We start from the raw sequence: 52,286 nt of genomic DNA, 5'->3' as shown, positions 1-52,286 counted from the left end.
CGGCGCGTCGGGCTGACACAGCAACCGCGACGGTGTTAAAGAGGCCTTCGCGTCGTGCTGACCGATGAAGCACAGCGCTGGCGGAACACGACGATGGTGTGGTCTACGCAGCGAAATAAAGGAGGAGGTCTTGCCCGCCTTTCCGGCCCCAGGCCGGCAAGGCGGGCAAGGCCGGGGGACATTCGCGGAGTGGAGTACACCGTCGGCGTGGGCCCACCCCCAGGTTTTTTGAAGTCTCGAAACCAAAGCCGGCATCCAATCAAGCCAGTTACACGGATGGGCACTAGCAGCTGTCATTTCAGCCTGGTCTTCCGCGCCATCGGCGTCACCACCAAATGGTCCGCCACCGCATTGAGCTTCACCCGCTTGGGCGTCGCCGACTTGGATAGCGAGGCCAGCGCCACGAACCAGGCCTTGGGCATGTCGGTCGGCAGGCCGATGGGGATGCCAGCCAGCTTGGGCGTCTGGTGGAAGGGGTGGCCGGGCTCTTGAAACCCTGGCTCGGTGCAGGCAATGCAGGCGTAGCCGCCGCGTGTGCACGAGCCTTCTCCGTTCCACAGCCGCGTGTTGCAGTCCGCATGCACCTGCGTGCCCTTGCAGCCCATGTGCTCCATCATGCAGCCCAGGTCGGACGGCTTCTCGGCGCTGGCCTTGAACTCGTAGTACTCGTTGCGCGTGCAGCCGTGGTGGACCAACTGGTCGGCATAGAAGCGCGGGCGGTTCAGGCTGTCCAGCGCGCTGGCATCGAAGGTGCCAGCGGCCAGCGCCATCAGGCTGTCGAGCACCCAGCTCGGGTGCGTGGGGCAGCCGGCGATGTTGACCACGGGCAGGCCCGAGCGGCTGCGAAAGGCCGCGCCCAGCAGGCCACCGGGCCGGTCGTCCTCGTACTGCAGGCCGCAGGCATCGGTGGGGTTGTCTCCGCCTGCGGTGACGCCGCCCCAGGCCGCGCAACTGCCCACGGCGACGACGTGCTGTGCGACGGCCGCCAGCCGGCGCACCCAATCGACCATCGGCAGCCCGGTGCCGGCCATCATGTGGAAGCGGCCCGTGCCGTTGGGGCCGCGCAGCAGGGAGCCCTCGATGCACAGGGCGTCGAGCTCCAGCTCGCCCGCGAGGATGGCGCGCAGCAGATCGGTCAACTCATGCCCGCTGGCCAGCGACAGCGTGGGGTGCCACAGCAGGTCGATGCCGGCGTCACGCAACTGGCCGTGGAAGTCGCTGGTGTCGGCGCACAGCAGCGACATGCTGCAACCGCCACAGCCGCCGGATTGCAGCCACAGCACCTTGAATTGCGGGGTCGGCATCACGTCAGCCCTCCAGTCCGTAGCGCTGCATCTTGGCACGCAGGCCCACGCGCGACAGGCCCAGTTCCTTGGCGGCGCGGGTCTTGTTCCAGCGCTGGCGCAGCAGCACTTCGCGCAGCACCATGGCCTCGATGGCGGCCAGGCGTTCGGCCAGCGTGCCGGCTTGCGGCAGCGCGTCCAGTCCGGCCGGCGCCGAGGCGCGCGCGGTCTGGCCCTGCAGCACCCGGGGTGAGAACGCGGTGGCCGGCACCTCGCCGCCGTCGGACAGGGCGACCGCCCGCGCGATCTCGTTGCGCAGCTCGCGGATGTTGCCGGGCCAGGGGTAGGCCAGCAGGCAGGCCAACGCCTCGTCCGACAATGTGGCGCCGGGGCAGCCGAGTTCGGCACTCACCTCGCGCACCAGGCGCTGCGCGATGGGCGCGATGTCGCCACTGCGTTCGCGCAGCGGCGGCATGGTCAGCACCACGCCAGCCAGGCGGTAGTACAGGTCTTCGCGGAACAGGCCCTCGCGCACGCGCTGCTCCAGGTCGCGGTGCGTGGCGGCGATCACGCGCACGTCCACCGGCACCGGGCGCGGCGCGCCCACGGGCCGCACCTCGCCCTCTTGCAGCACGCGCAGCAGCCGCACCTGGAACGCGGGCGAGGTGTCGCCGATCTCGTCCAGAAACAAGGTGCCGCCATGCGCGCGCTGGAACAGGCCGGGCCGGTCTTCGAATGCGCCCGTGAACGAGCCGCGCTTGTGGCCGAAGAGTTCGGATTCCAGCAGCGAATCGGGCATGGCCGCGCAGTTCTCCACCGCGAACGGCCCCTCGGCGCGCGGGCTCGCGTAGTGGATGGCGCGCGCGATGAGCTCCTTGCCGCTGCCCGACTCGCCCAGCACCAGCACCGGCAGGTCGTAACGCGCCACGCGTTCGGCCATGGCGCAGACGGCATTCAGCGGGCTGCCCGATCCACGCTCGATGCGGTCGAAGTCGAACACGCTGCGCGCCTGCGCCTGCTTGCTCGCGAGACGCCGGCGCAGCACCGGCGTGGCGGTGCGCAGCTCCAGGTCCAGCTGGCCCATGCCGCGCTGCAGCGACTGGGCCTCGGCCGCGTCGCGCACGGTCTGCAGCAGGTGGTCCGGCACCCAGGGTTTCAGCAGGTACTGGTGGATGCCGGCGTCGTTGATGCCGGCGATGATGTCCTGCGAATCGGTGTAGCCGGAGATCACGATGCGCACCGTATCGGGCCAGCGCCCGCGCACCTCTTTGAGGAACGCCACGCCCGTGAGGCCCGGCATGCGCTGGTCGCACAGGATCACGCTCACCGGCTGGTGCTCCAGGTGCACGCGCGCGGCATCGGCGCTGCCGGCGGTGAGGACGGTGAAGTCTTCGTCCAGCGTGCGGCGGATCGCGTCCTGCGAGCGCACCTCGTCGTCGACGACGAGGACGGTCGGGAGCGCGGGATCAGCGTGCATGGGTGCGGCGGATTCTAGAAGCGCGCCGTCACCTCAGCAGATCCGCGGAAGCTGCTCACCGCTGAGCCAATCGACCACGCGGCGCCCGCCGAAGCGCGTGTCCATCTGCACGAAGCAGTGGTCGTCTTGCACCACGCTGCCAATGCGTGCCGCGGCCTCGCCCAGCGGATGCGCACGCATGGCGGCCAGCACGGCGTTGGCCGCCTCGGGTGCGCAGACGGCCACCAGCTTGCCCTCGTTGGCCACGTACAGCGGGTCCAGGCCCAGCAGCTCGCAGGCCGCGTCCACCTGCGGCAGCACGGGGATGGCGGCCTCGTCCAGCAGCATGCCCACGCCGGACTGGCGCGCGATCTCGTTCAGCGTGGTCGCCAGGCCGCCGCGCGTGGGGTCGCGCAGCACGCGCACTGCCCCCGGGGCTGCCTGCAGCATGGCGGCCACCAGCGTGTGCAGGGCGGCCGTGTCCGAGACGATCGTGGTCTCGAACTCCAGCGAAGCGCGCTTGGACGACACAGCCACGCCGTGGTCGCCCACCGTGCCCGAAAGCAGCAGCACGTCGCCAGGCCGCGCATTGGCACCGCCCGTGTCCACGCCCGGCGGCACCACGCCCAGCCCGGTGGTGGCGATGAACACGCCGTCGCCCTTGCCGCGTTCCACGACCTTGGTGTCGCCGGTGACGACCGGCACGCCGGCCTCACGCGCGGCAGCGGCCATGGACTGCACGATGCGCTGCAGGTCGGCCAGCGGGAAGCCTTCTTCCAAGATGAAGCTGGCCGTGAGGTACAGCGGCGTGGCGCCCGACATCGCCAGGTCGTTGACGGTGCCGTGCACGGAGAGGCAGCCGACGTCGCCACCGGGGAAGAACAGCGGCGAGACCACGTGGCCATCGGTCGCCAGCACCAGGCGTGCGCCGGGCGGCAGGGGCGGCGGCGCGAACACGGCGCCATCGTTGCCCTGGCGCAGCCATTCGTTGTCGAGCGCGGCGATGAACAGCTCGCGAATGAGCTGCGCTGCCGCACGGCCGCCGGCGCCATGGCCCATGTCGACGACGCCGTGCTTGATGTCCAGCGGGCGGCTGTAGTCCTTCTTGACATTTCTCATCGCGAAACCCCTGCCCTGCGGGGTGCGGAGCGCGCTTGCGTGGGGCGGCCCGGCGCTTTGCTCATGCAGCCTCCGCCACCACAGGAATGTCCTTGAACCGCCCATACGAATAGTGCGCGGCGCACGCCCCCTCGCTGGAGACCATGCACGAGCCCACCGGGTTCTCGGGTGTGCAGACGGTGCCGAAGATCTTGCAGTCCTGCGGCTTTTTCACGCCGCGCAGGATGGCGCCGCACTCGCAGGCCTTGTTGTCGGCCACGGGCGTGTAGCCCAGGCCAAAGCGCTGCTCGGCGTCGAAGCTGGCGTAGCGCGGCCGCAGCTTCAGCGCGCTGGCGGGCACCTCGCCCAGGCCGCGCCACTCGAAGCTCTCGCGCATCTCGAACACCTCGTCCATCAGCGCCTGCGCATTCGCATTGCCGCTGCGCGTGACGGCGCGGGTGAATTCGTTCTCGACCACGGCGCGGCCTTCGTTGACCTGGCGCACCAGCATCAGCACGGCCTGCATCACGTCCAGCGGCTCGAAGCCGGCGATGACCACCGGCTTGGCGTAGGTCTCGGCAAAGCCTTCGTAGGGCGCAGAGCCGATCACGATGCTCACGTGCGCCGGCCCCACGAAACCGTCGATGGGCACGGTGCCGTATTGCCGCACCTCGGGCGATTCGAGGATGTGCGTGATGGCCGCCGGCGTCAGCACATGGCAGCACAGCACGCTGAAGTTCGAGAGGCCCTCGCGCGCGGCGTCGCGGACGATGAGTGCCGTGGGCGGCGTGGTGGTCTCGAAGCCGATGGCGAAGAACACCACCTCGCGCTGCGGGTTGGCGCGCGCAATCGCCAGCGCGTCCGCGGCCGAATACACCATGCGGATGTCGCCGCCACGCGCCTTGGCCCGCACCAGCGACAGGCTGCCCGAGGCCGGCACACGCATGGTGTCGCCATAGGTGCAGACGATGGCGTCGTGCTGCAGCGCCAGCGTGATTGCCATGTCGATGCGGCCGATGGGCAGCACGCAGACCGGGCAGCCGGGGCCGTGCACCATGGTCACGTTGGCAGGCAGCAGGCCGGCCACGCCGTAGCGCGAGATCGCATGCGTGTGGCCGCCGCAGAATTCCATGAAGCTGTAGCGCCGGTCTGGCCGCGCCTCCTGCGCCAGGCGGTCGGCGATCTTGCGGGCGATGGCGCCGTCGCGGAATTCGTCGATGTATTTCATGGCAGCACCTGTGCGGGTTCGCGCGCGTGTTCAGCCGCCAGCTCTCCGTCGGCAACACCGGCCAGTTCGCCGAACATGGCCAGCGTGCGCTCGGCCTCGGCCGGGTCGATCTGCCCGATGGCATGGCCCACGTGCACGATCACGTAGTCGCCCACCTGCACGCCGTCCAGCAGCGCGATGGAAATGGTCTTGCGGATGCCGCCCAGCACCACGATGGCCTGGTTGTCGGGCAGCAGTTCGGCGACCCGCGCGGGGATGGCTAGGCACATGGTGGGGGTCCTTCGGCGTGGGCGGTCATGGGATGCTGGCGTGCTGCGCACTGTGGTGGTGAGCGCCTGCGGGCGGCAGCGCGGCGCTCTGGCTTGCCGGAAGCGCGTGCGCGGCCACCCAGGCCTGGCCCCAGGCAAGACCGGCGTCGCCGCAGGAGTTGGACAGCGGGCGCAGCACGCGCAGCCCGGCGGCCTGCAGGCGGCGCGTGACGCCCGCCGTCAGCAAGGCATTGAAAAAGCAGCCGCCGCCCAGGCACACGGCGCGGCTGCCGCAGCTGCGTGCAGCGTCCATCGCCCAGTGCGCCAGGCCTTGCGCGAACTGGTCGTGGAACCAGGCGGCGGCCTGTGGAACTTCGGCAGGCAGCGGCGCCCAGGCCAGCAGCTCGGCCAGCAGCGGGCGCAGGTCGAGCCGGTTGTGCGCGTCGGGGCTGGCTGTGGCGTTGCGCGCTGGCAGCGGGCCAGTGTGTTGGGTGGCCGCGTGTTCCAGAGCGATGGCGGCTTCGGCCTCGGACTGGCGCAGCGGGGCCACGCGCAGGGCGGCTGCGGCGGCGTCGAACCAGCGGCCGGCGCTGCTGCTGGGCGGGCAGTGCAGGCCCTGGGCCAGCATGGCGCACACGGTGCGGGCGGCGACGGGGCCGACCTGGGGTGCGAGCAAGGGCTCGATGGCATCGCTGCGGTCCAGTGCATGCAGCGCGGCGGCCAGTGCGCGCCAGGGCTCGCGCGCTGCCGCGTCACCACCCGGCAGCGCCAGCGGCCACAGATGGCCCAGGCGCGTGCAGCGGGCGCCGTCCACCCGCAGCAACTCGCCACCCCAGGCGCCACCGTCGTCGCCCAGGCCCACGCCGTCCAGCGCGAGGCCGATCACCGGTTCGTCCAGCCCATGCTCGGCCAGCACGGCGGCGATGTGCGCGTGGTGGTGCTGCACACCGATGGCGGGCACGCCCCATTGCACGGCCAGGAGTTGCGCCAGGTGCGTGCTGTAGAAATCCGGGTGCAGGTCGTGCGCGATGGCATCGGGGCGCGCCTTGGCGGCCAGGGCGTGGGCCGAGGCTTCCAGCGCGCGGCAGGCGGCTGCATCCTGCAGGTCGCCGTGCAGGCCAGACCAATGCACGCCCTGCGCGTCGAGCACGCAGGCGCGGTTCTTGAGCCAGGCACCCAGGGCCAGCACGGTGGGCGTCGCGGTGTGCATGGTTCAGCCGTGGGCGTGCGGGTGGGGATGTGCAGGGTCGGGGGCGTGGTCATGTGCGAGGCCCCCGGCGTGCGCACGCTGATGGTCCATCGTGTGCTCCAGCCAGTTGAGCCAGGCGTCCATGCCCTGGCCCGTGGTGGCCGACACCTTGAGCACGGCGATGCGCGGGTTCACCTGTCGCGCGGCTGCGATGCAACGCTGCACGTCGAATTGCAGATAGGGCAGCAGGTCCACCTTGTTCAGCACCATCAGCTCGGCGGCGGCGAACATGTCGGGGTACTTGAGCGGCTTGTCCTCGCCCTCGGTGACCGACAGGATGGCCACCTTGGCCGCCTCGCCCAGGTCCCACATCGCGGGGCAGACGAGGTTGCCGACGTTCTCGATGAACAGCAGGCTGGCGGGCTGGTCGTGGCCATGCTCGTGCATGTGCATGTGCATGTGCGTGTGCAGTTGCGCGAAGGCGTCGGCCACCATGGGGGCGTCGAGGTGGCAGCCCTTGCCGGTGTTGACCTGGATGGCCGGCGCGCCCGTGGCCCGCACGCGGTCGGCGTCGAAGCTGGTCTGCTGGTCGCCCTCGATCACGGCGACGGGCAGGGCCGGGTGCCGCTGGCGCAGCGCGGTGATGGTGGCACACAGCAGCGTGGTCTTGCCCGATCCGGGGCTGGACACCAGGTTCAGCGCGGTCACGCCATGGGCCTCGAAGTGCGCGCGGTTGCGGCCGGCGATGCGGTTGTTGGCGCCCAGGATGTCGGTCTCCAGCCGGATCGCGCGCTCGGCGCTCATGCCGGGCACTGACACGCGCGCGGGGCCGGCGCCGTAGTGCAGGTCGCCGTGGGTCGGGTCCACGCGCGGGCCTGCATGGGCGGGGGTCTCTTGGTGATCAGCGCAACCGCAGACGACGCACATCGTGGTTCTCCTTGTGTGAGGCCGCAGACATCAGTCCTCGACCCGCATCTCGATCAGTCGGAATTCCGTGCCGCCCGTGGGCTGCACACGGTAGTCGCCGCAGTGCGCACAGGCATCGCCTCGGCGCGCCAGCGGCGTGGTGCTGGCGCAGCCCAGGCACCAGGCCTGGCCCGGCGTTTCGTCGAACTCGATCTGCGCGCCCGCCAGCCGCGTGCCGGGCGCAATGGCCTCCAACGCGAACTGCAGCGCGCGCAGTTCCACACCGGCCAGCGCACCCACCTCCAGCCGCAGCCGCGTGACGCGCGCAAAGCCCTCGCGTGCGGCTGTGTCGTCGACCAGTTGTAGTACGCCGCCGGCCAGGCTGGCTTCATGCATGGCACAGCTCCGGTGCGATCTCGAAGGGGACGCAGGGGTCGTAGGCGGCCATCAGCGCGAGGATACGCCGCGTCTGTGGCACGCTGCTGTGGCTCGGCAGGTGCGCCAGCGCCTGGGCGACGGCGCCGTGCGGGTGGAAGTTCCAGTCTGTCGGCGCAACCACATGGCAGCGCAGCACGCGCGCTTGCGGGCCATCGCCGTCCAGCGCGACGTGGTGGATCAGCAGGCCGCGCGCCATCTCCACCCACGCCATGCCGCTATGGCCGGGCAATGCCAGCTGGCCGGTTTGCAGCCAGCCGCTGCCTGAGCGCGCGGGCACGTCGGGCAAGGCCAGGCGCGCGGCTTCGGCCAGGCGGGCGCCCAGGCGCATCCAGGGGGTGTTCAGGTGCGACGCGTCGCGCTGGTTCAGCCGGGTCCAGGGGCCGGTCTCGGCGCAGGTGCCTTGCCATTGGGGTTGGCGTGCGAAGCCGGTGCGTTGCAGCGATGCAGTCAAGGTTCGTAGCTGGGCCGGCTGGGCATGGGCGCGCAGCGCGGGGGATGCCGGCGTTGCTCGGTCGGCCGTCGCGCGCGCGCCGTGCAGCAGGCGGGGCAGCCATCCTTCGGTCTGCGCGGACCACTGGGTCAGCCATGCGCGTGGCCCTTGTTCCCAAGCCTGCAGCCAGGCATCGGCCGATACGCCCAGCCAGTCGCGCGCAAGCCAAGCCGCAATGCCTGCGCGCTGCGATGCCCAAGCGGTGTGCAACGCGGCGACGGGCATCGGGCCGCTGCGCAATGCCTGCAGCGCGGCGGCACTGCTCTCGGGCTGCCCTGAGGCGTTGGCCAGCAAGCGCGGCCAGTCCAGGCCCATGCGTCGCAGGTGCTCGCGCAGGGTCTCCACGCGCAACTGCTCGGCCTGTTCGGCGCCAGATGCGGGCTCTTGCTGCCGCGCGGCCTGCACGGCGCCCTGCGCGCACAGTCTGTGCGCGCTGCCGCACAGGTTGAACAGCGTGGCGAGCAGGGCGGGCAGGTCACTCGCCAGGCCGCCATGGGCCAGGCGCGCCACCAGGTCGGGCCGGGTGCTCGTGAGGTTGCCGGGGCAGGCCACGCCGGGGCGCAGCAGCAGGCTGCCGGTCCAGAGCGAGGCCGGCTCATGCATGCGCGGCCCCCCGGCCCAGCAGAAAGGCACGGCGCGCAGGCATCACCACTGGTGCCTCCACCGGTGCCAAGGCTGTTGCCTGCACCGGTGCCACGGCCGGTCGCCGTAGCAACTCCAGCACGCTCTGCGCCGTCGCCAGCGCTGCCGCCTGGTCCTCGAACTCCAGCACGGGCGAGAACAGCGAGCAGGCGGCATAGCTCCCCAGCCCCTCGTCGTGCATGCCGATGAACGCGAAGCTGTGGGTGCCCACGGTGCGCACGGACGACTGGCCCAGGCGGTCGGGCCGCTGCAGTGGTGCCAGGGGCAGCCAGACCAGGTTCATGAACCACGGCGTGAGCAGCACGCCGATGGAGGCGGGCAGGGCGTTGTCTTCAGCAGCATCGGGCTCAAAGCCCACGGCCGTGACCTGCAGCCCCGGGTGCAGCAGCGGCATGCCCTGCATGCGCGTGGCGGCGATGTGCTGGTACAGGGCCTCCAGTCCGGTGACGCGGGCAGCGTGCGCGCCCACACTCACAGCCTCTGCGACAGGGCGAGGCAGTGCAGAGGCGCGCGATGCGGTCGGCCTGGTGTCCCGGTCCATCTCACCCACCCTCCGGCAACACCATGAACTGCTCGGCATCCCCATCACACTGCGGACAGCGCCAGTGCGCGGGCAGGGCGGTGAAGGGCGTGCCGGGCGCGATCTGCCACACCTCGTCGCCCAGGGCCGGGTCGTAGACCCACCAGCAGATCTTGCATTCCAGCCGCGCGCCTTCGGCCAGCGCAGCGCTGTTGCCCAGGTAGCTGCCTTCGAAGCGTGGCGCACTGGTGGACTTCATGTCTGCTCCACCCACTCCAGCACTTCGCGCAGGCGCTCGTGCGAGTCTTCCAGGTCCTCGCGCGCGGCCTGCGCCACGTCGGGCAGGGCGCCGACCTCCACGGTGTTCAGGATCACCGCGTCTTCCGAGTTGTAGTAGACGACGCGCCAAGTGTGCGGCATGCAGGTGTTGGTGATGCGGCAGTTGCCATAACCGCGCGACAGGATCACCACGCGGCCCGTGCCCAGGTGGTGGTCCATGAAGCCGATGTCTTCGGTCGACATGGGCAGCAGCATGAGGTTGATCACGTGCGGCGGCTGGCCCTGGCGCCAGCGCTGCCACTGGTCCTCGATCTCGGCCAGCAGCAGCGGCGCGTTCTGCACGTTGGGCGGCAGTGGGCCTTCCCAGCGCGGCACCTGCGGCCACACATCCTGCGCGGCGGCCTCTTGCAGCGCCTCGGGCACGAAGCCCAGCTCCAGCTGGTCCGACACGACCTGGCCGCCACGCGCATGCACCACGCGCCAGACGCCGGCGAACACGGATTCCTGCACGCGCAGCTCGTCGCCCGTGTCCGGGCGCTGCTCCTTGCCTGTCGCGTTGCCCTTCTCGTTGCGCGGCAGCACCCGCGCGCTCACCTCGCCCTCGCCGAGCACAGTGTTGAGCAACCGGCGGTCGGCCTCGGGCAGATGGTTCAGCGGCACCACGCGGTTGCCGCCTTGCTTCAGTGCCTGCTGCAGTGCCGCCAGTGCCGCATGCAGCGCGGCCTTGCCCAGCGTCTGGCTGGCCACGTCCTCAGGCTCGGGCAGGATGGGGTTGCGGAAGGTCTGCATGCCCTGCGGCATCGGCATGTAGACCAGCTCGTCGGATTCTTCGGGCTGGCTGCCGGGGCCGATGGAGCGCACGGGGATGGGGAAGTCTTTCATGGGGTGCCTTGCGATGTGGTCAATGGCAAGTGCTGCCGCCAGCGCCCGCACTCACCACCGGGATGCCGATGGTCGGCGCGCGCCCCACCGGCATGGCCAGCGCGGCCTCCACCGCCTGCAGGTAGTCGCCCCAGTCGTGCATGCCCGCGAGCGTGGTCACGTACTGCCCGTCGCGCAGGAACAGCAGCGTGGGCCAACGGTTGGAGCCGTAGCGTTTGGCCAGCGCCTCTTCACGATCACGCGGCACCACGGCGATCTCGAAACGCCGCGAGGCGCAGGCGCGCAGCTCGGGCAGCACGACGGCCACGTCCTGGCCCTCGGGGAAGCGCACCGCATCGCCCGCGAACAGCACCACGCGGTCACCTCCCAGTGCGGCCCAGGCGGCGATGCTGGTCTCGTCGACCCAGGTCGCGCCGTGCACGTCGGCCAGGCGCGCGACCAGGGCAGACTGCTGCACGCCGGGGCGCGGCGCCTGCACGGGCAGCTGGATCAGGGTGTCGTCGGCGGTGGTGGCGAGGGTCATGGTGGGCAGTGCCAATGAGGTTTCAGGAAGCGCCGCCGACCAGCGCGCGCAGATCGTCGCGCGCCATGGTCGAGGGCAGGGTGAAGGCCGCGTCGTCCAGAGCGTCGCCCGCCATGGCAGCCTGCAGCAGGTCCAGTGTGGCGTTGACCTCGCGCGCACGCTCGGCCGTGATCTGCTCCTGCGCGCTGTCCAGGAACACCAGCAGCCAGTCGCCCTTGGCTACGGGCTCGACCAGCGCGGTGCGCACCTGGCGTGTCTCGCCACGCCCGCTGCACAGCGCATGGCCGGGCGTGGTGGACTGCACTTGCATGGGGATGCCGATGCACATGGTCAGAGAGCCGGAAAGAAGCGCGCATCGCCGCTGCGGCAGGCAGCCGCCGCGTCAGGCCGCTGGTCTTCGTAGCGGTCCAGCGCGAGTTCGCTGAAGGTCACGGCCTCGTGCGCAGCCAGCGCGGCGCGGCGCGGCTGCGGGTCGGCGCCCCAGGCACGCAGGCGCTCCAGACCCAGCATTAATGCCTCTTCCATCGCCTGCCGCACGCAGGGCCGCAGGCTGCCGCCGTAGTCGTCCAGTTCTTCGGGCTGGCAGCCGATCAACAGCACCTGCTGCGGGTAGCGCTCGGTCAGTTGCGCCAACGCCAGCACTTCCTGGAAGCCGGTCTGGTGCAGGCTCATCTTCTTGGCACCCATGAAGCGCGGCACGTCGTCGTTCTCGACCAGCTTCAAGGTGCCGGGCGCAAGGCCATAGTCCACCGCGTCGAAGATCAAGAGATGCGAGGCTGCCTGCACGTGCTGCACCAGGTACAGGCCCTGCGTGCCGCCGTCGATCAGCTGCACGTGCGGCGCGAACGTGAAGCGCTGCTGCAGCGCCTCGATGCAGCGCACGCCGAAGCCCTCGTCGGCCCACAACACGTTGCCGATGCCGAGGATGCAGATGGTGTGGTCCATGGGGTTATCCAATGCGCTGCGTGCGAGCTGCTTCGGACGAAGCAGGGTTGCGTTTTGTTGCCTCGGAGCTCCAAAGGGTGGGGGCGCGGGCCGAGGCCACCGGGTGGCCCCTTCCGCGAATGTCCCCCGCCAGGGCCGCAGGCGGCCCAGGCTCCTCCTTTATTTCGCTGCAGGGGCCACCCGATACCCTCGGCCCTGACGACGGCGCGTCGTGCTGAACGGTCAACAACGGCGCTGACGGAGCACGACGATGGTGTGCTCCACGCAGCGAAATCAAGGAGGAGCCCTGGGCCGCCTGCGGCCCTGGGCGGGGGACATTCGCGGAGTGGAGTACACCGTCGGCGTGGTCCCAGCCCCCGGCGTTCCCAAACATCACCGCATGAAGCGGGCCATACACCCTTGCGTCGTTCAACAGAGGTCTCTCCACATCAATCCTTGAACGTGCGGTGCCCCGACACCATGGTGCTCACGACCGACGAGCGTCCCATGATGTCCTCACGGATCGCCGCGTACACATGGATGATCACGAAACACACCAGCCCCCACATGCCCATGCGGTGCCAGGTGTGCACGTCCTGCGACTGGCCGAACAGCGGGATGACCCAGCCGAACATGCGCTCCTGCCACGAGCCCATCTGCGCGCCCTCGCCATACAGCGCAAAGCCCGTCACCACCATGAACAGCGCCAGCAGCAAAAAGCCGAACACCATCGCGAATCGTGCCAGCGGGTTGTGCCCCACGTAGCGACCTGGCCGCGCGCCGACGAAGGCATACCACTTCAGCATGCGCCAGACTTCCACCCAGTAGTCGCGCCGCCACAGCGGCACCCAGAACAGCTCACGCGCATGGTGGTTGCCGACGATGGCCCAGTAGATGCGCCCCAGCAGCCCCACTGCCAGCACATAGCCGGCCGCGAAGTGCGCAAAGCGGATGTAGCCCATCAGGTAGTTCGCGCTGGCCTCGCCGGGCTGCGTGGGCAGCGGCGCGCCGATGAAATAGCCCGTGACGGCCAGCACCGTGATGGCCAGCGCGTTGACCCAGTGCCACAGGCGCACCGGGGCTTCGTAGACGTAGACGGACTTGATCGACGCCGCTTGCGCGACCTCGCGGGCTTCGGGGTCGCCGGCGGTGGGCCGTGCGCTGGGGGGAAGGGTAGAGGCCATGGTGTGTGCCTTTGCTGCAATGTGCGCTTGCTGGTTGACGGGCCTACAGGCGCGTGGCCAGCATCGCCAGGCCGGCCAGCCCCAAGGCTGCTGCGGCGGCCTGGCGCGTCCATGCCGGCAGGCGGGTGAGCGCGCTGCCCGCCGCCAGGCCGACGGCATGCAGCACCGCCGAGCCGAGCAGGATGCCGCCCGCCGTGGCCAGCATCGCGCCGCCCGGTGCCAACTCACTGCCATGGGCGCTGCCGTGCAGCAGGGCGGCAGTGCCGATGACGGCCAGCCCGGCCACAGGTGCCAGGTGTTTGCCCGCGAACAGCAGTGCGCCGAACAAGGCCACGCTGAGCGCCACACCCGCTTCGGTGCCCGGCGGCACGATGCCCTGCCAGGCCAGCGCAACCCCTGCCGCCAGCATCACCAGGAACACGGCCGGCCCCGCAAGGCGCCGCCCCGCAGGCAGAGCCAGCACCGACCAGGCGCCCACGGCGACCATGGCCAGCAGATGGTCCAGCCCCAGGAAGGGGTGGGCCAGCGCGGCCGCGAAGCCGCCGGCGTCGTGCCCCGGATGGGCCTGGGCTGCGCCGGTGGCCAGCAGGGCCAGCACGCAGGCGGCGCGGGGGGTAATGGAAGAAGTAGGCATGCGGTTCTCCTCGTGTGGTCGTGCCATTCAGCGCACCTTGACGCGCGTGAGTTCCTGCCCGTCCGGGCTCATCACGTGCGTGGAGCAGGCCAGGCAGGGGTCGAAGGAATGGAGCGTGCGCAGGATCTCCACCGGCTGCTCGGGGTTGGCCATGGGCGTGTTCATCAGGCTGGCCTCGAACGCGCCGATCTGGCCCTTGTTGTCGCGCGGGCTGCCGTTCCAGGTGGTGGGCACCACGCACTGGTAGTTCTCGATGCGGCCATCCTTGATGCGGATCCAGTGGCCCAGCGCGCCGCGCGGTGCGGCCACGCTGCCCACGCCCTTGGCCTCTTTGGGCCAGGTCGCAGGGTCCCACTTCTCGACGTTGGCCGTGGCCGTGTCGCCGGCCTTGATGTTGGCCACCATCTCCTTGAAATCGTCGTACATCATCTCGGCGCAGTACTGCGACTCGAGTGCGCGCGCCAGCGTGCGGCCGATGGTCGTGGGCAGCAGTTGCTTGGGGCTGAGCTGCGTCTCGGGCAGCCCCAGCGCCTTGGGGATGCCGCTGTTGATCATCATGGCCGCGTGGTCCACCTGCGCCTTCACGCGCTGCACATGCGGGTTGCTTTTGAGCGCATGCGCATAGCCCAGGATGTAGCGCGCCAGCGGGCCGACCTCCATCGCGTGGCCGCGCCAGCGGGGCGACTTGATCCACGAATACTTGGCGCTCTCGTCCAGCGCCTCGATGTTGGTGCGCGTGCCCTTGGTCTTGTCGCCCAGCACGTAGTTGGGCTCGGTCACGCCGTCCCACGGGTGCAGGCCTTTGGTTTCGTCGGCGTACTTGTACCAACTGTGCGGCACGAATTCCTGGATCTGCTCGGGGTCGCGCATGTCCACGGGCTGGATCTCGTCCCAGTTGCCGTTCAGGATGGCGCCGCCGGGCAACTGCTGCGTTTGCGCGCGGCCCATCACCTTTTCGTAGGTGCCGTAGTCCATCACGTTGGTGGCCGACAGCCCGCCGCCATACAACCAGCCGGCCTGCTTGTAGAGCGTGCCGATGGCGATCACATCGGGCACGTAGACGTTGTCGTTGAAGGTGATCATCTCCTGGATGCGCGCCTCCACGAAGTTCAGCCGCTCCATGTTGATGGGCGCGCCGGCCGCGCCTTCCTTGTCGATGTTGATGGCGCAGGGCATGCCGCCCACCAGGTAGTTGGGATGCGGGTTCTTGCCGCCGAAGATGGTGTGCAGCTTGACCCATTCCTTCTGCAGGTCCAGCGCCTCCAGGTAGTGCGTCACGGCCATCAGGTTGGCCTCGGGCGGCAGCACATAGGCCTTGCTGCCCCAGTAGCCGTTCATGAACGGCCCGAGCTGGCCCGACTCGACGAACTTCTTCAGCCGGTTCTGGATGTCGCGGAAGTAGCCCGGCGCGCTCATCGGGTGCGCGGGCGAGACCAGGTGCTGCAGGTCCGAGGTCTTCTTGGGGTCGGCCTTCAACGCCGAGACCACGTCCACCCAGTCCAGCGCATGCAGGTGGTAGAAGTGCACGGCGTGGTCGTGGACCTGCAGCGTCTTGGCCATCATCTCGCGGATGAGGTAGGCGTTCTTGGGGATCACGATGCCCAGCGCGTCTTCCACGGCGCGCACCGAGGCCAGCGCGTGGCAGCCCGTGCACACTCCGCAGATGCGCTCGACAAAGGCCCAGGCATCGCGCGGGTCGCGGCCCTTCAAGATGACTTCCAACCCGCGCCACATCGTGCCGGTGGAGACGGCGTTGCGGATCACGTTGTTGCTGTCCAGGTTGACCTCGCAGCGCATGTGGCCCTCGATGCGCGTGACCGGGTCGACGACGATGCGCCGGCCCGTGTTGTCCATGCGAAATCCCTGCGTTTCATAAGCACCCATGCCTTGCTCCTCGTGTCTCGTTCTGTTGTGCGGTGATCAGTGGCCGGCGTCGGCCGGGGCCTGAGGGGCCGTGTTCTTCTGCGTGGCGCGCTTGATGGCCGATGCGGCGGCGTGCGCGACCGCCGCAGCGCCCACCACGGCCGCGGCCGTGCCGCCCACCTGGTCGGCGTTGGCCTCGATGCCGAAGGCGTGGATGTCGGTCAGCCGGTCGTAGAACGAGCCCTTGTCCCAGAAGCCGTCTTCACTGCAGCCGATGCAGCCGTGGCCGGCCTGGATCGGAAAGCTCGTGCCCTCGTTCCAGCGCACGGTCGAGCAGGCGTTGTAGGTGGTCGGCCCCTTGCAGCCGACCTTGTAGAGGCAGTAGCCCTTGCGCGCCGATTCGTCGTCGAAGGCTTCGACGAACTGCCCGGCGTCGAAGTGCGGCCGGCGGTAGCACTTGTCGTGGATGCGCTGGCTGTAGAACATCTTGGGCCGGCCCTGGCGGTCCAGCTCGGGGATGCGGTCGAAGGTCAGCATGTAGGTGATCACGCCGGTCATCACCTCTGCAATCGGTGGGCAGCCCGGCACCTTGATGATGGGCTTGTCGAAGATCACCTTGTGCACGGGCGTCGCCTGCGTGGGGTTGGGCTTGGCCGCCTGCACGCATCCCCAGCTGGCGCATGAGCCCCAACTGATGATGGCCTTGGCGTCCTTGGCCACGTGCTTGAGTTGTTCGATGAAGGGCTTGCCGCCGATGATGCAGCTCATGCCGTCCTGGTTCAGCGGCGGGTTGCCCTCCACCGCCAGGATGTAGTTGCCCTTGTACTTGGCCATGATCTCCTCCAAGATGGCCTCGGCCTGGTGGCCGGCGGCGGCCATCAGCGTGTCGTCGTAGTCCAGCGAGATCATGGACAGCACCACGTCCTTGGCCAGCGGGTGCGCCGAGCGGATGAAGCTTTCCGAACAGCAGGTGCATTCCAGCCCGTGCAGCCACAGCACGGGCGTGCGCGGCTTGGTCTCCATGGCGTGCGCGATCTGCGGTACGAAGGCAGAGCCCAGCCCCAGCGAGGTGGCGGTGAGCGAGCAGTATTTGAGAAAGCTGCGGCGCGAGATGCCCTGGCGGCGCATCACCTCGTAGAAGGTTTCCATCGTCCAATGTCTCCGTTTGTTGTGCGTGGGTCGTGGGCCCAACCGGTCGCATGGCAGCGGCTGGTGCGGAGACTTTTGCAAGCCACGCGCCAAGTTGCAGAGGGCACGGGAAAACACGGGGAGGGGGTGGCCAGGTGCTTGATTTATTTCAGGATGTTGCTGGCGAGCAGGGCGGGTGTGTGGATCGCCGAGAGAGTGGGTGGAAGAGGGCTTGCCGGTGTGGGGGTGGTGGTGGAAGGGGGGTGATCGGTGGGTGCGGGTTCCTGGATGCAGCGGGGTGCGGCGAAGTGAGAGATCGCAGGCGTAGCGTGGCCGAGTAAATTAGTAAAAAGCGACAAATATGATCTGTTAGATCAATAAAGGCGTCGGAATTGAACGTGCGCGAAGGCCAAGTTCAAGAATTGCGACATGGACCGCAACACGTGTATGTGTGTTTGCTCGTGCGCGCAACAAGTGCGATGCACCGTCTACCACTCGCGTGATCCCCTCACCGCTTGCCCAACAACGGCGACCGCCCCAGCTTCTCTCGCTTCGCCGCCACCACCGGCCGCACATCCGACCACCGCGCCTGCGCGATGGCCACATCCAGCGACGGCAGGCTCCAGATCTTCTGCAGCCGCAAGCTGTTCATGCCCTCGTTCCACGCATGCAGCATGCGCTTGCCGGTCTCGCGGAATGCCGGGTACCGACCAGCCGTCTCCACCACCAGCGGCGTCACGCGCACCATCGCCTCGCAGATGCGCTCCACGCGCTCTTTGGTCTGGGCGGGCATCACGCCGCAGCGGGTCTGCAGAAAACGCTCCAGCGCCTTGCCCGGCGTCCAGGTGCTGCGGCCTTCCACCGGCATGCCCGGCGGGTTCTTTGCGAAGTCGTCGTAGACGGTGGTGGTCAGCATGTCGTAGACGGGTGCCAGCGCAATGCTGTCGCGCGACGCGTAGAGCAGCGCGACATTCTTGGTGTGGCAATCCGCGTTGCGCAGGGCGTAGGTCAGCAGCAGCAGGTCGGCCAGTTGCGACAGCGCGGCGTTCTGCTGAGCGGGGCTGGGCACCACGTCCTTGATGCGAGCGACGACGCGCTCCCAGGTCGATTGGTACTTTTCTTCGGGACGCAGCAACAGCAGGCTGCAGAGGTCTTCCATGCCCAGGCGCGTGACGCCGTCGTCCGCAAAGTCGAAGCGGTGCACCACCAGCGCCTGGCCGTCGTCGGAGACCTCGGTTCGCGCGGTCGGGATACCGGCCTGGCGCGCCACCTCCATGCACAAGTGCTCATTCAGCGCCACGCCCGGCAGCCGGACGGTGGTGCCCTTGATGATGTGGCGCTCGGTGGCGAGCGTGGCCTTGCCGTGTTCCGCCAAGGTGTTGGGCGACAGGAACTTGGGCACAACGCCCGACACACCCGACGCGGCATGGCGGCGCACCAGCTCGACGAAGGCCGCCTCGGCGTTGTCGCCACGCAGGATGTCGGCCAGTTCGAAGGGCACCGGTGGCTGGTGTGGATCGGCGCCCGGTGCTGCCACCTTCACGCGGCCGATGGCGTTGCGGCCCACCACGGCCAGCAGGTTCATCGGCGATGCGCCCACGTGCGGGCCCAGTTGCTCCTGCAGCACGGACAGCAGAAAGCCCTCCGGCAGATTCATGCGAAACACGGGGTGCAAGTCGGGGTAGGCGTAGGACTCGGTGCGCACCGGCATCAGCAGCGAGACGAATTGCTCGGCCTCGGCGTCCGGGTGGTAGGCCATCACGTGGCGAAAGCCGTCGACGGACTCCAGCGTGGCCACGGGCGTGTTGTGCACGAAGACATGCAGCTTCATTGCGCGGATTCAGGGTTGCCAGCCAGGGCGCGTTGCCGTTCTGCCAGTGCATCGTCGAGCGTGAACGCACGCTGCACCGGCACGTAGTTCAGCTCGTGGCCCAGCACTTCGAGCAGTCGCAGCAGCTTGCGCGCGCCGAACTCGGCCACGCCACCGGTCTCGAAGCGCGCGAGTGTGGACTGGCCCATGCCGCACAGCGTGGCCAGTTCCTTTTGGGTCATGCCGCGCTCTTTGCGCAGGCGCGCCATCGCTTGGCCAAGGTCGGGCAGGGTGTTCATATGCTGTATTTGCTATAGAAATACCGAGAGTTCAGAATTGAAACTTTTCAAAGTGGACAATTTATAGCATATACGGCATCATTGTGCGCGTGTGTTCTATACCGTGCGAATTGCCGCACCGTCACCCACCGTCGGCTGCAGACCCACCCCCAGCGCCAGATGCCGCCCATAGTGCTCCGCCAGGTACGCCTCTCCCCGCTCCAGCACAAAGTACCGAAACGCCTCCGCCGCCGGTGACAGCAGCTTGCTCAGCGTGTGCACCACGTTCCAGGCCCGCAGCACTGGCGCGCCCTCCACGTCCAGCAGCGCGATCAGCTTGTTGTCCAGCTCCAGGCCCAGCGTGTGCAGCGACAGAAAGCTCAGGCCCATGCCGGCCATCACGGCCTGCTTGATGGTCTCGTTGCTGGCCATCTCCATCGTCACATGTGGCGCCACGCGGGCGTTGGCCAGGAAGCGTTCCATCGCCGCGCGCGTGCCCGAACCCGGCTCGCGCACGATGAAGTCCTGCTCGCGCATCGCCTCCACCGGCAGCGAGGCCATGCGTACCAGCGGGTGATCGGGCGCGGCCACGAACACGTGCGGGTGCGCGGCAAAGGGCTCGGCGCGCGTGGCCAGCTCCTGCGGTGGGCGGCCCATGATGGAGATGTCCACCTCGTTGGCGTGCAGCATGCGCACCAGCTGCTCGCGGTTGCCCACCGCCAGCCGGATCTCGACCGCAGGGTGCTCACGCCGAAACTCGGCCAGCAGGCGCGGCAGAAAGTATTTGGCCGTGCTGACCATGCCGATGGCCAGGGTGCCGGCCTCCAGCTTCTGCAACCGCGCGGCCGTGTCTTCGGCGTCTTTCAACGTGGCGAGGATCTTGCGGGCGTGGACCAGCATGTACTCCCCCACCGTCGTCAACGCCACCTGCCGGCCCGTGCGTTCGAACAGCGGCAGGCCGACATGGCCTTCCAGTTCCTTGACCTGCATGGTCACGGCCGGTGGGGACAGGTGCAGCGCCTGCGCGGCGCGCGCAAAGCTCAGATGGCGGGCGACCTCGCTGAAGACGCGTAGCTGGCGGAATGTGGCGTTGCGCATCGGGGTGTTCTCCTGTCTCGGTTAAGCAATAACTGAACCCAGCCCAAAGAACTATTGAATATACGAAAACACGCCCGCTTCCTACATTGGCTCCACCCCTTCATCACCCACCCACAGGAGCCCCATGGAACCCACCCGCACCGAGATCACCGACGCCAAGAAGCGCTACAGCGCTGGCGTGCTCAAGTACAAGCAGATGGGCTACTGGGTGCCCGACTACCAGCCCAAGGACACGGACACTCTGTGTCTTTTCCGGATCACTCCGCAGGACGGTGTGGATCCGGAAGAGGCCGCCGCCGCCGTGGCCGGTGAATCCTCCACTGCCACCTGGACGGTGGTGTGGACCGACCGGCTCACCGCCTGCGACAGCTACCGCGCCAAGGCCTACCGCTGCGAGCCCGTGCCCAACAACCCCGGCCAGTATTTCGCCTGGGTGGCCTATGACCTGATCCTGTTCGAGGAAGGTTCCATCGCCAACATGACGGCCAGTTTGATCGGCAATGTGTTCAGCTTCAAACCACTGAAGGCGGCGCGGCTGGAGGACATCCGCATCCCCGTGGCCTACGTGAAGACCTTCAAGGGCCCGCCCACCGGCCTGGTCGTGGAGCGCGAGCGGCTCGACAAGTTCGGCCGGCCGCTGCTGGGCGCCACCACCAAGCCCAAGCTGGGTCTGTCGGGACGCAACTATGGCCGCGTGGTCTACGAGGGCCTGAAGGGCGGGCTGGACTTCATGAAGGACGACGAGAACATCAACAGCCAGCCCTTCATGCACTGGCGTGACCGCTTCCTGTTCGTGATGGATGCCGTGAACAAGGCCAGCGCCGAGACCGGCGAGGTCAAGGGCAGCTACCTGAATGTGACCGCCGCGACCATGGAAGACATGTATGAGCGCGCCGATTTCGCCAAGGACCTGGGCAGCGTGATCGTGATGATCGACCTGGTGATCGGCTACACCGCCATCCAGAGCATGTCGAACTGGGCGCGCAAGAACGACATGATCCTGCACCTGCACCGCGCGGGCCACGGTACCTACACGCGCCAGAAGAACCACGGCGTGAGCTTTCGCGTCATCGCCAAGTGGATGCGCCTGGCCGGTGTGGACCACATCCATGCCGGCACGGCGGTGGGCAAGCTCGAAGGCGACCCGATGACGGTGCAGGGCTACTACAACGTCTGCCGCGACAGCTACACCAAGACGGACCTGCCACGCGGCCTGTACTTCGACCAGGACTGGGCCGACCTCAAGAAGATGATGCCCGTGGCCTCGGGCGGCATCCACGCCGGCCAGATGCACCAGCTGATCGACCTGTTTGGCGACGACGTGGTGCTGCAGTTCGGCGGCGGCACCATCGGCCACCCGATGGGCATCCAGGCCGGGGCGGTCGCCAACCGCGTGGCACTCGAATGCATGGTCAAGGCGCGCAACGAAGGGCGTGACATCGCCAGCGAAGGCCCGTCCATCCTGCGCCAGGCCGCGCGCAGCTGCAGCCCGCTGAAGGCAGCGCTCGACACCTGGGGCGAGATCTCCTTCAACTACGAAAGCACCGACACCAGCGACTACGTGGCCACCCCGGCCACGTCTTGAAAGGAACCCGCACCATGATGACCAACCCCACCGGCCGGCTGACCCAGGGCCAGTTCAGCTTCCTGCCCAACCTGACGGACGCCGAGATCACCGCACAGATCGACTACGGCCTGCGCCGTGGCTACGCCTGGAGCGTGGAGCACACAGACGACCCGCACCCGCGCAACACCTACTGGAACATGTACGGCAACCCCATGTTCGACCTGGAGGACGCGGCCGGCGTGCTGCAGGAGCTGCAGGAGTGCCGCAAGGCCTTTCCCAACCGCTACATCCGCATGATGGCCTTCGACTCCACACGCGGCGTGGAGACGATCGCGATGAGCTTCATCGTCAACCGGCCCGATCAAGAGCCTGGCTTTGGCCTGGTGCGACAGGAGGCGAACGGCCGCAGCATGCGCTACACGGTGCGCGGCTACGCGAACGAGCGGCCCGAGACGCAGCGTTACGACGGGCCGCGCTGAGCACGGCGCAGGACCAGTACGACCTGTACGCCGATCTACGCACGGACTCTCGAGGCACCGCCATGCACCAGCCGCTCTACGCCATCCCCGGCAGCACCCCCCCGGTGCCGCAGCCGGGGGCTGCCCCCGCCACGGGGCTTGCGCCCACACCGCAGCCCGGGCCTGCCAGCGTGTCCGCCCGCACCGTGGCCGACGTGCTGGCCCAGTCCGATGTGGAGGCCGTGCTGCGTGAGCTGGACGATGAGCTCGTGGGCCTGGCACCGGTGAAGACGCGCATCCGCGATATCGCGGCCCTGCTGGTGGTCGACAAGCTGCGTGCCGCGCATGGCCTGGCGGCGCACGCGCCCAGCCTGCACATGTGCTTCACCGGCAACCCCGGCACCGGCAAGACCACGGTGGCGATGCGCATGGCCACCATCCTGCACCGGCTGGGTTATGTGCGCAAAGGCCACCTGGTGGCCGTGACGCGCGACGATCTGGTGGGCCAATACATCGGCCACACGGCACCCAAGACGCGCGAGGTGCTCAAGCGCGCCATGGGCGGCGTGCTGTTCATCGACGAGGCCTACTACCTGTACCGGCCCGAGAACGAGCGCGACTACGGGCAGGAGGCCATCGAGATCCTGCTGCAGGCCATGGAGAACCAGCGCGACGATCTGGTCGTGATCCTGGCCGGTTATGCCGACCGCATGGCCACGTTCTTCCAGTCGAACCCGGGCATGAACTCGCGCATCGCGCACCACCTGGCGTTCCCGGACTACAGCACGGGCGAGCTCATGCAGATCGCCCAGACCATGCTGGCCACGCAGCGCTACACGCTCGCGCCGGATGCGGAGCAGGCGTTTGCGCGCTACCTGGATCTGCGCATCGCCCAGCCGCATTTCGCCAACGCGCGCAGCGTGCGCAATGCACTGGACCGCGCGCGCCTGCGCCAGGCCAGCCGCTTGTTCGCGCAGCGTGACCGCCCGTGGACCGCGGATGAGCTGCAGACGCTCGCGGCCGACGACATCCTGGCCAGCCGCCTGTTCCAGACTGCGGAGGCCGACCATGCTGCAAGCCCTGGTCTTTGATGTGGACGGCACGCTGGCCGACACCGAATCCACCCACCGCGCCGCGTTCAACCAGGCGTTTGCCGAAGAGGGCCTGGACTGGTTCTGGGACGAGGCGCTGTACACGCAGTTGCTCGACGTGGCCGGCGGCAAGGAACGCATCGCGCATTACGGCCGCCACCGGCGTGGCGACCGTGGTGCCTGTGTGGCCGACCTGGACCCGGCGCTGATCGATCGGCTGCACGCCCGCAAGACAGCGGCCTACGAGGCGGCCGTGCGCGATGGCGCGCTGACCCTGCGGCCCGGCGTGCGCGCGCTGATCGACGAGGCCGGCCGCACCGGCCTGCCGCTGGCCGTGGCGACCACCACCACGCCCGCCAACATCTGCGCCTTGCTGCGCCACACACTGGGCACGGCCTGGCGCCTGCGCTTCGCGGTGCTGGCCGATGGCCACAGCGCGCCGCGTAAGAAGCCGCATCCCCAGGCCTACCAGCAGGTGCTCGATGCGCTGGGCCTGCCGGCGCGCGATTGCCTGGCGTTCGAAGATTCATCCAACGGCCTGCGCGCGGCCACCGCCGCCGGCTTGCCCACCATGGTCACGCCCACCCGCTACACGGCGCATCACGATTTCGGCGCTGCGCTGCGTGTGCTCCCCGACCTGAACGGCGTGGACATCGCCAAGCTGCGCCAGTGGCACGAGAACATCACATGACACCGATCCGCATCGCCCCCTCGCTGTTGTCGGCCGACTTTGCCCGCCTGGGCGAAGAGGTGCGCGCCATCGAGGCCGCTGGCGCCGACTGGCTGCACTTTGACGTGATGGACCAGCACTACGTGCCCAACCTCACCGTCGGCCCGCTGGTCTGCGAGGCCATCCGCCCGCACACGCGGCTGCCCATCGACGTGCACCTGATGGTTGAGCCCGTGGACCTGTTGGTGCCGCTGTTCGCCAAGGCCGGGGCCAACGTCATCAGCTTTCACCCCGAGGCCTCGCGCCATGTGGACCGCACGCTGGCGCTGATCCGCGAATACGGTTGCCAGGCTGGCCTGGTGCTGAACCCGGCCACGCCGCTGGCCTGCCTGGACCACGTGATGGACCGGCTGGACCTGGTGCTGCTGATGAGTGTGAACCCCGGCTTCGGTGGCCAGGCCTTCATCCCGTCGACCTTGCCCAAGCTGCGCGCCGCGCGGGGCCTGATCGAGCGCCACTTTCGGCAGACCGGCCGGCGCATCGCGCTGGAGGTGGACGGCGGCGTGAAGCTGTCCAACATCGCCGAGATCGTGGCCGCCGGTGCCGACACCTGCGTGGCCGGCAGCGCCGTGTTCGGCGCGCCCGATGCCGACGGCGGCTACCGCGGCGTGGTGCAGGCATTGCGCCGTGCGGCCACCCCACAAGATTTGAAACCTCAGGAGACCTCATGCCCCACCACCACACACTGACGCAGTTCCTCATCGAACAGCGAAGGCGCTTCCCCGACGCCAGTGGCGACTTCAACGCGCTGATCCTCGACGTCGCCCTGGCTTGCCGCGCCATCGCGCGCAGCGTGGCCCAGGGCGCGCTGCTGCAGGCACCGGCCGGCGGGGAGGTCAATGTGCAGGGCGAGGTGCAGCAGCCGCTGGACCTGGCCAGCAACGCCATCTTCCTGCGCACGAACGAGTGGGGCGGCCACCTGGCCGGCATGGTGTCCGAAGAGCTCGAGGTGCCGCACCAGATCCCGACCGTCCACCCGCGCGGCAAGTACCTGCTGGCCTTCGACCCGCTGGACGGCTCGAGCAACATCGACGTCAACGCGTCGGTGGGCAGCATCTTCTCGATCCTGCGCGCGCCGGCCGAGTGCGTGGCCAGCGGGCGCGACGTGACCGAGGCCGACTTCCTGCAGCCCGGCAGCACGCAGGTGGCCGCTGGCTATGCGCTGTACGGCCCCTCCACCATGCTGGTGCTGAGTGTGGGCACGGGCGTTGTCGCTTTCACGCTCGACCCGAACCTGGGCGAGTTCATGCTGACGCACCGGGACATTCGCGTGCCCGAGACCACGCGCGAGTTCGCGATCAACGCCAGCAACAGCCGCTTCTGGGAGGCGCCCATCAAGCGCTACATCGACGAGTGCCTGGCCGGCACCGCAGGCCCGCGCGAGAAGGACTTCAACATGCGCTGGATCGCCAGCCTGGTGGCCGAGGCGCACCGCATCCTGATGCGCGGAGGCGTGTTCCTGTACCCGCGCGACAGCAAGACGGCAGGCGTGCCGGGCCGCCTGCGGCTGCTGTACGAGGCCAACCCCATCGGCTTCCTGATCGAGCAGGCCGGTGGGCGCGCCAGCACCGGCCGCGGCCCCGTGCTGGCGGTGCAACCGGACGCGCCGCACCAGCGCGTGGGCCTGGTGTTCGGCTCCAGGCTGGAGGTCGAGCGCATCGAGCGCTACCACGCCGAGCCACCGACCAACACCAGCAACCCCCTGTTCGCCGAGCGCGGCCTGTTTCGTATCTGAGAGAAGAGCACCATGTCTGAACGCCATCCCATCATCGCCATCACCGGATCATCCGGCGCGGGCACCACGTCCGTCACGCGCACTTTCGAGAACATCTTCCGCCGCGAGGGTGTGAACGCCGCCGTTGTCGAGGGCGACAGCTTCCACCGCTACGACCGCCTGGAAATGAAAGCCCGCCAGGCCCAGGCCGAAGCGGACGGTGACCGCAACTTCAGCCACTTCGGCCCGGCCACCAACCTGTTCGCCGAGCTGGCCGGCACGTTCGCCAGCTACGCCAAGGCCGGCACGGGCCAGCACCGCAAGTACCTGCACGACGCCGTGGAGGCCACGCCCTACGGCCAGCCGCCCGGCACGTTCACGCCCTGGACCGACCTGCCGGCCGGTACCGACCTGTTGTTCTACGAGGGCCTGCACGGGGCCGTGGTCACGCCCGAGGTCAATGTCGCGCAATACCCCGACCTGCTGATCGGCGTGGTGCCGGTCATCAACCTGGAATGGATCCAGAAGCTGTGGCGCGACGAGAACCTGCGCGGCTATTCGGCCGAGGCCGTGACCGACACCATCCTGCGCCGCATGCCTGACTACGTGCACTACATCTGCCCGCAGTTCGCGCACACGCATGTGAACTTCCAGCGCGTGCCGGTCGTGGACACGTCCAACCCGTTCATCGCGCGCGACATTCCGACCGCGGACGAGAGCATGGTGGTGATCCGCTTCGCCCAGCCCAAGGGCATCGATTTCCAGTACCTGCTGAACATGGTGCATGGCTCGTGGATGTCGCGCGCCAACACCATCGTCGTGCCCGGCGGCAAGATGGCGCTGTCCATGCAGCTGATCTTCACGCCGTTCATCTGGCGGATGATGGAGCGCAGGAAGCGCGCAACCCAGTGAGCCACCCCCCAGCCTCCGCGTTGCGCGCTCCGCCAACCCCCCTCTGCTACGCGAGGGGGGCGCACCCAGCGGCCTGGCAGAGCCAGTTCCGCGGGTGCCCTGGTAGGGCCTGCTCCGCGGCCCTCGGAGCCGCAATCTGCGCGCCCCCGCTTGACCCACCGCCTGCACAAGGCGCAACGGAAAGTTGACATGATTTCTTCAGAACGCCTGGCCAACGCCTTGCGCATGCTGGCCGTCGATGCGGTCGAGCAGGCCAACTCCGGCCACCCCGGCGCGCCCATGGGCATGGCCGACATCGCAGAAGTGCTGTGGCGCCGCCACCTGCGCCACAACCCATCTGACCCGCAGTGGCCCGACCGCGACCGCTTCGTGCTGTCCAACGGCCACGGCTCGATGCTGCTGTATGGCCTGCTGCACCTCACGGGCTACGACCTGCCGATGGATGAGCTGCGCCGCTTTCGCCAATTGCACAGCAAGACGCCGGGCCACCCCGAGTTCGGCCTCACGCCCGGTGTGGAGACCACCACCGGCCCGCTGGGCCAGGGCCTGGCAAACGCGGTGGGCATGGCGCTGGCCGAGAAGCTGCTGGCGGCCGAGTTCAATCGGCCCGGCCACAGCATCGTCGACCACATGAGCTATGTCTTTGTGGGCGACGGCTGCCTGATGGAAGGCATCAGCCACGAAGCCTGTTCGCTGGCCGGCACGCTGCGCCTGTCCAAGCTCGTCGTGGTCTACGACGACAACGGCATCTCGATTGACGGCGACGTGCGTGGCTGGTTCACCGACGACACGCCGCGCCGCTTCGAGGCCTACGGCTGGCATGTGATCGCCGGCGTCGACGGCCACGACGCGCAGGCCGTGGACGCCGCACTGGAACTGGCCCGCGCGCAGGCGCAGCAGCCGGACGGGCGGCCCACGCTGGTCTGCTGCCGCACCGTGATCGGCCAGGGCGCGCCGAACAAGGCGGGCGGCCATGACGTGCACGGCGCAGCGCTGGGCGCGGCCGAGGTGGCGGCCACGCGGGCGGCGCTGGACTGGACGGCCGCGCCGTTTGAGATGCCGCCGGACATTGCCGCCGCCTGGGACGCACGCGAACGCGGTGCGCAGCTGCACGCTGACTGGCGCGCAGGGTTTGCCGCCTATCGTGCGGAGCACCCGGCCCTGGCGGCTGATTTCGAGCGCCGCATGGCCGGCACGCTGCCAGAGGGCTTCGCTGACCGCCTGCCCGCATTGCTGGCCGCCGTGCCAGCAGACGCCGTGGCCACGCGCAAGGCCAGCCAGCGCGCGCTGGACGCCCTGGCACCGTTGCTGCCCGAGCTGTTCGGCGGCAGCGCCGACTTGACGGGCTCCAACCTCACGAACTTCAAGGGCTGCGTGACCGCAGGCCGCGACCGCCCGGGCAACCACCTGAGCTGGGGCGTGCGCGAGTTCGGCATGGCCGCCGCGCTGAACGGCATGGCGCTGCACGGTGGATTCATCCCCTATGGCGGCACCTTCCTGACCTTCAGCGACTACAGCCGCAACGCCATTCGCATGGCCGCGCTGATGCAGTTGCGCGTGGTGCACGTGTTCACGCACGACAGCATCGGCCTGGGCGAGGACGGGCCCACGCACCAGAGCGTGGAGCATGTGCCTTCGCTACGGCTGATCCCGGGCCTGGACGTTTGGCGGCCGGCCGATGGGCGCGAGACCTTCGTCGCCTGGCAGCAGTCGCTTCAGCGTGCAGACGGCCCGAGCGCGCTGGCCCTGTCGCGGCAGAACCTGCCCGCGTTGACAAGCGCCGTGCCAGCCGAGCACATCGCGCGTGGCGGCTACGTGCTGGCCGACGCGGCGGACGCACGCGCCGTGATCCTGGCCACCGGCTCGGAACTGCAGTTGGCCATGCGGGCGCACGAAGCGCTGGCATCCGTCGGCATCGCGACGCGCGTGGTGTCCCTGCCCTGCACGAACGTGTTCGACCGCCAGCCGCGCGCCTGGCGCGACAGCGTGCTGCCGCGCGATCTGCCGGCCGTGGCCGTGGAGGCTGCGCACCCGGATTTCTGGCACAAGTACGTGGGGCGCGAGGGCCGTGTCATCGGCATCGCGCGCTTCGGTGAATCGGCGCCCGCACCGGCCTTGTACGCGCATTTCGGCATCACGGCCGCGCGCGTCGAGCAAGCCGTGCGCGAACTGCTGGAGGTGGTGACATGAAGGCCTTTGAACTCGCGCTGTTCGACCTGGACGGCACCTTGATCGACACCGCACCGGAGATCGCCGACGCCGTCAACGACACGCTGACGCGATTCGACCTGCCGCAGGTCAGCGAGGCACGTGTCACCGGCTGGATCGGCCACGGCACGCACGAGCTGCTGGTGCAGGCGCTGTCGTCGCAGGGCGAGACGGGCGTGGCCATCGTGCGCGGATCGGAGAGCCTGCGGCTGGCCAGCCTGGAGTTCGACCGCTTCTACCTGGCGCGTTGCGGCACGCGCAGCACGCTGTACCCGCAGGTGCGCGAGACGCTGGCCGCGCTGCGCGCAAGTGGCGTGGCGCTGGCGCTGGTCACCAACAAGGAGGCGCGCTTCGCGCAGCGCCTGCTGGCCGCGCATGGCCTGGATACCGCGTTCGACCGCGTGATCGGCGGCGACACGCTGCCCACCAAAAAGCCCGACCCGGATGGCGTGCACGCGTGCCTGGCCCAGTTCGGCGTGAACGCGGAACGCGCGCTATTCGTCGGCGACTCGTCGATCGACGTGGCGACCGCGCGTGCTGCCGGCGTTGCCGTATGGGCCGTGCCCTATGGCTACAACCAGGGCAAGCCGATTGCCACCAGCGCGCCTGACCGTTTGATCGACGACATCTCCGCATTGCTTTGAATTTCTGATTCCCAAGGACTCCTCATGCCTCTCGTTTCCCTGCGCCAAGTGCTGGACCACGCCGCCGAACACGGCTACGGCATCCCCGCTTTCAACGTCAACAACCTGGAGCAGATCCAGGCCATCATGGAAGCCGCGCAGGAGACCGACAGCCCGGTCATCCTGCAGGCCAGCGCCGGTGCCCGCCAGTACGCAGGCGAGGCCTATCTGCGCCACATGGTGCTGGCCGCAGTCGAGGCCCATCCCGGCCTGCCCGTGGTGCTGCACCAGGACCACGGTGCCTCGCCGGCGGTGTGCCAGCAGGCCATCCGCTCGGGCTTCACCAGCGTGATGATGGACGGCTCGCTGCGCGAGGACGCCAAGACGCCGGCCGATTACGCCTACAACCTGGCCGTCACCCGCCGCGTCTGCGAGATGGCGCATGCCGTCGGCGTGTCGGTGGAGGGTGAACTCGGTTGCCTGGGCTCGCTGGAGACGGGCGAGGCCGGTGAGGAGGACGGCGTCGGCGCCGAGGGCAAGCTCACGCACGACATGCTGCTGACCGACCCTGCACAAGCCGCCGACTTCGTGCGCGAGACCGGCGTGGATGCGCTGGCCATCGCGATTGGCACCAGCCACGGCGCCTACAAGTTCACGCGCCAGCCCACCGGCGACATCCTCGCCATGGACCGCATCGCCGCCATCCACGCGGCCGTGCCCGACACGCACCTCGTGATGCACGGCAGCTCCAGCGTGCCGCAGGAATGGCTGGCCATCATCCGCGCCCACGGCGGCGAGATCCGCGAGACCTATGGCGTGCCGGTGGAGGAGATCCAGCGCGGCATCGCCAGTGGCGTGCGCAAGATCAACATCGACACCGACATCCGCCTGGCGATGACGGGCGCCATGCGGCAGAACATGGCCGAGCACAAGAGCGAGTTCGACCCGCGCAAGGCGCTGGCGGCTGCCAAGAGGGCGGCGCGGGCCATCTGCAAGGCGCGGTTCGAGGCGTTCGGCTGTGCGGGGCGGGGCGCGGCGGTGCTGGCGTAGCACTTGGGTGCTGCGTCGGCGTGTAGACAGGAGTGCAGCATGACCACGATGAACATCCACATCGAAGACGACCTGAACGCCCGCGTGGCGGCCGCCGCCCAGCGCGCTGGCAAGACTGCGCACGCCTTCGTGCTCGATGCCATCGCCCAGTCCGTGGACCAGGCGGAGCTGGACGAAGAGATGCATCGCGTAACGGACGCGCGCTGGGCCGGTGTGCTGGCCACCGGCAAGGCCGTGCCGTGGGACGACGCGAAGGCCTACCTCGCAGCACGCAGTGGTGCTGCTGCGGCTCAAGGCACAGCTGTGGCCACCGGCAACTCCAGCACGAACTCCGCCCCGCCCTCGGCGTGATTGCGGGCCGTCAGCGCGCCCCCGTGCTGCTCGACGATCCCATAACTGATCGACAAACCCAGCCCCGTGCCCTTGCCGACCGGCTTGGTCGTGAAGAAGGGGTCGAAGATGCGGCCCAGGTGGTCTTCTGCGATGCCCGGCCCGTTGTCGCGCAGGCGCAGGCGCACGCGCCCGGCGGCCATCTCGGTGTCGATCCAGATTTGCACCGGCGTACGGCCCGCCGCCGTCGCTGCGTCCAGCGCGTTCTGCAACAGGTTCATCAGCACCTGCTGCAACTGGCCGGCGCTGCCGCTCACGGTCGCGGCCGGGCCGGCAACCCAGTGGACGGCGAAGTCGAGGGGCGCGCCCTTGCGGATCCACAGGATCGCGCGCTCGACCACCTCGTTCAACGCCACGGCGGCGCGCGCTTCCGGGTCCATGGCCGAGAAGCGCTTCAGGCCATGGACGATGTCGGCGGTGCGTTGCGCGCCCTCCAGCGTGCCTTCGATCAGCGAGGGCAGGTCGCCCAGCACATGGTCGATGCGCAGGCGCTGGCGCAGCGCGGCCAGGGCCTCACGCGGCTCGCCTGCGTCCACGGCGGCCAGGTAGTCGCGCAGGCGCTGCAGGTAGCGGTCCAGCGCGTGCACGTTGCCCAGCACGAAGCTGATGGGGTTGTTGAGCTCGTGCGCCACGCCGGCCACCAACCGGCCCAGCGAGGCCATTTTTTCGGAATGCACCAGCTGCTGCTGCGCGCGCTTGAGCGCCTCGTGCGCCGCCCGCAGTTCCTGGTAGGCGCGCTTGAGTTCGGCCGTCGGGCGGCCCACGAACACCGTGCCCAGGCGGCGCCCGTTGGCGGCCGTGCGCGGCGTGCAGTTGGCGTCCACCGGCACGGCCTGGCCACGGGCGTCCAGCAGGTTGAGCTCCATGGTCTCGCCCTGGCGCGATGCCCGGGTGTTGGCCAGCAACTGGCGCACGCGCTGCTTGCTGTCGTCGTCGGCCAGCAAGGTCTCGAACAACAGGCCGCGCAACTGGTCTTCGGTGCGGCCGGCCAGTTCACACAGGGAAGCATTGGTCTGCTCGATGGCGCCGTGGGCGTCGCAGACGATCAGCACGTCGGACATCGCCGTGATCACGCTGAACACGAACTGCTGCGACTGTTCCAGCTCGGCGTTCTTCTTCTCCAGCTCGACCTCGTCGTCGATGAGCTGCGAATAGACCTCGTCCATCTTCTGGATCACGTCCATCCACACGGCGTCGTCGATGCCGTGTGGGCTGGGGCCTGCGGCGTCCATCTCCTGCTGTTTCTGCTGGAGCAGCGTGGAGCCTGAGATTCTGGGCGGCGGCATCGTGGTGGGTGCCCTCAAAGGGCGAAAGACAGCGCTGGTGGGACGGGTCCGGACGAAACGAAACTGGTGCCGGGGCCGGAGTCGAAAAAGTGGATATGCGCGGCGCGACTCGCCCCGACGAGCTTGACGTTTTGATCTTACCAAGCGCTCATGTGGCCAGCGCATCGGGACAGTGCCAGCTAGACCGGAACCGCATGTTTCGGGACGATGCGATGCCTCGAGTGTCCCAGAGCGCGGCGTCCTCGGCCAGGGTTCTCGTCATCCGCTCCGTCAAAGCAACGGCCACAGCCCGGCGCTGCCCGGCGGCCTGTGCACCGACGACTCTGCGGCACTTGCGCAAGATCAAGTGCCCGCAGCCGATGACCGCGATACATTGCCGTCGACAGCACGCAGGCTACGGCAACGGCCCTGCACGTAAGCCACCGCACAGACCCCCAGCCGCGGTTGGAATACAACCGTTCCCAGTCAGCAGCCATGGCGATTTCTCCACCACCAGAGGCTCCACATGACCCCTACGCTGTCCCCCGACCTGCGCCACCCGATGGATGCCCACTGGCGTGCCGCCGGCCACCTGCCCATCGGCGGCGCAGACGACCAAGACCTGCCCGAGATCGGCGACCGGCGCTGGAGCGCGCCCACACCATGACCATCCGAAACCTGGACCAGCTGTTCAACCCGTCTTCGGTGGCGGTCTTCGGTGCCTCACCGCGCCCTGGCAGTGTGGGCGCCACGGTGTGGCTGAACCTGCGCCACGGCGGCTTCAAGGGCCCCCTGTACGCCGTCAATCCCAAGCACCGCCAGCTCGACGACCGCCCGGTGTTCGCGCGCGCTGCCGACCTGCCCAGCGTGCCCGAACTGGCCGTGGTCTGCACGCCGCCGGCCACGGTGGCAGGGCTGATTGCCGAGCTGGGCGCGCTGGGCACCCGCGCCGCGGTGGTGATCACGGCCGGCCTGAGCGCCGCGCAGAAGCAGGCCATGCTGGACGCGGCGCGCCCCCACACGGTGCGCATCCTGGGGCCCAACTGCATCGGCCTGATGGCGCCGCACATCGGGCTCAACGCCAGCTTCGCCCATACCGACGCCGCACCCGGTCAGATCGCCTTCGTCTCGCAATCGGGCGCGCTGGTCACTGCCATGCTGGACTGGGCCCGCGCACGGCTCATCGGCTTCTCGCAGTTCGTCTCGCTGGGCGAGCATGCGGACGTGGACTTCGGCGACATGCTCGACTACCTGGCCAACGATCCGCGCACCCGCGCCATCCTGCTGTACATCGAGTCGGTCGAGTCGCCGCGCAAGTTCATGTCGGCCGCACGGGCCGCGGCGCGCAACAAGCCCGTCATCGTGGTCAAGGCCGGCCGCTCGGCCAAGGGCCAGCTGGCCGCGGCATCGCACACCGGTGCGATGGCGGGCTCTGACCTGGTGTATGCGGCAGCCATCGCGCGTGCCGGCATGCTGCGCGTGGACACGCTGCAGCAGCTCTTCCTGGCGGCCGAGACGCTCACGCGTTTCGGGGGCAACCGTAGCGAACAGCTGACCGTCCTGACCAACGGCGGTGGCGCCGGCGTGTTGGCGGCCGACGCAGCGGCGCATGCCGGCGTGCCGCTGCTGGAGCTGGCCCCGGCCACGCTGCAGCGGCTCGATGCCGTACTGCCCGCCAACTGGTCGCATGCCAACCCGGTGGACATCATCGGCGATGCGCCGGTGACGCGCTACGTGCAGGCGCTGCAGGCCCTGTACGAGGATCCGCAGGTCGGCGCGGTGCTGTTCATCCATGCGCCGTCGGCCATCGTGCCCAGCGCGGCCATTGCCGAGGCGATGGTGCCACTGGCCGCGCAGCCCACACCGCGCCTGCTGGCCTGTTGGCTGGGCGAATCGGCCGTGGCCGAGGCGCGCAGCATCTTCCGGCACGCCGGCATCGCGAGCTTTGCCACACCGGAGGAAGCGGTCAGCGGCTTTGCCATGCTGCAGGCCTACCGCCACAACCAGGCGCAGCTGCTGGAGGCGCCCGCCAGCGCAAGCGCTGCGCAGACCTTCACCAGCACCGGCACAGCCGACCGGCTGGCCGTGGTGCGCGCCTTGGTCGCCCAGGTGCTGGCCGACGGCCGCGACATGCTCAGCGAGCCCGAGGCCAAAACCGTGCTGGGTGCCTACGGCATCCCGGTGGTGGCCACGCGCAGTGTCGGCACCCAGGCCGACGAGGCGGTCACCGCGGCCGAGGCCATCGGCTTCCCGGTGGCGTTGAAGATCCTCTCGGACGATATCTCGCACAAGTCCGATGTGGGCGGCGTGGCGTTGAACCTGGACTCCGCCACGCAGGTGCGCGTCACCGTGCAGGCGATGCTGGCGCGCGTGCGTCAGGCATTGCCGACGGCACGCATCCAGGGCTTTGCCGTGCAGCAGATGGTGCAGCACCCGCATGCGCACGAGCTGATCGTCGGCGCCAGCATCGACAACGTGTTCGGCCCCATCATCCTGTTCGGCCACGGCGGCACCTCGGTCGAAGTGGTGGCCGACCGCGCCGTGGCCCTGCCGCCGCTCAACACCGCGCTGGCCAGGGCGCTGGTGCAGCAGACCCGCGTGGCCCGGCTGCTGGGCGGCTACCGCAATACACCGGCCGCCGATCAGGACGCGCTGCACCGCGTGCTGGTGGCCGTGTCGGACCTGCTGGCGGAGGTTGCCGAGATCGCCGAGCTGGACATCAACCCGCTGCTGCTCAGCGACAAGGGTGCCATCGCGCTGGACGCGCGCATCCGCGTCAGCGCCGATGCGCCCGCCGGTGCGCGCAATTTCGCCATCCGCCCCTACCCCGCGCACCTGGTCGAGCAGACCACGTGGCAGGGCCGCGCGCTCACGCTGCGGCCGATCCGCCCGGACGACGAGGCCCGGCACCTGGCCTTTCTGGAGCGCCTGACGCCCGAGGACGTGCGCATGCGCGTGTTCCACAGCCGGCGCAGCATCGAGCGCAGCGAGCTGGCCCGCATGACGCAGATCGACTATGCGCGCGAGATGGCGCTGGTGGCGGTCGCGCAGGCATCCGACGGCAGCGAGGAAACACTCGGGGTCGTGCGCGCCCTGGCCGACCCGGACAACATCGACGCCGAGTTCGGCATCGTCGTGCGGTCCGATCTCCACGGCACGGGTCTGGGCGCGCTGCTGATGCGCAAACTCATCGACACGCTGCGCGCGCAGGGCACGCAGCGCCTGGTCGCCAGCGTGCTGACGCAGAACCACCGCATGCTGGCGCTGGCGCGTGCGCTGGGATTCGTGCCCGGCCCGCACCCGGCGATCGACGGGGTCCAGGAGATCGAGCTCCCGCTGGGGCGTATCGCGGAGATCGGCGGCGGCAGTGCGGCTGCCATGAACGCGGTGGCGCGAGCCGATGGCTGAGTCGCTGGCAGGCCTCGGCAGGGACATGGCATATCCGAGAAACAGTTGTGGCCGGCTGCTGCGCTTGCGGTAGGCCCATCACATGGACCACCCTGCCCGAAGTGCAGTCAGCCGGCGGCGTTACGCGTGGGTGCGCTCCGCATGACAATTGGTAGCTGCTTCGCAGCGACCTGCTCAACGTCTCGTATAAGCGCAGCCATGGCCTGCCACTCCTCTCGATGAACAGCCTGGGCGCGATCTCCTTGCTGGCGGGCGGCATCGGGCTGTTCCTGCTCGGCATGGGCATGATGACCGATGGACTCAAGCTGGCTGCGGGCCCCGCCTTGCAACGCATCCTGAGTGCCGCCACCCGTACCCGCTGGCAGGCGCTCGCCTCCGGTACGCTGATGACCGCGCTGGTGCAGTCGTCCAGTGCCGTCACCGTGGCCACCATCGGCTTTGTCAATGCGGGGCTGCTCGGCCTGGCGCCGGCCTTGTGGGTCCTGTTCGGCGCCAACGTTGGCACGACGATGACCGGCTGGATCGTTGCGCTGGTGGGCCTCAAGTTCAAGGTGGAGGCGCTGGCACTGCCGCTCATCGGCGTCGGTGTGCTGATGCGCCTGGGCGGCGAGCAACAGCGCCGCGGCGCATTCGGCAGCGCGCTGGCGGGCTTCGGCCTGCTGTTCCTGGGCATCGCCACGCTGCAGCAATCCTTCGTCGGTCTGGCGGGCCGGATCAGCCTTCCGCAGGGAGACGGTGTGCTCACGGTGCTGGCGCAACTGGGCATCGGGGCGCTAATGACGGTGCTGATGCAGTCGTCCAGTGCGTCGATGACCATGGCGCTGACGGCGGCACAAGGCGGGTTGCTCGATGTGCAGGGCGCGGCGGCCGTGGTCATCGGTGCCAACATCGGCACCACGGTGACGGCGCTGCTGGCCGCCATCGGTGCCACGCCCAACGCACGCCGGGCAGCGATGGCGCATGTGGCATTCAACGTCGTTACCGGCGCGGTGGCCCTGCTTCTGCTGCCGTGGCTGATCGGCGCTCTTGGCACCGCGCGCGAGGCGCTCGGCCTGCCGTCCGATCCCGCGGCCAAGCTGGCGCTGTTCCACACCACCTTCAACCTACTGGGCGTATTGTTGATGTGGCCGCTGGCGGCCCGCCTCACGCAATGGCTGCAACGGCGCTTCCGTGCCGCCGAAGAAGACGAAGCGCAGCCGCAGCATCTGGACGACAACGTGCTGGCCGTGCCGGCATTGGCCGTCGATGCGCTGGTGCTGGAGGTGGAACGCATCGGCCACATCGCTGTGCGGGCCCTGCGATCGGTGCTGGCTGGCGCCGGTCCCGTGGCCTTGGCCCGTGACCGTTCGGTGGCCGGCGCATTGGGCGCGGCAGCTGACGCGTTTGTCGAGCGCATGAACCGCGCAGCCATGCCACAACGGGCCAGCGAAAGGCTGGCCGAGGTGCTGCGCATCCAGCGCTACCACGAGACGTGCCTCGAACTGGCCATCGCTGCGTCGCCCCTGTCGGTGCCGCTTGCCGACCCTGTTGCAACCGCCCGGCATGCAGAGTTCGTGGCGCACATTGCCGCGCTCCTGGCCAGCTTCGACGCAACAGGACCGGCGGGTCCGTCCGGGCCATCGGCAACGAAGCCCGACACTGCCGGCATGGCCGACCTAGAACAGGCCTACGAAGCGCTCAAGGCCGCAGTCCTCGCAGCCGGCGCCGCCGGCCGGTTGCCCCTGGTCGAGATGGAGGCCATGCTGGGTCGCTACAGCGCACTTCGCCGTGCGATGCAGCAGGCGCACAAGGCGCACAAGGCGCTCAAGACGCGCATGCACCCGCTGCCGCAGGACCGATCCTGACACCGGCCGGTGGCGTGCCACCGGAAACGTCGTTGGCTGCTCTCAGGCTGCAGCAGCGACTCGCTGAACTCACAGGTACGGCGACAGCAACCCGGCCACGCCTTTGCGCAGTCGGGTGCCGAAGGGCAAGGAGCGCAGTTCGAATGCGGTGAGCTTGCGGGCCGCCGCGATGCGCGCCAACACGTTCGCTCAGCCGGTTCAGGCCCCGCATGCCGATTGCGAGGTCCCTCAACGGTCCTGAAGCTGGTGGCCCTGGTGGCGCGAGCCCCGGCGTTCGGCAGCTTCTGGTCAGCCGTCCACGCCGTACGGCTTGTGGGCATGGCAGGGACGCAGGATGGCGGCGATGACAACGGCATCCTGCACTGCGCGGCGGTCGCCCATCAGCGCGACGCGCGAGAAGCGGCGCGCACGGCGCGTTGGGTAAGGGGTGTGTTCCGCGTACAGAGCACGGGGTGCGTTGGACGCACCCGGCTGCGAAGGTGCTGCCGTCGGGCGTGCCCGCTCCTGTGGGCGCGCCTGTTGGGGCGGTTGCGGCACTGGCGGGCTGACCAGCACTGCGGCCTCCTCCACGGTCCGCCCCCATGACGTGGACAGCGCTTCGGCAGCAGGCGATGCCGTGGCGCCCGCCTGCGTGTTCTGGGGGGTTTGCGCGTTCTGCGCCTCGGCCGCCTTCCTGCGCAGGTAGTTGCGCACGAACTGGAACAGCGTTGCCAGCACGAAGACCGCCAGGAAGATCAACTCCAATGTGCTGCCACCCATGACCTGCCCCTCAGCCCTTGCGCCCGCTGGTGGGCGCGTCGTCGGTGCTGGCAATCTCCTCGCGCATGGCCGTGTCGGCCTGCATGTTCTGCATGCGGTAGTAGTCCATGATGCCCAGGTTGCCCTGGCGGAAGGCTTCGGCCATGGCGCGCGGCACCTCGGCCTCGGCCTCGACCACGCGGGCCCGCATCTCCTGCTCCAGCGCCACGGCCATGGCGCGGCGCTCCTCGGCCTTGGCCTGGGCGATCTGCTTGTCGGCGTTGGCCTGGTCGATCTGTAGCTTGGCGCCGATGTTCTCGCCCACGTCCACGTCGGCGATGTCGATGGACAGAATCTCGTAGGCCGTGCCCGCGTCCAACCCCTTGGCCAGGATGTGCTTGGAGATGTGGTCCGGGTTCTCCAGCACGTCCTTGTGGCTGGTGGCCGAGCCGATGGTGCTGACCATGCCCTCGCCCACACGCGCCATGATGGTTTCTTCACCCGCACCGCCGACCAGGCGTTCGATGTTGGTGCGCACCGTCACGCGCGAGACGGCGATGAGCTGGATGCCGTCCTTGGCCACGGCCGCAATGCGCGGTGTCTCGATCACCTTGGGCAGCACCGACATCTGCACCGCCTCCAGCACATTGCGCCCGGCCAGGTCGATGGCCGCGGCGCGCTGGAAGCTCAGCGGAATGTTGGCCTTGTCGGCCGAGATCATCGCGTTGACCACCCGTGTGACATTGCCGCCCGCGAGAAAGTGCGCCTCCAGGTCGTTGACGGACAGGTCGATGCCCGCCTTCGCCGCACTGATGCGCCCGGTCACGATGGTGGTGGGCGGTACGCGGCGCAAACGCATCGCGACCAGCGTGAACAAGCCCACGTACGCGCCCGAGGCCCAGGCGGCGATCCACAGCGGAATCGGCACCAGGTACAGCACCGTGGCCAATATCGCCACCACCAGCACCAGCAGGCCCACGCTGCCGGCAAGTCCGGCGATCATTTCATTCATGTCGTTTCCTTTGTGTTCGTCTGCATGACACCGTGCGCGCGGCGGCGCACGACGATCCGGTTGCCGTCCACGTGCACCACCTCGATGGGCGTGTCGGGCTCGATGAGCTCGCCGTCGGAGACCACGTCCACACGTTCGCCCCCGAAATCGGCGATGCCGGCGGGGCGCAACGTGGATGCGGCTCGACCGTGTTGCCCCAGCCAACGCTGGTCCGATGGGGGCGCGGAGCCATGGGCCGGGCCGGAGCCCAGGTGGGTGTCGAGCACCAGCCGGCGCGAGAGGGGCAACCGCGGCAGGAAGCGCAGCAGCACCAGACCGGCCACCAGGGTCACCAGCAGCGCGATGACCACGCGCCACACTGCAGCAACCACCACCGTGGCCGTGTCACCGGCGCCCGTCATCGCCATGACCAGCGCGCCCACCAGGGCAGCGAGCCCCAGTGCGCCCGCGATGCCGAAGCCGGGGATGAAGAACAGCTCCGCCACCAGCAGTGCGATGCCCGCTGCAACCAGCAGCATCTCCTCCCATCCTGCGAGCTGCACCAGCCAGTGGCCCCAGAAGAACAGCGCCAAGCTGGCCACGCCCAGGGCGCCGGCCAGACCCAGGCCCGGCGTGCGCAGCTCCACGAAAATGCCCAGCATGCCCACGCTGATCAGCAGCGAGCTGACCACGGGATGCGTCAGGAAGCGGACCAGTTGCTCGGCCCAGTGCGGCGAAGCATTGCGCACTTCTGCACCCGCCAGGCCCAGGTGGGCGAGCACGCCCTCCAGTGAATCCGCGCGCGTGTCCGCCACCTTGTGCTTTAGTGCCTCCTCGGTGGTAAGCGTCAGCAACTTGCCCTTCTCGACCACGCCCGGCACGGCCACATCGGCGTCGACCATGGCCTCGGCCAGCAACAGCGGCCGCTTGCGCGCCTCGGCCGTGGCACGAAACTCCTTGCGCACGTAGGACACCGTTTTCTCGTCGGCGGGCTTGGCTTCAGCGCCCGGGGACCCGCCCAGTACCGGCGCTGCCGCGCCGATGGTGCTGCCGGGCGCCATGACCAGGGTCTGGGCGGACAGGGCGATCAGGGCGCCCGCCGAGATGGCGCGCTTGTTCACGAACGCCACCGTGTGCAGCGGCGAGCCGAGCAGCGCGTCGCGGATCTGCACCGCGCCATCGACGCGCCCGCCGAAGGTCTCGATCTCGAACACCACAGCCGCCGCGCCGGCCTCCTTGGCTTCACCCAGCACGCGCCGCACGAAGGGCGCCTGGCCGAGATCGATCACACCGTCGATGGCGACCACGTAGACCAATGGCCGAGCACTCTGCGGTTGCGCCGAGGCGAAATGGGCCAGCACGCCGCAGGCGAGCAATACCCACGCCGCCAGCAGGCGAACCATTCGAACAGACATGTCGCCCCCTATGTCGCTCGCGTGCCAAGTCCAGAAAATGCCGGATAGAGGACACGCAGCGCTACACAGTAGGGCTGGCCCAGCGGTTCGTATATTGCGCTGTGCGATGGCCTGTTCCGTCGCGGGGCAATTGGTCGATCCTGGACAATCTTGTGGGGGTGTTTTTTTGGTTTCGTCGTCAAGCATTGCGGACGTTCTGGCGCGTCACGAAGGGCTTTGTTGTCCCGCTGCCGGGTTCGACCTGGTGAAGAGAATTCGCCGTCCGGTTCCCGGAAAAGTACATTGAGCCGATGAGTCTGTTCACGATCGCTTTGCTGCCATGGCTTGGTGCCGCCGTGGTCGGCATGTTGCCCGTTGGCGCCCGTCGTATGCATGCCCTGGTGGCCGGCGCGGTGGCGCTGGTCGTGACGGGGTTACTGCTGCTGGCGGCCCCTGCCGTCTTCGATGGCCAGGTGCTGCGCGCCAGCGTGCAGTGGCTGCCGGCGCTCGGCCTGAATCTGGGCTTCCGCATGGACGGGCTGGCCTGGCTGTTCGTGCTGCTGATCGGCGGCATTGGCGCGCTGATCGTGCTCTACGCCGCCTGGTACCTGGACCCGGACGATCCCCACAGCCCCAGCCGCCGCTTCTTCGTGTTCCTGCTGATGTTCATGGGCGCGATGCTGGGCGTGGTGCTGGCCGACAACCTCGTGCTGCTGGTGCTGTTCTGGGAGCTCACCAGTCTGGCAAGCTTCCTGCTTATCGGCTACTGGCACGGCCGCGACGACGTGGGCCGCGATGCGCGCGAAGGGGCCCGCATGGCGCTGGCAATCACGGGCGCCGGTGGCCTGTGCCTGCTGGCCGGTGCGCTGCTGCTGGGCGACATTGCCGGCAGCTTCTCGCTCGACGTGGTGCTGGCCTCGGGCGATGCGATCCGCGCCCATCCACTGTACGAGGTGGCCCTGGTGCTGGTGCTGCTGGGGGCCTTCACCAAGAGCGCGCAGTTTCCCTTCCACTTCTGGTTGCCGCATGCGATGGCTGCGCCCACGCCGGTGTCGGCCTACCTGCACTCGGCCACCATGGTCAAGTGCGGTGTGTTCCTGCTGGCGCGGCTGTACCCCGCGCTCGGTGGCAGCGAGCCCTGGTTCTGGATCGTCACCAGCGTGGGCCTCACGACCATGCTGCTGGGGGCCTACATCGCGATCTTCCAGCACGACCTGAAGGGCCTGCTGGCTTACAGCACCATCAGTCACCTGGGCCTGATCACGCTGTTGTTCGGGCTGTCCGAGCCGCTGGCGGTGGTGGCCGGGGTCTTCCACATCATGAACCACGCCACCTTCAAGGCCGGGCTGTTCATGAGCGCCGGCATCATCGACCACGAGTGCGGCACGCGTGACATGCGGCGCATCAACGGCCTCATGCGGCTGATGCCTTTCACCGCCACGCTGGGCATCGTGGCGGCGCTGAGCATGGCAGGGGTGCCGCTGTTCAACGGCTTCCTCAGCAAAGAGATGTTCTTCGCCGAGGCGCTGAACAAGCAGTCGGGCGCGATGATGGATTGGCTGCTGCCGGCCGGCGCCACGCTGGCCGGGGCCTTGAGCGTGGCCTATTCGCTGCGCTTCGTGCACGACACCTTCTTCAACGGCGAGCCGGTGGACCTGCCCAAGACGCCGCACGAGGCACCCTTTTTCATGCGCCTGCCGGTGATGCTGCTGGTGCTGCTGTGCCTGGCTGTGGGGCTGGCCCCGGCGCTGGTGGCCGGGCCGCTGCTGGCCGTGGCCGCCCAGGCGGCGCTGTACGGCGCGCCCGGGGCGGCATTGCCGGTCTACGAACTGGCCATCTGGCACGGGTTCAATGGCGCGTTGCTGATGAGCGCGATCGCCGTGGTGGCGGGCGTGGTGCTCTACACCGCGCTGATGCGCCGCGTGAACCTGCATGAAGTGACGCGACTGCCAGGGTGGATCGTGGCCGGTGGCCGCGAACTGTTCGACGCGCTGCAGTCCGCTGGTGAGGCCGCCGCCGACGCGGTGGTCGGCAGGCTACAGAACGGGCGCCTGCAAAGCTACCTGCTGCTGCTGGTGCTGATGGCGCTGGCCGCAGGCGCGGCGCCGTTCGTGCTGGCCTGGGGCCCATCGGCCGCGCCGGCACCGCTGCACCTGCAGGATCTGGATGCGCTGTCGCTGCTGCTCGGCGTGCTGGGCTGCGGCGCAGCACTGGGCACAGCCCTGCTGCACCGCCGCCGGCTCATCGCCGTGCTGCTCATGGGCGGTGCCGGGCTGGTGGTCTGCCTGGTGTTCGTCGGCCTGTCGGCGCCCGATCTGGCGCTGACGCAGTTGCTGGTCGAAGTGGCCAGCGTGGTGCTGTTGATGCTGGCACTCAAGTGGCTGCCCGCAGAGAGCCCGGTGCCGCGCCAGGGGCAGTGGCGTGCGGTGCGCGATGCGCTGGTGGCGCTGGCGGTGGGCCTGGGCGTGGCGGCGCTGGTGTGGATGGTGCTCACGCGGCCGGGCCAAAGCATCAGCGACTACTTCTACGCCACCACGCTGCCCCTGGGCGGGGGCACCAACGCGGTCAACGTCATCATCGTCGACTACCGGGGCTTCGACACCCTGGGCGAGATCACGGTGCTGGTCATCGCCGCGCTCACCATGCACGCGCTGCTGGCGGGCTGGGTGCCACCGGCCGGGCCATCGGGCCCGCCGCCGGTCGGGCAGGCGCATCCCTTGATGCTGCAGCGCGTGGTGCGCTTGTTGATGCCTTTCGTGGTGCTGATCTCGGTGCACCTCTACCTGCGTGGGCACAACCTGCCCGGGGGCGGCTTCATTGCCGGCCTGGTGCTGGCCATCGGCCTCATGCTGATGCAGGTGTCGCACGGCCAGGTCTGGACGCGTGAGCGCAGCCCGCTGCTGGGCGGCGACTTCCGGGGCTGGATCGGCTGGGGCCTGGCGCTGGCTGCGCTGACTGGCGTGGCCAGCTGGCTGTTCGGTGCACCGTTTCTGACCACCACCTACGACTACCCGTGGTTGCCCGGCATCGGTGGCGTGCCGCTGGCCAGCGCCGCGGCCTTCGACCTGGGCGTCTACCTGGTCGTCGTCGGCGCGACGATGGTGATGCTGCTGGCCATCGCGCGGCTCACGCACAACGTGGCGCCGCCACCGATCGACTGACCATGCTGCTGCTCCTCACCCTCTTCATCGGAACCCTGGCCGGCTGCGGCACCTGGCTGATGCTGCGTGCGCGCAGCTTCGACACCATCCTCGGGCTCACCTTGCTCAGCTACGCGGTCAACCTGTTCATCTTCACGATGGGGCGGGTCCAGGCCGATGCCCTGCCCATCGTCGTGAAGGGCGTCGACGCCACGCTGGCCACCCATGCCGATCCGCTGCCGCAGGCGCTGGTGCTGACGGCCATCGTCATCAGTTTCGCGATGACGGCGCTGCTGCTGGGCATCGCACTGCGCGCGCGGGGTGAGACCGGCACCGACCACGTCGACGGCAAGGAGCCGCCGCATTGAGTGCTTCCACCAACTTGCTGCAGCAGGCGACCTTGCTGCTGGGCGGGCATGCGATCGTGCTGCCCGTCGTGCTGCCCCTGATCGCCGGTTCGGCGCTGCTGCTGCTGGAGAAGGTGGCTTCCCGCTGGGTGCCCGTGGTCTCCGCGGCTGCAGTGGCGGCCCTGCTGGTGCTGGCCGCGCTGCTGGTGTGGCAGGCCGACCAGGGCGTGGTGCAGGCCTACCTGCTGGGCAACTGGGCCGCGCCTTACGGCATTTCACTGGCGCTGGACCGGCTCTCCGCGCTGATGCTGCTGGTCACCGCCGTGGTGGCCTGCATGGCGCTGCTCTACGCATTGGCCGGGGATGACCGACGAGGCGCGTCGCCGTCACTGCATTTCCATGCGCTGTTCCAGTTTCAGTTGATGGGCCTGAACGGCGCCTTCCTGACGGCCGACCTGTTCAACCTCTTCGTGTTCTTCGAGGTGCTGCTGGCGGCGAGCTACGGCCTGCTGCTGCACGGCGCCACGCGCGAGCGCCTGAAGGCCAGCGTGCACTACGTGGTGTTCAACCTGGCCGGCTCGGCGCTGTTTCTCATCGCGGTGAGCCTGCTGTACGCGCTGGCCGGCTCGCTCAACATGGCGGACCTGGCCCAGAAGCTGCCTGCGCTGGCCGCCGAGAACCAACGTCTGGCACAGGCCGCCATGCTGATGTTGCTGGTGGTGTTCGCGGTCAAGGCGGCATTGCTGCCGCTGTACTTCTGGCTGCCCGAGACGTACGCGAGCGCGAGCGCGCCGACGGCGGCACTGTTCGCGGTGATGACCAAGGTGGGGGTGTACGGGATCCTGCGGGTGACCACGCTGTTCGTGCCGGCCGGCCTGGTCGCCGGCAGCACGCCGCTGCTGACCGGCCTGGCGTTGGCCACGCTGGTGCTGGCCGCGCTGGGTGCGCTGTCGGCGGCGCGGCTGCGCACGCTGCTGGCCTACCTCGTGGTCGCTTCCGCCGGCACCCTGCTGCTGGCGATCGGCCTGGGCACCGAGCGGGCCGTGGCCGCCGGGCTGTTCTATCTGGTGCCCAGCACGCTGGTCGCGGCCGCCTGGTTTTTGCTGGCCGACCGCATCGCTGTGGCACGCGGTGGCAGCGACCTGTTGCAGCCCGGGGCGCGACCGTCGGCCTGGGCGCCACTGGGCGTCGGATTCTTCATCGCCGCAGTGGCAGTCGCAGGCGTGCCGCCCCTGGCTGCGTTCATGGGCAAGGCCTTGTTGTTGCTGGCCGCCGGCGACACGCCGTGGGCCGGCTGGGTGGTGGCCGGGGTACTTGCGTCCAGCTTGATGGTCATGGTGGCGCTGGCGCGCGCCGGTGGTGTGCTGTTCTGGGAGCAGGGCAGCGCAGCGCGGGCGGCAGCGCCCCGGGCCGCGACCGACACCGTGCTGCGGCCCGGACTGGCCCAAGGCGCCACGGTGGCCGCGCTGGCCGCCGTGCTGCTGTGTGCGGCGGCGGCGGGCCCCATCGCACGCTACACCCAAGCCACTGCCGCCCAGCTTTATGCGCCCGACGGTTACGTGCGGGCCGTGCTCGACGCGCAGCCGGTGCCGGCCATGATCGACGTGCGCCGCGAGATGCGCGAGCGGGGAGAACTGAAATGACAGACATCTCGCGACCCTCCGACACGCCGAGGACCCTCTCGCGCCGCCTGTTGCCTTCGCCGCCGACCAGCATCGCGATGTTCATCGCCTGGCCGATGCTGGCCGGATCGGTCTCGCTGGGGCAACTGGTGCTGGGCGCCATGCTGGCGCTGGGTATCCCCTGGCTGCTGGCGCCATTGCGGCCGACCTATTCGCGGCTGCGTTCCTGGCGCGCGCTGCTGCGGCTGATCGGTGTGGTGCTGTGGGACATCGTGCGCAGCAATGTCGAAGTGGCCCGCCGCGTGCTCGGCCGCGATGCTGCGATCCAGCCCCGCTTCGTCTGGCTGCCCATCGATCTGCAGGACCCGCTGGCCATCGTGCTGCTGGCCGGCATCATCACCACGACGCCGGGCACGATCTCGGCCGAACTGAGCGACGACCGCCGCTGGCTGCTGGTGCATGCGCTGCATGCCCCGGACGCAGCCACCGGGGCTGCCATCGTCGCCGACATCAAGGCGCGCTACGAGGCGCCGCTCGCGGAGATTTTCGGATGATGCTGGCCACGGTACTGCCCTGGGTGATCGGTGCGCTGGCGCTGGCGATGGCACTGGCGGCCTGGCGACTGCTGCGTGGCCCCGACGTGACCGATCGCATCCTCGCGCTCGACACGCTCTACATCAACGCGCTGGCGCTGCTGGTGACGCTGGGCCTGTATTTCGGCCACCAGCACTACTTCGAGGTGGCGCTGCTGATCGGCCTGCTGGGCTTCTTCGGCACGGTGGTGGTGGTCAAGTTCCTGCTGCGCGGCGACATCACCGAATGAGGGCACGACCATGACCGACAACCTTCCCGTCTGGGCCGATGCCCTGGCCGCCGTGCTGCTGGTGATTGGCGCGGCCTTCGCGTTGGTCGGCTCGATCGGCCTGGCGCGGCTGTCGGACTTCCTGAAACGGCTGCATGGCCCCAGCAAGGCCACCACGCTCGGCGTGGGCTGCGTGCTGCTGGCCTCGGCGCTGGTGGCCGCCGTGGCAGGCCAGGCCAGTTTTCACGAGTTGCTGATCACCTTGTTTTTGTTCCTCACGGCACCGGTGTCGGCCCATCTGCTGGTGCAACTGGCGTTGAAGCTGCGGCCTGAACTGCGGCCGCCGCCGCCTGACGCGTGAACCTGAACCGAGCCGCACGCCTGCAGTCAGAGGCTGTTCCGGTCGCTGAAGGGGGGGGCCGGCTGCACGGCCAACGCTGCGTGACGTGACGCGAGGCGACGCCAGGCGAAAGACGAGGTGATCGGTTGGGTGCCCCGGTGCAACCGGGCCCGGCTGCACTCGACGACAGTTGACTGGTGCCCGGGGCCGGAATCGAAAAAGTCAGCGTAAGCCGCGTTGCGCTTGACGGTCAAGTAGCCATGCGGCGCTTAGGGGACCTACTTGGGGACGATCCAGAAATAAAAAGGTTTGTCGCCCCTTCGCAACGCTTTCCTGATCGGATCGATCAGCTGAACCTGAAGTTTGAGGTGAGTTGCAAGTGATCGATAGCTCAAGAATTTCATTTGAACACGATGTCTAGACCCACCATTTACCCCCAAGAGTACATTGCGCTGCTGACTGGCGCGTGACACAGGATCTAGAGGCAATTTGGTTCAGGCAAGATCAAGCGACTCAAGGCTACCAACCGGCTGACTGAACCGATTCGAAAATCTCGACCATTTGTATGGGTGTAAGGGGTCGAAGGTTCGAATCCTTTCACACCGACCAATCAAATCAACGGGTTAGCTCTCACAAGGAGCTAGCCCGTTTTCCATTTCGGCGGCCAAGGGGTAAACCGAGGGGTAAACCAGGAAGGGCGCCGCGATGAAACGTGCGGTTCCTGTCATCCCCCTTCCATCCTGATTCGCCCGCAAGTCCATCAACACATGTTGACGGGCTGCCGGCCGGGCGTGCTGGCGTTCAGACTGCCACGGTCCGGCGATGCGGCAGCTGTTGACAGGCTCAGTTTCCTGTCGGCGTCAACACTCCGGGGGCTTCAGTCCACCTGGGCCGACAGGTACTTGCCAAGACGGCTGCGCAGGATGTCGGCCAGCTCGTCGAGGCGGCTCTCGACCCGGAACGTGGGCCCTGCCACAAGCAGAGCAAAGCGCCCCCGCAACCTGGTGGCCAAGACGGTCGCCCACCTCGCGGACATCGAGCGCATCGACGAGCATGCCAGCCAGATCCATGCGGCGCCGATGTCGCATGGGTCGGGGCTGTACATCCCGGCCTACTTCGCACGGGGCGCGCGCCAGGTAGTGCCGGCCTCCGGCGGCTTTGACCCGGCCGAGTTCCTGGCCTTGTGAGACGCGCATCCGGGCTGCGGCGCCTTTCTGGCGCCGACCATGGTGCAGCGCTTGCGGCTCGAAGCCGAGCGCTCTGGCCACCGCCCGCGCTGCCTGCGCAGCATCGTCTACGGCGGCGGCCCGATGTACCCGGAGGAGATGAAGAAGTCGCTGGCGGTCTTCGGGCAGTTCTTCGCCCAGAGCTATGGCCATGACGAGACCCCGAAGACCATCACCGGCCTGCGGCGCGAGGATCACGCGCTGGACGACGATTCAGTCCGGGCTCGGTCGGGCTGGCGCGCACGGGCGTGGAGGTGGTCGTAGTCGATGGCGGGGCCGGCCGGTGGCGCTCGGCGAGTTGGGCGAGATCGTCTGCCGCAGCATGCGGTGATGGCCGGCTACTGGCGCAACCCAGCCGGGACCGCCGATGCCCTGCGCGGCGGCTGGCTCTACACCGGCGACATGGGTCTATCGATGCGCGCGGCTACTTGACGCTGCGCGACCGGTCCAAGGACGTCATCATCAGCGGAGGATCGAACATCTACCCGCGCGAGGTCGAGGAGGCCTTGCTGCTGCATCGCGGGGTCGGCGAGGTCTGCGTGGTTGGGCAGGAGGACCAGGAATGGGGCGAGGTGGTCGTCGCCTTCGTCGCCGCGCGCACGGCGCCGCACGCGACACCGCGAGACCTCGACGGGCATTGCCTGCAGCACATCGCCCGGTTCAAGCGCCCCAAGGACTACCTGTTCGTCGAGAGCCTGCCGAAAAACAGCTACGGCAAGGTGCTCAAGCGCGCGCTGCGCGAGCAGTTGGCCTAGCTAGGCCGTGAAGAAGCGAGGTGAGGTTGAGCAGCCGCGGAAGTCTTTCCGTCGGTTTGCGGTGGCTGCCCCAGTGCCATGTCGTTGAGCACCCGTTGAGCCGCCCAGATGTCTTCCAAAAGGGGCAGGGCCGAGTTCATCGAATTCAACGCAGCTTGGCTTCGACGTCTCGCTTGTCGCTGCAGAGGCGAGCAGCTGTTCGGACGACGCGGGCAGCTAACACAGGGAAAACCATGATTATGGATATGTTTACTTTTAAACAGATCAGCATAAGATGCATCCACAATCATCTAAATGTCGATTCCTGCGGCATCATCAAGGTCCCCCCATGGCCGAGCGTTCATTCGTTGAAGAAGTCAAAAAGCTGCGTCTTGGCGCGGGCGAGGTGTTCCATGGCGAGGGCATCCTGGCCGTGACGAAGGCGTTGCTCGAATCCGGTGTCAATTACGTTGCCGGTTACCAGGGCGCGCCCATCTCGCACTTGATGGACGTGCTGGCCGATGCGCAGGACATCCTGTCCGAGCACGGCATCCGCTTCGAAAACAGCGCAAGCGAGGCCACGGCTGCCGCCACGCTTGCCGCATCCGTCAACTACCCGCTGCGCGGCGCTGTCACGTTCAAGGCCACGGTGGGCACCAATGTCGCGTCTGATGCGTTGGCCAATCTGGCCTCGGGTGGCGTGACCGGCGGCGCGCTCATCATCGTGGGCGAGGACTACGGCGAGGGCTCGTCCATCATGCAGGAGCGCAGCCACGCGTTCGCCATGAAATCGCAGATCTGGATGCTCGACCCGCGGCCCAACCTGCCCAGCATTGTGCAAGCAGTGAAAGACGGCTTCGACCTGTCTGAGGCCAGCCACACGCCGGTGATGCTGCAGCTGCGCATCCGTGCCTGCCATGTGCATGGTCAGTTCATCGCGGCTGACAACCGCCGGCCTACGCACACCATCTCGCAGGCCATGGAGCAACCGCAGCGCGACGTGAGCCGCATCGTGCTGCCGCCTGCCAGCTTCGCGCACGAGCAGGAAAAGGTCCACGAGCGCTGGCCTGCTGCGCTGCGCTTCATCACAGAGCGCGGTCTAAACGAGTTCTTCGCCGAGGGCGCTGACGACATCGGCATCGTGGTGCAGGGCGGCTGCTACAACACCGTGGTCCGCGCGCTGCAGTTGTGCGATCTGGCCGACGCGTACGGCAACACGCAGGTGCCGCTGTATGTGATGAACGTGGCCTATCCACTGGTCGACGCCGAGTTGCTGCGCTTTTGCACTGGCAAGCGCGCCGTGTTGCTGGTGGAGGAGGGCCAGCCCAACTTCGTCGAGCAGAACATCGCCACGGTGCTGCGCCAGGCCGATGTCGACACGCGCCTGCACGGCAAGGATCTGCTGCCCGTGGCCGGCGAATACACCACTGCGGCGGTGCTCAGAGGCCTGCGCAGTTTCCTGCGCACCTATGATCGGCTGCCCGCGTCGGCCACGCCCGCACGCAAGACCATCCCGCTGGTGGCGGCCTTGGGCGAGCCGGCCCTGCCCATCGACGCCAACGTGCATGGCCGCCCGCCGGGCTTTTGCACCGGCTGCCCCGAGCGGCCGATCTTTACCGCCATGAAGCTGGTGGAGCGCGAGCTGGGCGAGCACCACGTCAGCGCCGACATCGGCTGCCACCTGTTCTCCATCTTGCCGCCCTTCAACCTGGGCAACACCACCATGGGGTATGGCCTGGGCTCTGCCGGCGCGGCCGCGCTGAACGTGCCAGCAGGCAAGCGCGCCATCTCGGTCATGGGCGACGGCGGCTTCTGGCACAACGGGCTGACCAGCGGCATCGCCAACGCAGTGTTCAACCGCAGCGACAACCTGACCATCGTCGTCGACAACAGCTACACCTCGGCCACCGGCGGGCAGGACATCCTTTCGTCCAAGGCGCTGAACCCCACTCGCAGCACCAACCATGCCATCGAAAAGGCTGCGCGCGGCGTCGGCGTGGAGTGGGTCAAGACCGTGCGCAGCACTTACGACCTGAAGACCATGGTGAGCATGCTGCGCGAGGCGCTGACCACTACCGTCAAAGGCCCCAAAGTCTTGATCGCGCAGAGCGAGTGCATGCTGAACCTGCAGCGCCGCGAAAAGCCCAAAGTGCGCCAGGCCATCGCCAGCGGCCAGCGCGTAGTGCGCGAGCGGTTCGGCATCGATGCGGATACCTGCACCGGCGACCACTCGTGCATCCGGCTTTCGGGCTGCCCGTCGCTGTCGCTCAAGCCCAACCCCGACCCGCTGCGCACCGACCCGGTGGCCACCGTGCTGGACAGCTGCGTGGGCTGCGGCCTGTGCGGCGAGGTCTCACATGCCGCCGTTCTATGCCCTTCCTTCTACCGCGCGCAGATCGTCAGCAACCCCACCCGCTGGGACCGCCTGCGCCAGCGCCTGCGCCAAGCCGTGATCGGCCGGCTGCAGGCGCGTGACCAGCAACGCCGTGCGCGTTACGCCTTCTGACGCCGATTCCATGTCCACTCCACACCCTATCAAGATCGCGATCCTCGCCATGGGCGGCGAGGGCGGCGGCGTGTTGGCCGACTGGCTGGTCGACCTTGGCGAGTTCAACGGCTACATCGCCCAGACCACGTCCGTGCCCGGCGTAGCCCAGCGCACTGGCGCCACCATCTACTATGTTGAGCTGTTCCCCGGCGCGCGCGCGCAGCAGGACGGGGGCCAGCCCGTGCTGGCTCTGATGCCGCTGCCCGGCGACGTGGACGTGGTGCTGGCCTCCGAACTCATGGAGGCCGGCCGCGCCGTGCAGCGCGGACTGGTCACACCCGACCGCACCACGCTGGTCGCGTCCACCCACCGTGTCTATTCCATCGCTGAGAAGACCGCCATGGGCGACGGTCGGGTCGACAGCGCCGAGCTGCTGGCCCACGCGCACAAGGCGGCCCAGCGCTTCGTGGGATTTGACATGGCGCAGCTGGCCCATGAGGCTGGCAGCGTGGTCAGCGCCGCGCTGTTCGGCGCGCTGGCAGCCACTGGCGTGCTGCCCTGGAGCCGGACGCAGTTCGAGGCCACGGTGGAGCGCGGTGGCGTGGGTGTGAAGTCCAGCCTGAAGGCCTTTGGCGCGGCCTATGCGCGCGCGACGGAGGGCGCGCCGACCGCGCCAGCGCCGGCCACCGTCGCCGCCCCTGCACCGCGCGACCCGACCGTGGCTGCGCTGCTGGCCCGCGTCGCTGGCTTCCCGCGCGATGCGCATACGCTCATCATCGAAGGTGTGCGCCGTTTGATCGACTACCAGGATCCGGCGTATGCCGCGTTCTACCTCGACCGCCTGACGGTTGTGCAGGCCCTGCCCGACGACGGCAGCGGCGCGCTGCTGCGCGAAACCGCACGCTACCTGGCGCTGTGGATGAGCTACGAGGACACCGTGCGCGTGGCCGACCTCAAGACGCGCGGCAGCCGCTTCGCGCGCGTGCAGTCCGAGGTCGGCCTGCAGGCCGACCAGCAGATCGCCATCCACGAGTTCATGCACCCACGGCTGGAAGAGATCTGCGACACCCTGCCGGCCGGCCTGGGCCGCTGGCTGGCCAAGC

At 68.6% G+C, this 52,286-nt stretch carries 51 protein-coding genes (1 of these 51 only partly in view); 25 read left to right on the top strand and 26 right to left on the bottom strand.

The genetic code is table 11. The annotated features are described in order from the left end of the window. Nucleotides 1-293 precede the first annotated feature (293 nt). The 22 genes from AC099J_RS21710 to AC099J_RS21605 form a co-directional block, all read right to left on the bottom strand. A complete protein-coding gene (locus tag AC099J_RS21710; RefSeq protein WP_479617368.1) occupies nucleotides 294-1,304 on the bottom strand; it encodes an NADH-quinone oxidoreductase subunit B family protein in 1,011 nt (336 codons plus the stop codon). Nucleotides 1,305-1,308: 4 nt separating this feature from the next. Next, a complete protein-coding gene (locus AC099J_RS21705) occupies nucleotides 1,309-2,760 on the bottom strand; it encodes a sigma-54-dependent transcriptional regulator (RefSeq protein WP_479617367.1) in 1,452 nt (483 codons plus the stop codon). 33 nt (nucleotides 2,761-2,793) lie between these two features. Next, on the bottom strand, nucleotides 2,794-3,858 hold the full coding sequence (hypE, locus tag AC099J_RS21700) for a hydrogenase expression/formation protein HypE (RefSeq protein WP_479617366.1): 1,065 nt from the start codon (nucleotides 3,856-3,858) through the stop codon (nucleotides 2,794-2,796). 61 nt (nucleotides 3,859-3,919) lie between these two features. Continuing rightward, complete coding sequence (gene hypD, locus AC099J_RS21695) at nucleotides 3,920-5,065, bottom strand: hydrogenase formation protein HypD (protein WP_479617365.1); 1,146 nt, start codon at nucleotides 5,063-5,065, stop codon at nucleotides 3,920-3,922. Beyond that, the gene (locus AC099J_RS21690; RefSeq protein ID WP_479617364.1) at nucleotides 5,062-5,334 is read right to left on the bottom strand and encodes a HypC/HybG/HupF family hydrogenase formation chaperone; all 273 of its coding nucleotides are present in this window, start codon (nucleotides 5,332-5,334) and stop codon (nucleotides 5,062-5,064) included. The genes hypD and AC099J_RS21690 overlap by 4 nt, the downstream gene beginning before the upstream one ends. A 25-nt stretch (nucleotides 5,335-5,359) precedes the next feature. Beyond that, the gene (locus AC099J_RS21685) at nucleotides 5,360-6,523 is read right to left on the bottom strand and encodes a Kae1-like domain-containing protein (RefSeq protein ID WP_479617363.1); all 1,164 of its coding nucleotides are present in this window, start codon (nucleotides 6,521-6,523) and stop codon (nucleotides 5,360-5,362) included. A 3-nt stretch (nucleotides 6,524-6,526) separates the two neighbouring features. Then, complete coding sequence (gene hypB, locus AC099J_RS21680) at nucleotides 6,527-7,429, bottom strand: hydrogenase nickel incorporation protein HypB (RefSeq protein ID WP_479617362.1); 903 nt, start codon at nucleotides 7,427-7,429, stop codon at nucleotides 6,527-6,529. A gap of 30 nt (nucleotides 7,430-7,459) precedes the next feature. After that, nucleotides 7,460-7,804 (bottom strand): hydrogenase maturation nickel metallochaperone HypA/HybF, encoded by a 345-nt coding sequence (locus AC099J_RS21675; RefSeq protein WP_479617361.1) that lies wholly within the window; start codon nucleotides 7,802-7,804, stop codon nucleotides 7,460-7,462. Continuing rightward, complete coding sequence (locus AC099J_RS21670) at nucleotides 7,797-8,939, bottom strand: hypothetical protein (protein ID WP_479617360.1); 1,143 nt, start codon at nucleotides 8,937-8,939, stop codon at nucleotides 7,797-7,799. Before AC099J_RS21670 ends, AC099J_RS21675 begins: the two co-directional genes overlap by 8 nt. Further along, complete coding sequence (hybE, locus tag AC099J_RS21665; protein ID WP_479617359.1) at nucleotides 8,932-9,447, bottom strand: [NiFe]-hydrogenase assembly chaperone HybE; 516 nt, start codon at nucleotides 9,445-9,447, stop codon at nucleotides 8,932-8,934. Before hybE ends, AC099J_RS21670 begins: the two co-directional genes overlap by 8 nt. Nucleotides 9,448-9,520: 73 nt before the next feature. Next, entirely contained in the window at nucleotides 9,521-9,757 is a 237-nt protein-coding gene (locus AC099J_RS21660; protein ID WP_479617358.1) for a rubredoxin, read from the bottom strand. Continuing rightward, entirely contained in the window at nucleotides 9,754-10,659 is a 906-nt protein-coding gene (locus AC099J_RS21655; RefSeq protein ID WP_479617357.1) for a hydrogenase expression/formation protein, read from the bottom strand. Before AC099J_RS21655 ends, AC099J_RS21660 begins: the two co-directional genes overlap by 4 nt. Before the next feature lie 19 nt (nucleotides 10,660-10,678). Then, nucleotides 10,679-11,182 (bottom strand): hydrogenase, encoded by a 504-nt coding sequence (locus AC099J_RS21650; protein WP_479617356.1) that lies wholly within the window; start codon nucleotides 11,180-11,182, stop codon nucleotides 10,679-10,681. Between the two features lie 22 nt (nucleotides 11,183-11,204). Next, nucleotides 11,205-11,510 (bottom strand): HypC/HybG/HupF family hydrogenase formation chaperone, encoded by a 306-nt coding sequence (locus AC099J_RS21645; protein ID WP_479617355.1) that lies wholly within the window; start codon nucleotides 11,508-11,510, stop codon nucleotides 11,205-11,207. Nucleotides 11,511-11,512: 2 nt separating this feature from the next. Continuing rightward, nucleotides 11,513-12,127 carry a HyaD/HybD family hydrogenase maturation endopeptidase gene (locus tag AC099J_RS21640; RefSeq protein WP_479617354.1) on the bottom strand — a complete coding sequence of 205 codons (615 nt, stop codon included), beginning with the start codon at nucleotides 12,125-12,127 and terminating at the stop codon, nucleotides 11,513-11,515. Between the two features lie 428 nt (nucleotides 12,128-12,555). Then, entirely contained in the window at nucleotides 12,556-13,290 is a 735-nt protein-coding gene (cybH, locus tag AC099J_RS21635; protein ID WP_479617353.1) for a Ni/Fe-hydrogenase, b-type cytochrome subunit, read from the bottom strand. Between the two features lie 43 nt (nucleotides 13,291-13,333). Then, on the bottom strand, nucleotides 13,334-13,924 hold the full coding sequence (locus tag AC099J_RS21630; RefSeq protein WP_479617352.1) for a HupE/UreJ family protein: 591 nt from the start codon (nucleotides 13,922-13,924) through the stop codon (nucleotides 13,334-13,336). 27 nt (nucleotides 13,925-13,951) lie between these two features. Further along, nucleotides 13,952-15,808, bottom strand: coding sequence for a nickel-dependent hydrogenase large subunit (locus AC099J_RS21625; protein WP_479617351.1), 1,857 nt, complete (start codon nucleotides 15,806-15,808; stop codon nucleotides 13,952-13,954). A 36-nt stretch (nucleotides 15,809-15,844) separates the two neighbouring features. After that, nucleotides 15,845-16,936 (bottom strand): hydrogenase small subunit, encoded by a 1,092-nt coding sequence (locus tag AC099J_RS21620; protein WP_479617350.1) that lies wholly within the window; start codon nucleotides 16,934-16,936, stop codon nucleotides 15,845-15,847. A gap of 487 nt (nucleotides 16,937-17,423) precedes the next feature. Continuing rightward, nucleotides 17,424-18,746, bottom strand: coding sequence for a type II toxin-antitoxin system HipA family toxin (locus tag AC099J_RS21615; protein ID WP_479617349.1), 1,323 nt, complete (start codon nucleotides 18,744-18,746; stop codon nucleotides 17,424-17,426). Then, nucleotides 18,743-19,024 (bottom strand): helix-turn-helix domain-containing protein, encoded by a 282-nt coding sequence (locus AC099J_RS21610; RefSeq protein ID WP_479617348.1) that lies wholly within the window; start codon nucleotides 19,022-19,024, stop codon nucleotides 18,743-18,745. The genes AC099J_RS21615 and AC099J_RS21610 overlap by 4 nt, the downstream gene beginning before the upstream one ends. 96 nt (nucleotides 19,025-19,120) lie before the next feature. Beyond that, complete coding sequence (locus AC099J_RS21605) at nucleotides 19,121-20,101, bottom strand: LysR substrate-binding domain-containing protein (RefSeq protein WP_479617347.1); 981 nt, start codon at nucleotides 20,099-20,101, stop codon at nucleotides 19,121-19,123. Nucleotides 20,102-20,225: 124 nt separating this feature from the next. Here AC099J_RS21605 and AC099J_RS21600 point away from each other — a divergent pair, with 124 nt between their 5' ends. From AC099J_RS21600 to AC099J_RS21550, 11 genes are all read left to right on the top strand, one after another. Then, complete coding sequence (locus tag AC099J_RS21600) at nucleotides 20,226-21,686, top strand: form I ribulose bisphosphate carboxylase large subunit (protein WP_479617346.1); 1,461 nt, start codon at nucleotides 20,226-20,228, stop codon at nucleotides 21,684-21,686. A 14-nt stretch (nucleotides 21,687-21,700) separates the two neighbouring features. Further along, on the top strand, nucleotides 21,701-22,147 hold the full coding sequence (locus AC099J_RS21595) for a ribulose bisphosphate carboxylase small subunit (protein ID WP_479617345.1): 447 nt from the start codon (nucleotides 21,701-21,703) through the stop codon (nucleotides 22,145-22,147). 62 nt (nucleotides 22,148-22,209) lie between these two features. Continuing rightward, nucleotides 22,210-23,217 carry a CbbX protein gene (gene cbbX / locus AC099J_RS21590; RefSeq protein ID WP_479617344.1) on the top strand — a complete coding sequence of 336 codons (1,008 nt, stop codon included), beginning with the start codon at nucleotides 22,210-22,212 and terminating at the stop codon, nucleotides 23,215-23,217. Next, entirely contained in the window at nucleotides 23,195-23,908 is a 714-nt protein-coding gene (locus AC099J_RS21585; RefSeq protein ID WP_479617343.1) for an HAD-IA family hydrolase, read from the top strand. The genes cbbX and AC099J_RS21585 overlap by 23 nt, the downstream gene beginning before the upstream one ends. Continuing rightward, complete coding sequence (rpe, locus tag AC099J_RS21580; RefSeq protein ID WP_479617342.1) at nucleotides 23,905-24,636, top strand: ribulose-phosphate 3-epimerase; 732 nt, start codon at nucleotides 23,905-23,907, stop codon at nucleotides 24,634-24,636. Before AC099J_RS21585 ends, rpe begins: the two co-directional genes overlap by 4 nt. Then, nucleotides 24,615-25,682, top strand: coding sequence for a class 1 fructose-bisphosphatase (locus tag AC099J_RS21575; protein WP_479617341.1), 1,068 nt, complete (start codon nucleotides 24,615-24,617; stop codon nucleotides 25,680-25,682). Before rpe ends, AC099J_RS21575 begins: the two co-directional genes overlap by 22 nt. 12 nt (nucleotides 25,683-25,694) lie before the next feature. Next, nucleotides 25,695-26,573, top strand: coding sequence for a phosphoribulokinase (locus AC099J_RS21570; RefSeq protein WP_479617340.1), 879 nt, complete (start codon nucleotides 25,695-25,697; stop codon nucleotides 26,571-26,573). Nucleotides 26,574-26,762: 189 nt separating this feature from the next. Continuing rightward, nucleotides 26,763-28,763 (top strand): transketolase, encoded by a 2,001-nt coding sequence (gene tkt / locus AC099J_RS21565; protein ID WP_479617339.1) that lies wholly within the window; start codon nucleotides 26,763-26,765, stop codon nucleotides 28,761-28,763. Further along, nucleotides 28,760-29,425 carry a phosphoglycolate phosphatase gene (gene gph / locus AC099J_RS21560; protein WP_479617338.1) on the top strand — a complete coding sequence of 222 codons (666 nt, stop codon included), beginning with the start codon at nucleotides 28,760-28,762 and terminating at the stop codon, nucleotides 29,423-29,425. Before tkt ends, gph begins: the two co-directional genes overlap by 4 nt. A 24-nt stretch (nucleotides 29,426-29,449) precedes the next feature. Further along, nucleotides 29,450-30,454 carry a class II fructose-bisphosphate aldolase gene (fba, locus tag AC099J_RS21555; protein ID WP_479617337.1) on the top strand — a complete coding sequence of 335 codons (1,005 nt, stop codon included), beginning with the start codon at nucleotides 29,450-29,452 and terminating at the stop codon, nucleotides 30,452-30,454. Nucleotides 30,455-30,493: 39 nt separating this feature from the next. Next, nucleotides 30,494-30,805: a CopG family transcriptional regulator gene (locus tag AC099J_RS21550; protein WP_479617336.1), complete on the top strand. Its 312-nt coding sequence runs from the start codon at nucleotides 30,494-30,496 to the stop codon at nucleotides 30,803-30,805. On the opposite strand, the gene AC099J_RS21545 is transcribed toward AC099J_RS21550, so the two are convergent. Beyond that, a complete protein-coding gene (locus AC099J_RS21545; RefSeq protein ID WP_479617371.1) occupies nucleotides 30,745-32,076 on the bottom strand; it encodes a sensor histidine kinase in 1,332 nt (443 codons plus the stop codon). The two genes, AC099J_RS21550 and AC099J_RS21545, sit on opposite strands and share 61 nt — an antisense overlap. Before the next feature lie 559 nt (nucleotides 32,077-32,635). Here AC099J_RS21545 and AC099J_RS21540 point away from each other — a divergent pair. The 3 genes from AC099J_RS21540 (at nucleotide 32,636) to AC099J_RS21530 (ending at nucleotide 37,361) form a co-directional block, all read left to right on the top strand. Then, on the top strand, nucleotides 32,636-32,776 hold the full coding sequence (locus tag AC099J_RS21540) for a hypothetical protein (protein ID WP_479617335.1): 141 nt from the start codon (nucleotides 32,636-32,638) through the stop codon (nucleotides 32,774-32,776). After that, entirely contained in the window at nucleotides 32,773-35,517 is a 2,745-nt protein-coding gene (locus AC099J_RS21535) for a bifunctional acetate--CoA ligase family protein/GNAT family N-acetyltransferase (protein WP_479617334.1), read from the top strand. The genes AC099J_RS21540 and AC099J_RS21535 overlap by 4 nt, the downstream gene beginning before the upstream one ends. Before the next feature lie 218 nt (nucleotides 35,518-35,735). Next, nucleotides 35,736-37,361 carry a Na/Pi cotransporter family protein gene (locus AC099J_RS21530; protein ID WP_479617333.1) on the top strand — a complete coding sequence of 542 codons (1,626 nt, stop codon included), beginning with the start codon at nucleotides 35,736-35,738 and terminating at the stop codon, nucleotides 37,359-37,361. A gap of 288 nt (nucleotides 37,362-37,649) precedes the next feature. Here the strand turns inward: AC099J_RS21530 and AC099J_RS21525 are convergent, their stop codons facing one another. The 3 genes from AC099J_RS21525 to AC099J_RS21515 are packed head-to-tail and all read right to left on the bottom strand — an operon-like array spanning nucleotide 37,650 to nucleotide 40,505. Then, nucleotides 37,650-38,120, bottom strand: a complete 471-nt coding sequence (locus AC099J_RS21525; protein WP_479617332.1) for a hypothetical protein — start codon at nucleotides 38,118-38,120, stop codon at nucleotides 37,650-37,652. 10 nt (nucleotides 38,121-38,130) lie between these two features. Beyond that, a complete protein-coding gene (gene floA, locus AC099J_RS21520; protein WP_479617331.1) occupies nucleotides 38,131-39,111 on the bottom strand; it encodes a flotillin-like protein FloA in 981 nt (326 codons plus the stop codon). After that, complete coding sequence (locus AC099J_RS21515; protein ID WP_479617330.1) at nucleotides 39,108-40,505, bottom strand: NfeD family protein; 1,398 nt, start codon at nucleotides 40,503-40,505, stop codon at nucleotides 39,108-39,110. The genes floA and AC099J_RS21515 overlap by 4 nt, the downstream gene beginning before the upstream one ends. Nucleotides 40,506-40,795: 290 nt before the next feature. On the opposite strand from AC099J_RS21515, the gene AC099J_RS21510 reads away from it, so the two are divergent. The 11 genes from AC099J_RS21510 to AC099J_RS21460 all read left to right on the top strand — a co-directional run. Next, complete coding sequence (locus AC099J_RS21510) at nucleotides 40,796-43,645, top strand: monovalent cation/H+ antiporter subunit A (protein ID WP_479617329.1); 2,850 nt, start codon at nucleotides 40,796-40,798, stop codon at nucleotides 43,643-43,645. A gap of 2 nt (nucleotides 43,646-43,647) precedes the next feature. Then, nucleotides 43,648-43,992 carry a Na+/H+ antiporter subunit C gene (locus tag AC099J_RS21505; RefSeq protein ID WP_479617328.1) on the top strand — a complete coding sequence of 115 codons (345 nt, stop codon included), beginning with the start codon at nucleotides 43,648-43,650 and terminating at the stop codon, nucleotides 43,990-43,992. Next, nucleotides 43,989-45,614 carry a monovalent cation/H+ antiporter subunit D gene (locus AC099J_RS21500; protein WP_479617327.1) on the top strand — a complete coding sequence of 542 codons (1,626 nt, stop codon included), beginning with the start codon at nucleotides 43,989-43,991 and terminating at the stop codon, nucleotides 45,612-45,614. The genes AC099J_RS21505 and AC099J_RS21500 overlap by 4 nt, the downstream gene beginning before the upstream one ends. Continuing rightward, complete coding sequence (locus tag AC099J_RS21495; RefSeq protein ID WP_479617326.1) at nucleotides 45,611-46,147, top strand: Na+/H+ antiporter subunit E; 537 nt, start codon at nucleotides 45,611-45,613, stop codon at nucleotides 46,145-46,147. The genes AC099J_RS21500 and AC099J_RS21495 overlap by 4 nt, the downstream gene beginning before the upstream one ends. Then, a complete protein-coding gene (locus AC099J_RS21490; RefSeq protein WP_479617325.1) occupies nucleotides 46,144-46,416 on the top strand; it encodes a K+/H+ antiporter subunit F in 273 nt (90 codons plus the stop codon). The genes AC099J_RS21495 and AC099J_RS21490 overlap by 4 nt, the downstream gene beginning before the upstream one ends. A gap of 10 nt (nucleotides 46,417-46,426) precedes the next feature. Further along, nucleotides 46,427-46,756: a Na+/H+ antiporter subunit G gene (locus AC099J_RS21485; protein ID WP_479617324.1), complete on the top strand. Its 330-nt coding sequence runs from the start codon at nucleotides 46,427-46,429 to the stop codon at nucleotides 46,754-46,756. Between the two features lie 983 nt (nucleotides 46,757-47,739). Beyond that, nucleotides 47,740-47,922 (top strand): hypothetical protein, encoded by a 183-nt coding sequence (locus tag AC099J_RS21480; RefSeq protein WP_479617323.1) that lies wholly within the window; start codon nucleotides 47,740-47,742, stop codon nucleotides 47,920-47,922. 39 nt (nucleotides 47,923-47,961) lie between these two features. Then, a complete protein-coding gene (locus AC099J_RS21475; RefSeq protein WP_479617322.1) occupies nucleotides 47,962-48,225 on the top strand; it encodes a hypothetical protein in 264 nt (87 codons plus the stop codon). A gap of 164 nt (nucleotides 48,226-48,389) precedes the next feature. Further along, a complete protein-coding gene (locus AC099J_RS21470) occupies nucleotides 48,390-48,716 on the top strand; it encodes an AMP-binding enzyme (protein ID WP_479617321.1) in 327 nt (108 codons plus the stop codon). A gap of 328 nt (nucleotides 48,717-49,044) precedes the next feature. Further along, nucleotides 49,045-51,201 (top strand): thiamine pyrophosphate-dependent enzyme, encoded by a 2,157-nt coding sequence (locus tag AC099J_RS21465; RefSeq protein ID WP_479617320.1) that lies wholly within the window; start codon nucleotides 49,045-49,047, stop codon nucleotides 51,199-51,201. Between the two features lie 10 nt (nucleotides 51,202-51,211). Further along, nucleotides 51,212-52,286: the 5' portion of an indolepyruvate oxidoreductase subunit beta family protein gene (locus AC099J_RS21460; protein ID WP_479617319.1), read on the top strand. It continues 419 nt past the right edge of the window; 1,075 of the gene's 1,494 nt are visible here — the first part of the coding sequence; its start codon is at nucleotides 51,212-51,214; its stop codon lies off the right edge, out of view.

It is taken from the genome of Rhodoferax sp. RT4P68 (assembly GCF_056521305.1).
The sequence above is the reverse complement of the archived record's forward strand: the minus strand, read 5'-3'. Positions and strand labels throughout refer to the sequence as shown.

Excerpts from the sequence above, each read along its gene's own strand:
- AC099J_RS21710 (WP_479617368.1), bottom strand. The coding sequence starts at position 1,304 with ATGCCGACCCCGCAATTCAAGGTGCTGTGGCTGCAATCCGGCGGCTGT.
- AC099J_RS21705 (WP_479617367.1), bottom strand. The coding sequence starts at position 2,760 with ATGCACGCTGATCCCGCGCTCCCGACCGTCCTCGTCGTCGACGACGAG.
- hypE (WP_479617366.1), bottom strand. The coding sequence starts at position 3,858 with ATGAGAAATGTCAAGAAGGACTACAGCCGCCCGCTGGACATCAAGCAC.
- hypD (WP_479617365.1), bottom strand. The coding sequence starts at position 5,065 with ATGAAATACATCGACGAATTCCGCGACGGCGCCATCGCCCGCAAGATC.
- AC099J_RS21690 (WP_479617364.1), bottom strand. The coding sequence starts at position 5,334 with ATGTGCCTAGCCATCCCCGCGCGGGTCGCCGAACTGCTGCCCGACAAC.
- AC099J_RS21685 (WP_479617363.1), bottom strand. The coding sequence starts at position 6,523 with ATGCACACCGCGACGCCCACCGTGCTGGCCCTGGGTGCCTGGCTCAAG.
- hypB (WP_479617362.1), bottom strand. The coding sequence starts at position 7,429 with ATGTGCGTCGTCTGCGGTTGCGCTGATCACCAAGAGACCCCCGCCCAT.
- AC099J_RS21675 (WP_479617361.1), bottom strand. The coding sequence starts at position 7,804 with ATGCATGAAGCCAGCCTGGCCGGCGGCGTACTACAACTGGTCGACGAC.
- AC099J_RS21670 (WP_479617360.1), bottom strand. The coding sequence starts at position 8,939 with ATGCATGAGCCGGCCTCGCTCTGGACCGGCAGCCTGCTGCTGCGCCCC.
- AC099J_RS21660 (WP_479617358.1), bottom strand. The coding sequence starts at position 9,757 with ATGAAGTCCACCAGTGCGCCACGCTTCGAAGGCAGCTACCTGGGCAAC.
- AC099J_RS21655 (WP_479617357.1), bottom strand. The coding sequence starts at position 10,659 with ATGAAAGACTTCCCCATCCCCGTGCGCTCCATCGGCCCCGGCAGCCAG.
- AC099J_RS21650 (WP_479617356.1), bottom strand. The coding sequence starts at position 11,182 with ATGACCCTCGCCACCACCGCCGACGACACCCTGATCCAGCTGCCCGTG.
- AC099J_RS21645 (WP_479617355.1), bottom strand. The coding sequence starts at position 11,510 with ATGTGCATCGGCATCCCCATGCAAGTGCAGTCCACCACGCCCGGCCAT.
- AC099J_RS21640 (WP_479617354.1), bottom strand. The coding sequence starts at position 12,127 with ATGGACCACACCATCTGCATCCTCGGCATCGGCAACGTGTTGTGGGCC.
- cybH (WP_479617353.1), bottom strand. The coding sequence starts at position 13,290 with ATGGCCTCTACCCTTCCCCCCAGCGCACGGCCCACCGCCGGCGACCCC.
- AC099J_RS21630 (WP_479617352.1), bottom strand. The coding sequence starts at position 13,924 with ATGCCTACTTCTTCCATTACCCCCCGCGCCGCCTGCGTGCTGGCCCTG.
- AC099J_RS21625 (WP_479617351.1), bottom strand. The coding sequence starts at position 15,808 with ATGGGTGCTTATGAAACGCAGGGATTTCGCATGGACAACACGGGCCGG.
- AC099J_RS21620 (WP_479617350.1), bottom strand. The coding sequence starts at position 16,936 with ATGGAAACCTTCTACGAGGTGATGCGCCGCCAGGGCATCTCGCGCCGC.
- AC099J_RS21615 (WP_479617349.1), bottom strand. The coding sequence starts at position 18,746 with ATGAAGCTGCATGTCTTCGTGCACAACACGCCCGTGGCCACGCTGGAG.
- AC099J_RS21610 (WP_479617348.1), bottom strand. The coding sequence starts at position 19,024 with ATGAACACCCTGCCCGACCTTGGCCAAGCGATGGCGCGCCTGCGCAAA.
- AC099J_RS21605 (WP_479617347.1), bottom strand. The coding sequence starts at position 20,101 with ATGCGCAACGCCACATTCCGCCAGCTACGCGTCTTCAGCGAGGTCGCC.
- AC099J_RS21600 (WP_479617346.1), top strand. The coding sequence starts at position 20,226 with ATGGAACCCACCCGCACCGAGATCACCGACGCCAAGAAGCGCTACAGC.
- AC099J_RS21595 (WP_479617345.1), top strand. The coding sequence starts at position 21,701 with ATGATGACCAACCCCACCGGCCGGCTGACCCAGGGCCAGTTCAGCTTC.
- cbbX (WP_479617344.1), top strand. The coding sequence starts at position 22,210 with ATGCACCAGCCGCTCTACGCCATCCCCGGCAGCACCCCCCCGGTGCCG.
- AC099J_RS21585 (WP_479617343.1), top strand. The coding sequence starts at position 23,195 with ATGCTGCAAGCCCTGGTCTTTGATGTGGACGGCACGCTGGCCGACACC.
- rpe (WP_479617342.1), top strand. The coding sequence starts at position 23,905 with ATGACACCGATCCGCATCGCCCCCTCGCTGTTGTCGGCCGACTTTGCC.
- AC099J_RS21575 (WP_479617341.1), top strand. The coding sequence starts at position 24,615 with ATGCCCCACCACCACACACTGACGCAGTTCCTCATCGAACAGCGAAGG.
- AC099J_RS21570 (WP_479617340.1), top strand. The coding sequence starts at position 25,695 with ATGTCTGAACGCCATCCCATCATCGCCATCACCGGATCATCCGGCGCG.
- tkt (WP_479617339.1), top strand. The coding sequence starts at position 26,763 with ATGATTTCTTCAGAACGCCTGGCCAACGCCTTGCGCATGCTGGCCGTC.
- gph (WP_479617338.1), top strand. The coding sequence starts at position 28,760 with ATGAAGGCCTTTGAACTCGCGCTGTTCGACCTGGACGGCACCTTGATC.
- fba (WP_479617337.1), top strand. The coding sequence starts at position 29,450 with ATGCCTCTCGTTTCCCTGCGCCAAGTGCTGGACCACGCCGCCGAACAC.
- AC099J_RS21550 (WP_479617336.1), top strand. The coding sequence starts at position 30,494 with ATGACCACGATGAACATCCACATCGAAGACGACCTGAACGCCCGCGTG.
- AC099J_RS21545 (WP_479617371.1), bottom strand. The coding sequence starts at position 32,076 with ATGGACGCCGCAGGCCCCAGCCCACACGGCATCGACGACGCCGTGTGG.
- AC099J_RS21540 (WP_479617335.1), top strand. The coding sequence starts at position 32,636 with ATGACCCCTACGCTGTCCCCCGACCTGCGCCACCCGATGGATGCCCAC.
- AC099J_RS21535 (WP_479617334.1), top strand. The coding sequence starts at position 32,773 with ATGACCATCCGAAACCTGGACCAGCTGTTCAACCCGTCTTCGGTGGCG.
- AC099J_RS21530 (WP_479617333.1), top strand. The coding sequence starts at position 35,736 with ATGAACAGCCTGGGCGCGATCTCCTTGCTGGCGGGCGGCATCGGGCTG.
- AC099J_RS21525 (WP_479617332.1), bottom strand. The coding sequence starts at position 38,120 with ATGGGTGGCAGCACATTGGAGTTGATCTTCCTGGCGGTCTTCGTGCTG.
- floA (WP_479617331.1), bottom strand. The coding sequence starts at position 39,111 with ATGAATGAAATGATCGCCGGACTTGCCGGCAGCGTGGGCCTGCTGGTG.
- AC099J_RS21515 (WP_479617330.1), bottom strand. The coding sequence starts at position 40,505 with ATGTCTGTTCGAATGGTTCGCCTGCTGGCGGCGTGGGTATTGCTCGCC.
- AC099J_RS21510 (WP_479617329.1), top strand. The coding sequence starts at position 40,796 with ATGAGTCTGTTCACGATCGCTTTGCTGCCATGGCTTGGTGCCGCCGTG.
- AC099J_RS21505 (WP_479617328.1), top strand. The coding sequence starts at position 43,648 with ATGCTGCTGCTCCTCACCCTCTTCATCGGAACCCTGGCCGGCTGCGGC.
- AC099J_RS21495 (WP_479617326.1), top strand. The coding sequence starts at position 45,611 with ATGACAGACATCTCGCGACCCTCCGACACGCCGAGGACCCTCTCGCGC.
- AC099J_RS21490 (WP_479617325.1), top strand. The coding sequence starts at position 46,144 with ATGATGCTGGCCACGGTACTGCCCTGGGTGATCGGTGCGCTGGCGCTG.
- AC099J_RS21485 (WP_479617324.1), top strand. The coding sequence starts at position 46,427 with ATGACCGACAACCTTCCCGTCTGGGCCGATGCCCTGGCCGCCGTGCTG.
- AC099J_RS21475 (WP_479617322.1), top strand. The coding sequence starts at position 47,962 with ATGGTGCAGCGCTTGCGGCTCGAAGCCGAGCGCTCTGGCCACCGCCCG.
- AC099J_RS21465 (WP_479617320.1), top strand. The coding sequence starts at position 49,045 with ATGGCCGAGCGTTCATTCGTTGAAGAAGTCAAAAAGCTGCGTCTTGGC.